Origin of the sequence: Bacillus sp. MM2020_4, assembly GCF_011250555.1 — a bacterium.
GTDB lineage: Bacteria > Bacillota > Bacilli > Bacillales > Cytobacillaceae > Neobacillus.
The window spans coordinates 1-53,727 of record NZ_JAANMZ010000031.1; the positions used below are offsets into that span (position 1 = coordinate 1).

The following is a 53,727-nucleotide window of genomic DNA, read 5'->3' on the forward strand; positions in this document are numbered from 1 at the left end:
AGAATTAAATAATGAAGATCAATATAGGTTGGTGATTCCTGGTGAATATATTGAAAAATTGAAAGAAGGATCAAGTTTCTTACAGGAGACTGAAAATGGGAATTATTATCCTACTATAGTCAATGCCATCACGAATAAATATGAAAAACACGTAGAGATACAAAAGGTTGGTAAAAATTTAATAAGTTCACTTGATAAAATGGCAGTACAACAAATGCTTACAGAAATTATGGTTCAATTGGACTTGATCAACGAAAAGATTACTAGGGTTTTAAAGGGTCAACAGAATGATAGAATAGCCCTTGCTAATAGTGCTAACCAACAATTAATTGAAGCGATTAATATAGAAGATAAAACATTAAAGCGAATGCTATTAGTAAATGTAATTAAAACTGCCAATGATGCAAGGGAGCAGTTAATACAGCATTTTAAAGATGATATTGATTTCCTAAAACAGTTACCTGATTCCAATGAAGATTTTAAGATAATTTTAGAACAGATACGAAATAAAAAGTTTAAAAGTGAAGTTGAACAGAGAATTTTTGAGTTATATAGGTGTTACGAATCAATTAACTTTACTTCAGGTGTCCTAATGTATGCATATTATGAATTAGAGCAAAAACAAAATATCCCAGTAAGTCTTTCCCCATATGAAACTTTACTAACAAATATTATAAAAGAAAAAGGACTTTTACAAAAAATTCACAGCTATAATAATATTGAGCACCATTCAACTATCTGGATCGAACATCCCAATGAGATGCTGAACAAACTGAAGAGTACAAATGCTTTAATAAATTCTAATAAATACGAACCAATAAAAATTGAATTCACAAAAGAAGATATCATGTTTTTAGAGGAGGTATAGTGCATGAGGGGGAATCAATGTAAAAAATGTAAGAAACCCTTGGTAGAACATGAGAAGAAACTTTGTGGGAATTGCCGTTTAAAAAGAAATCAAAAAATTATTAATGGGATAAAAGGGGGAGCAGGAGTGGCTGCTTCAGTTTTGTTAATGGTAATTAAAAGAAAAAGTAAATAACTAGGGTGTAAGGGTAAAATGAAATTAGTCAAAATTAAACCTCATAATAAAAGTAGATTAAGGAAAAAAATTAAGAAAAAGCTATTATATTTTATTCATGATATTACTCAAATATACGATGAGGAAGGAAGGCAACTTCAAAAAGTTGTAGTAGTTCTGTTTAGAATATTTGAGAAAAAAGAAAATAGTTCAGTTGAAGATAGTACGCCAGAGATTGTAGATTTTACTCTTGATTATACTCAAATAACTGGCAATTATGAGGGTCAATTTGTTTATGTTATTCAAAAAGCAAATGGAGATATTAGACTCACTTCTGCAGGAAATGACTATAGGGCACGCCAACATACACTTATAAATAATAGGTTAAGGGCAAGTCTATATAATGGTGAAACTGACAGTGAACAATTTAATTACACGTCGCAAGAGTTTTCGAAACTATATTCTTATCATGTTAATGTGGGGCATGGTAACTGTAGCTTTATAGTTTTCAAACGTAATCAAGATGTTAATATCTGGTGTATTGATTGCTCGGATTGGGATTATCGAAATAAGATATCTTATTTCGATAATATTGAGTCATGCTTGGAGCAGATTAAGATTGATTTTGAAATAAACGAGATTAAAATCAATAAATTTTTCTTAACCCATTCTCATTTCGACCATTTCAGTGGACTTGAAAGATTGATAAAGTTATATGCAACAATAAATGCTGAAGTTTGGTTCAATCCTTATTATTCCTTCAGTTCCACTAGATATAATAAACTATTAAATACTATTAATGATGGAGTTAAAAATAATACTCTAAAGGTTGTAATATCACATCCTTCAAACATGACTTCAAACATAGGTATTCTAAACAATAATCATTATATTGTTAGAACTAAAACAACTTCTTTAGCAAGTGGTACTTATACAATACAAGGAAAAGTTAATGACTCTTCGATAGTGTATAAATTTAGTTTTGGTGAAAAGTCTATTGTCTTCCCAGGGGATATTGAAAAAAATGGATGGAATCAATTAAATGATTGTTTACCTTACTTATCTAATACTACATATTCCTGTATCTCGCATCATGGAAGTATGAATGGGCACATTCGAACTATATGCCCTGCATCTAATTTAATAAATGATGTGAATTTATGTAATTTAAAAGCGAAGATATTAATTATATTAGGACGAGATGGTGCATATCCGGGGATTATCAATACAAAGGTGATTAATGATTTAGGTTCGTCTCGAATCTATAGAACCGATGAAGATCAAAGTAAGAGGAAAAACCCTAACTTCTTTAGAATAAACTGGTTAAATGATACAGTGCAATATTTTTGGTGACAATTTAGAAATGTAGAAATGAATTATTTTACAGAAGAGGAAACAGAGATAGAAAACTGGATTGAGAACTTATTTAAGTTACATATTATAAAGTCTAGGTTATTATTTTATACTTTAATTATTCCTTGACTCGAAGTTCTCCATAGTAGTAATATTTCTAACATTTGTCTAGCGCAATCAAGTATAACCTGTAACATCTCGTTAAAGATGTTACAAATAGAAAATCCCAACACCTTTCTTTACCGCACTTTTGGAACACAAAATGAAAGATACTACAGTCTAGCATTATTTTGGGGCGGCATGATGTAATGACAGCTCAATCCCTTGATATATGAGGGGGTAGGTCGAAGAAATATAGTTTAGCTCTAGACGATGTTGCCGAACTAGTGATATCAAAAATTGATTTATAAGAAACTAAAACATGCTAACATTTTGCTAACGCAATCCAGTGAACACCGATAAAGTCCCATTAAAGATGTTACAGACATAAATTAACAAAACATTAATTTACTGCACTTTTCGCACTCAGAATGTAAGATATTACACACTCCCACCTTAGGGGCGGCATGATGTAAGACATTTCTTTAAACCCCTTGATAAAAGGGTTTAGAGGTAAGTGAATTACGTTTGACGACCAACTGACGACATTTGATCAAATTACGGAAGCTTTTCATTAGTTCACCGAACTTTTGAAAAGCTTCTTTTTCATTGTCTCTGATACAAACTGATTAACATTTTTAGTTGTTTTGTTGTCAACATGACCTAATCTATCAATGATTTTTTGTAAGCATCGTTCAAATCCATTCAATGAACTAACAAACCTCGCCCATTTTCCACAAGTTTCCCTTTTAATCAAACGTTTAATTAAAATGGCTACAACCCTTGATAAATAAGCGCCAGGCCCACCAGATACATAAATTAATTGTTGAAAAATGAAATGAAAATAGGATATAAATAGCATCTGAACCAATCTTGCCACTAAACGACAGCCATTCGACTAAATTCAGTATAGGCTATACTAATTAAACGTTTGATTGAAACAGCTGCATGTGTTGATCTATAAGACTCTCCCCTGCCAAGGTAAAAGGAAAATTGTCGAGTGCAATAAAGAATTTCGGAAAAAAATGTCCCAACTCTCCACAAAATCAGATGGGTTTCTCTTGAACTTACATCAGCCATTTATATTGAAGGGGAAAGGGGATATCGACACTCCGATACCATTCGCGTAACCAAGGATGGCTATGAAATGCTTACAACATTTCCTACTGATCTAGAAAATATGACTCTCACCAAATCGAACATATTGGCAAAGTTAAAAGGGAAGTTTATACAGAAGTATTTGAGGCTTTGATGTTAATGTTCGATGTGTTGGTTATTGTATTATAGATAATAGAACGACAGCCTCAATAAATATATATAACATAAAAGTTAAGGAGGACTACATGACCTGGAACAAATTGAAGCAAAATCTGGAGAGTTTTCTCTGTCCTGCATTATATGGAAGGGTTGAATACCGTGCAACAAGCTACCGTTATTTACCTGATAAAGCAGGAAATTGTTATATTTTAGTAGATAAAAAGAATGTACTCAATATGAGTGACAGAACTACCTTTATCAGATGGTACCAGACGGAGCTGGAAATTAAGAATGATTCTGATATCCAAATTCCTATCAACAATGAGGAAATTGAAGCCGTAAGAAAGGAAACCAAGGGGATCGTTCCTGAGGATCGTCTACAAGTAATGGCTAGGGGTAGAAAATTATCCAAAGTTGCAAAAGAGTTTTTTGCAGCACAGTCATCATTAAGTAAATCAAATTTTATTGATGTAGCTAATAAGTTTTTATCCACTTCTATAGAGGAAAGCCTTGAGAGCAATGATATCCTATTGAATATTCTAGCTTTGGTGGACCGACGGGTAGGAAAAAAACGAATTTTAAACATGACCGAGAAGATGAAGTTAAAGCATCCAATTGTGCAGTATTTTTATGAACTACGTCTTAGTACGTTATGATATTGAACTACCCGCCACTTAACATCCCTTAAGGGTTTTTTGAAGTGGGGGATTCTTTAAATAACAAGACATATATCATAGGACCTTAAGATATATGACCATCTCCCGTTCAACTAGGAGGCGGTTTTTCCACTTTTCAACTTCGACAAACCTTTTTGCTCCAAGTTTGTTAAAGTACCTTGAGCAAAGAATTCGTTCGTAGAACGAAACTTGTCTAGATCAAAAAGATCTGATTGATAGAACGCGCAAACACGAACATCTTTCAGGATTTTAGAAATATACGCCCACTGCGCCCAATGATGCATACCAATTATCTTCTCCGGTAAAAGTGCATGCAACACTGGTGGGAGTATCTCTTTAAAACCTAATGCCCTCCGGGCTATAACAAAACTAGCGGCTTCATGAATGGATATTCCACAGCGCTTCATGAATTTCATTTTTCCGATTTGACTTGTGTATGCAGGGTTTACTTCAAAAACTTCCACCCCCATTTTTTCAGCTCTTGATTCAATGGCAGAAATCATTTTGTTATAGGCAAACATAGACATCATCATGTTTCCCTTCTTATTGCCATAAGCACTTGAAACTTTTGATTTAGTCGTATCTAATTTTTCAAGTGCAATCGGTTTGTTTACGCGACAAGCGGCGTTTACCACTTCTATCGCTTCAGCTTCAATAACTTTCGTAATTTGATTGGATGATTTTCCTAGAATCTCAAATTTTAGCGACCATGAAGAAAGAAGTTGACCCTTATTGTTCACATTGGAAATGGCAAAATGGTCAACGTTACAATCTATACCAATAATTCCGTCCGCTTTAGAATAATTTATAAATTCATTTTTTTCTTCATTAATAATGCATTTAAATATGTAATATTCGCCTTGATCTTCGATCGACCAAGCGATTGGTTTTCCGCATTGCTTTTTATTTTTGCAATTCTTTTGTATAGAAATTGCTGCTTCCACTTTTTCTTGTCCATAGGGGAAAGAAATTTCTTTGACTTCAACTAAAACACCTGAAGGAGTTTTATAGATTAAGGAGTGGTTTTCAAAATCGTAGTTAAAAACAAAGTTTCCAGAAGCAGCATCCTTCCGTCCGGATATAACCATTGTCTTGTATCGAGAATCGTTCCATTTTTTTGTCCATTTTTCGTGATTACTCTTATAGATATCCATGGTGTATTGTGATTTAAATAAATTCTTGGTACCAAAAACAACGCTTGAAATTACTGATTTCAAACGTTTTAATTGTTCCTCAAACTTATGTAACTTGAAAGTCAAAAAACCGATTTTAGTTTTTGTCCGATTAACCTGAATATCCAAATAAGCATGCTCAAATTGATAAGCATGATAATAGATATCTGTTTTCTTTTTAAATTGCACCACAAAATAATTCCCTAATTTTTGTTCTCTAGATTTTTGAGGGAAGGATGGTTTTCCGTTAACAAAACTTGATTTCATTTTTTTCAACTTACTAAGTTTTGTTTTTTCACTTTTTAGCTTTTTTTTAACGGACTTAATCTGTTCTTCTTTATTTGAAATGTAGAGCATGTTTAACTCTGTCAAAGACTTTTGTTTTGCATTTGCTTCTTGAAGGGCGCTATTTGCAAAATAATCATCAAGTTGAAATTTTTCCCTTATTGTGAGGTGAAGGGATTTAGTACGTTTGCTTTTTCCTGACCTCTTCTCTTTTACTAAAGTGTTTAATGAAAAATGTTTAGCTTTATTGAACAAAAAAAGGGCATGATTGGTAGCGTTAACAAACATTTTATCCAATGTGTTTTTATATACACGATTTGTAAAGTATGCTTTTGTGCTCATTTGTCATGCTCCTTTGAAAATCATTTATATATTCTATTATATCAGAATGTATGTTCGATTACCAGCAAAACCTCTCCTTCGGAGAGGCGATTCATCCCCTCCCTACTCATTGGGCTTCGCCCTTCACACTCCTTGAGGAAGGGGTCTTCTCGCCCCAAACGATAAACAGTTTTTACCGTCATAGGTGTCCTCTTTTATTTCCAAGTTAGTTTTTCTCTTTTGTAATAATAGTATAAACAGTAATTGTAAATGTCATTGGTAGCAGTTTTAGAGTAGCTTTGAGTTAGCTAAGATTTTACGTGACAAGGAGTTAGGCCGTGAACTTAAGCATGCGTATAGGTTAGCGATATCGATGATTTATCAGATGTATCAGATGTATCAGGTGGCGATACGCTGCTCATAACTATCGATATTGCTATAGGTTATATAAAGAATCCCCTAAGAAAGGGCTGGTTGGCTCTTTAGTTACTTCGTATCGCTTGGCGATATAACTTGCAAATAAATCTAAAAGCCTTCATATTTAATAGAAAAGGAGGTACGATATGCGACGTGATATACAACCGAATGAACGAGCTTTCTCTTCCAAGGAAGCGGCAGAAGAAGTTGGGATTGCAACTCCCACTGTTCGAAAGTATGGCCAAATCTTAGAGCGGAATGGATATGAGTTTTTAAAAGATGGCGATCGACGTATCTTTGTTCAATCTGACATCGTAGCGCTTATAGCGCTACGCGATACGGACAAGCCACTAGACGATACAGCTAAAGACCTTGTGCTTCAACAGAAAGAGAGAATAGAAGAATCAAATGAAACAGGCGTAGCGGTACCCGATATATATGAAAACTTACCTCAAGACCCCAATCAATTAAAAGAAGTGTTAAAGTTTTTAGTCAATGAACTCGCAGCGACACGTGAAATGAATGTCCAACTGACAGACGATATGTCGCAGCTTAAAACATCGGTATCCCGACTTCAGCAAGATCACCATGTTATAAGTTCTAGTATTGCAAATTCAGCCCAAAAAACTAATACTAAAATTGAAAAATTAACTGAACAACAAAATACCCATTACGAAACATTGTTGCAACAAGAAAAACAAAAAAGTGAACTCTTACAAAGAGAAATACAAAATTTGCGGGACGAGCAAAAAAAGGAATGGGGTTCACAAAATGATTTTAATAAACGTTTAGAGGATGCGATACAAAGACCTAAAGAAAAATGGGGTGGACTTTTCTCCCTATTCCGAAAATAAGGTGCCTGTTTAAGTTGATTGGCACTATTTTGTCTTTCGTATCGCTGGGCGATATAACTTGTACATAAAACCGATACCGTTACCTGATACGGATGAAAATTTACTCCAAGACCCCATTTAATTGGAGGGAATGATATGAGCTTTTAAAGATGGGGGATTGGCGTATCATTGTTCAATCCGACATCTGACATATTAATTTCTCAATTGCCCTCTTTACGATGTTCAAAGTGGTGACTTTCCATTAAGTGTTAATAGTTATCTAAACCCAAGGAAATAAGATTCACCATTTTTCAAATTTCAACAAAATTCCCGGGAAATATCTACAAATTCTGAGTAAGTGTCCGACAAAATATCTTTAGTAGAATTCCATTTCAGATTCGGTGCCTGACACCCGGCACGGTAATGCTTTAATACAGTGGGAGTCAGGCATTTGAAGATAAGAGAATCCGAGAAGAAAGACCCATCGAATCAGCATTCTGCTGGCATCAAGTGTAATATATTTAACCCTAATTATTGGACTTCGTTAGCAAAATGTTAGCATGTTGTTAGGAGTCATATTCACTTGTTTCTTTGCCTTTTTTTGTGTTCTATTTAAAATAGGTGTATATTTATTTATAATTTTCGTATTAGGTTGGAGAGGGAATTTTGGCATGATTAATAACGCAGATGTTATAGAGAGATTGGGTTCACTGGTTGGGAGGGAACTGACAAATGTTACTCTTCACGAAGTGATTTTTTGTGAAGATAAACATAAGAAAATTCTAGTTCGATTTAACCTTGGTAAACATACCTATATTCATTATAAGATTAATAAACAAAACTCAGATTCATATGCTGACATTTTGATTTCAGGTAATCCGAATACTTTTCGAATTGGTGTAGAAGAGAAGGATGGAAATATCATTGTGATTTCCGCCCCGAGGGTCTCTTATCAATATTTATAGCTAGCAAAAGCCGTTTTCCATATCGGAGAGCGGCTTTTTTCACTAAGGTAATAAGAGTTTTGTCGGCTTGGATATAGAAGGCTTAAAAAACCTCATTTACTTATGGTAATTGATGTAATTAGGGGGTAAAAACCTTATTATATCAACTTTTTAGGATGGTTTGATATATTTTTGTGTGCAGGTTTGTGTGCATCCTTCAAAATACTGCAAACCTTGACGAAGATTAGAGAAGGCCTTTGATTAGTTCACTGAACTTATGGGAGGTCTTTTTTTTCATGCTTTGGGTAACGTGAGTATAGGTTACTGTTGTTGCTTTTGGACAGTGTGGCCTAGCTGTTCCATCCTACTTTTGGTTTGGCTCCTGCTTCAAACATTAATGATGCAGGGGTATGCCGGAAAGAATAAGGCGTAATATTTTTTGTAATCCCTGCTTTTTAGCAGACGGTGAAGCCTGGTTTCAAAAACCTTTCTAAATTGCGATGCCCTTCTTCCCGAGCGAAAATGAACCCATTTGATTTCTGCTGTTATGTATAGGGATCGCTACCTAATATTATTATTTTTTTATGAATATCCAATCCTCACGCAATTTTCTTCCATAATATAATTATATGCCAATAGATTGTGTGAAGGTGGTGATTACTTGGTAGAAAAAAAAGGATCAAACTCATCTTCTTATAACCATTCCCACTGTTTTGAACCATTCATTAGTCCCAACCCTATAACTTCATTTAATTCTGTTCAACGTTTTCCTAAAATTGATAAATCGGCATTTGTAAGTCAGTTTTCTAGTGTCATAGGTGATGTTACCATTAGAAACAATGTTTATGTAGCTCCTAATGTAAGTATACGTGCAGATGAAGGAACCCCTTTTTATATAGGCTCTAATACAAATATCCAAGACGGAGTAATTTTACATGGTTTATTAAATAAAAGAATTTCAGTTGGAGGAAAAAGGTATTCTATATTCATTGGAAATAAGGTGACCATCGCTCATGGTGCCCTTGTCCATGGCCCTTGTTATATCGGAGACAAAGTATTTGTTGGTTTTAATGCCATTGTTTATAATGCAATTGTCGGGAAAGGCTCATTTATTTCTTATAATGCAGTAGTAACAAATGGTGTTCGAATTCCACCCAATAGATTTGTGCCACCTGGAGCTAATATTGATTCACAAGGGAAGGCGGACTCACTTTCACCAGTCCCAGAAGATAGCGAGGAATTTGCACGTGAAGTTCAACGTGTCAATCAGGAATTCCCCGCATCTTATCATTTGTTATTTGGGAAAAATCGTTGTTCCTGTGGAATTGCCTATGACTAACATTAAAATGTGAAATAATTGAGCATTTTATTACTAAAAACAAATTTAATAGAGAAGGTCTTTCATTGGTTTATGAACTGGTGGGGGCCTTTTCTTCTTTGGTGATGGTGTATGAGCATAAACATCATAGTTATATTCATGCTGTATGTCCTAAACTCTCCTGTATCTCTCCTACACCTGCTTCAATCGAAAGGGACAAGTGTTACAAATGATTATTACAAAAGAATAAATCATAAAAACAGCTGTACACATAGTTTGTAATTAGGTAATTACCTAATTTTATTAATTTTGGTAAAGAATGATTAATTCTGTATAAATCTAATTTAAAATAAAAGTCGTAGAATTTAATAGTATTGAGGAAAGTTCCTATACAAAGGAAAAAAGAGTTCAGATAAGAGTAATAAAGTAATACAGGTAAAGCGACCGATAAGTAATAAGTTGATGGTTCTGATCCAAGTCTATTATGATAAGTTTCAATTCGATCAACATAAGCTGGATGCTTGGCATAGGGTTCTGCAAAAAAATTCATACGATCAAGTACATGAGAATCATAATATTTTTGTATCATAGATTTTGTTTCACAATCGTACCACCTGTATAGAAATGGAAGATTTGTATTTCGACAATAAATTTTCCTGCAAAACAGGTAAAGGCGCTTTATAAAGGGTTTACAGCACTTTTAATCAAACGTTTAATTAGTTAAATTAGTTTTAATCAAACAATTGATTAGAAAGGCTATAAAAGCTGTCAAACCTATATTTCATCCACCAAAGTATCAAAAATATTGTCGAGAAGAGGATCTGGCAAAAATGTTGGAAAGCTTTTTTAGAAGATTTCAGTTATTTTTGAAGCATTTGATAAAGCGTATACAATAGAAGATTATCGTGATTCTATTACCTAGTTGAACTTGAAGTGGAAGATTTGAGTGAACTTCCGGAACGCTTCTTTTTTCATTTCCTGCGTTATAATAGAGAAATAGAGTTGCTTAGCTAAAAAGGGAGAATAGGAAGAAGGGGTGAGTCAAATGGGGGTAACGGTAAAAGATATCTTACAATTGCCATCCTTAAGGGGAGCAGAGGTATTAACGGGCAAGAATAATTTAAATCGAACTGTCTCATCTTTATCTGTATTAGAGGTTTCTAATTTTGATTTTTTCTCTAAGGCCAATCAAGCTGTCCAGGAAGAGTGGTATGCTGAAGAGCTTGTTATCAGCTCTTTTTATTCCATTAAAGATAGTGTGGAAAAACAATGTGAAACCATTCAGCACTTACATGATCTGGGGGAATTAGGCTTAATTTTATATTATGTGGGAATTATCATGCCGGAAATACCAGAAGAGGTTCTGCAATTAGCAGACTCTCAAGATTTTATCATCATTTGTATGCCCAAACATGATTATTCTCTTCGCTATAATGAGGTAATCTATGAAGTGATGGAAACGATTGTAAGCAATCAGACAGTTAATGATCATTTTGTGAAGGAAGCTTTGGAAAAGGTATCCTTGTTGCCAGAACATATGCGGAGCGTGGAAATTACCCTTAAATTGTTATCGGATCGCCTAAAAGCGAATATCCTGCTGACTAATGTACATTTTGACATTGTGAATCAAATCATGTGGCCTCGTAATTCATCTTTAGATGTATTGAAAGTGATCAGGGAGTGTTCACAAGATATGGTGAATGGAAGGCCGGTAAAACAAGAGGTAGATAGTAATACCTTATCATGCTTTGTGGAATACAAAAGTATTCAGCAAAAAAATGGAGAGCTTCTTAATCTATTTGTTATTAAAGAAAATACTAAATTACCAGCTAAGGTGATTGATAAAATTAGTGAAGTGGTACAAGTAGCCATTAATCTATGGGGAGACAAGCATGATGAGGTTAGTGAATATGCATTGGTAAAAGCGATTATTAATGATGAAAGTGATAAAATGCGAAGGCTGGCGAATCTCCTCACTATTGATGTATCTGCTATTCAAATGATGTGGTTAGTGTATATTAACGATTTGTCCGATGAAAAGAGTATTAGAGATGAGCTGGAGGAGGAGCTTTCAAAGTATTATAAAACGGCAGTTATTCAAACGATTGATCATTGTATTATCGTCCTTCTAGGGAATTACTTATATAAAGATCCGGAGCTTGAGATTGCGGCTGAGTTTATCGAAACAACGAATTATTACGCTCAAATATCAGAAATGGTGTATGCACCGAAAATGAGAAATACGCAAGATGTACGTCGAATGTATCAGTTGGTAAACAAAGTAGGGAAGAAAGTTCATACCATTTACCCGATGCGTAAATTGTATACAACAGCGGAAGTCAGATCCATGGATAGAGCCATCGATTTCAGTAAACAAGGGGAGGAAAAAATAGAGGAATGGTTGTCAATCATTTCTCCCATTTTAAATGATGAAGAATCTTTGAGGACATTAATGACCTTTCTGTTAGATGCAAAGGGAAATTTTGATGAGTGTGGAAAACTTCTTTTTATCCACAAAAATACTGTGAAGTATCGAATTAGAAAAATCAGCGAATTGATTGGATGCGATGTAACGGCCTATTCCGAATTTTATGATGTCTATATAGCCTGTATGATTTACCGATTGGTTAATAACTAGAAAAATCTGAATCCTTGTCAAAATAGACAAAAATTCAGATTTTTTTTTTTCCTTTTGAAAAAGACTTACCACTATTCTTTCTTTTATAATTAAAAAAATTAATCAGGAACAAGGGAGGAAGCAATATGAGAAGTGATGGAGAATATCAGTCGTGGTATAGTTTGGGAATTATCTGGGCAGGTGCAATGATTTGTATACCAAGTTTGTTAGTAGGGAATGCACTTATTTCAGGTATGAGCTTACCGAAAGCATTGCTCGTTACTTTTGTTGGATATTCCATTGTAGTAATCCTTATGATTTTGCAGGGGATTCAAAGCAGTGATTTAGGAAAACCGACTGTTCAAGTCGCTGGACATGTGTTTGGAAAAAAGGGATCTCGAACGATATTATCGATTATTTTAGCCATTGCTTGCTTAGGTTGGTTTGGTATCCAAGCCAATGTTTGCGGAGCCGCGTTAGCTAGTTTGTTAGCTGCGTATGAGATTAGTGTTCCTGTCCCATTTGCTTCATTCATTTGTGGTTTGGTAATGGTGGTTTCCGCCATTTACGGAATCAAAGTGTTGCGCGTCTTAAGTTATATTGCCGTTCCTTTATTGGTTGTCATTTGTGTATATGGTTTAATTCAAACGTTGACTGGAGGGAATTTACAGGCTATTCAGAACTACGAACCTAAAGGCAATATGAGTTTTATGGACGGACTTGCGGTTACGATTGGTTCGTTTGCATTGGGTGCCGTAATAGCTGGTGATTATTCTCAATTTTCTAAAAAGCGTTCAGATGTTTTGAAAGCTGCAACCTTTGGAATCATCCCCACTGGAGTGCTAATGATTGGTGTAGGGGCAGTTTTAACGATTGCTTATCAAACAAGTGATATCACGGGCATCTTTCTAAAAATTGCCACTCCCTTTATTGGTGGTGTTGCTTTGATTTTAGCAACGTGGAAAACAAATCTAGTGAATGCCATTTCTGGTGGAATTGCGTTGATTAATGTTTTTAAAGTTTCTAAGGAAAAGGAAAAATTGGCCGTCGGTATTGCTGGAACAATTGGGACATTGTTGGCAGTGGTTGGGATATTAAATTACTTTACACCGATTATGTCTATTTTATCAGCCATGATTCCGCCAGTAGCGGGTGTAATGATCGCATCTTATTGGGTGATGAATAAAGGCGATAAATATAGCTGGAGGGAAATGGAAGGCGTCAATTGGTTAGGTGTTTTTTCATGGCTGGTAGGGGCTGTCATTGCAAGTATTCCTGTTGTGTTATCCTTTTTCCCAAGCTTACCCCATGTCTCTAATCAGCCCTTGATCGGAATTATCATTTCATTTGTTATATATTTTGCCGGGCACCGAATTGCCGCCCAAAAGACTGTCATATTGGAGGAAAATAGATGAGATATTTAGATAAAGAATCCATTGAAAATATTGCGATTGGAGCTGCCTTTTTAGGAACAGGCGGTGGGGGAGATCCTTATATTGGGAAATTGATGGCTCTTTCCGCCATTGAAAAAAATGGACCGGTCAGATTATATTCCGTAGATGAAATGGAAGATGAGGACTTCTTCATTCCGGCTGCTATGATGGGGGCGCCCTCTGTTTTAGTCGAGAAATTCCCAAAAGGTGATGAGTTTGTTAAGGTTTTCCAAAAATTAGCACGGTATTTAGGGAAAGAAAAAATCGCAGGAACCTATCCAATGGAGGCAGGCGGGGTGAATTCAATGATCCCCATTGTGGTGGCGGCACAACTGAATTTACCGTTGATTGACTGTGATGGTATGGGACGTGCCTTCCCAGAATTGCAAATGGTGACATTTAACCTGGATGGCATTTCGGCGACACCGATGGCTATAACGGATGAAAAAGGCAATATCGGGATCTTTGAAACGATTGATAATAAATGGACAGAGCGCTTAGCTCGGACAGCGACTGTGGAGATGGGGGCAAGTTCCTTAGTTAGTTTGTATCCAACGACTGGAGCTCAACTCAAGAAGAGCGGGGTCCATCATATCATTACCCTTTCTGAAAAGATTGGCGAAATTATTTCTTCAAAAGGCAAGGAAGTGAAAGAAAAACTTCAAGAATTGTTAGAACTAGTATCTGGTTATGAATTATTTGAAGGTAAAATTGTCGATGTTATTCGCGAAACGAAGGGTGGATTTAACCTTGGGAAAATGATTCTTGAAGGAATCAATGTGAATAAAGACGAAAAGATGAAGGTCCATTTTCAAAATGAAAATCTACTTGCTGAAAAGAATGATCAGGTCGTCGCGATGACCCCGGATTTACTTTGTCTAGTGGATTATGAAACATTATTACCCGTTACAACTGAAAGTTTAAAATATGGAAAACGTGTACGCGTGATTGGATTGCCGGCACATCCTAAATGGAGGACTGCAAAAGGAATCGAAATAGCAGGTCCTAAATATTTTGGATATGATTACGATTATGTTCCAATTGAGGAATTGGTTAAAAAGGCGGTTGTTGAACATGTATAGAATTGGAATTGATGTTGGTGGAACAAATACAGATGCAATTATTTTAGATGAAAATCGTAACCTCATTCATAGTGTGAAATCTCCAACAAGTTTAGATATTAAAACTGGGATTGAAAGGGCGCTACGGGAATTAATAGATGAAAGTGGGATTGATCGGACGAAAATCACGCATGCGATGTTAGGGACAACCCAATGTACAAATGCGATTGTCGAACGGAAAAAATTAGCCCGCGTTGGTGTTATTCGCTTAGGATACCCTGCTACTGCCTCTGTCCTCCCTTACACTGCCTGGCCGGAAGATATAGTTGAAAAACTATCAGGGAACTATGCGCTTGTTCACGGCGGTTATGAATATGATGGTCAAGTATTGGGAGAACTTGATGAAGATGAAATTAAAACACTTTTAGAAGAATGGCAAGATAAAGTAGAGTCAATTGCTGTTGTTGGCGTTTTTTCCTCTATCAAAAATGATCAAGAACTCAGGGTTCGAGATCTTATCCAAAAAGTATATGGTGCAGAATTTCCTGTTTCATGCTCTTCATTGATTGGTTCTATCGGTTTAATCGAACGCGAAAATGCGACGATTTTAAATGCGGCATTATGTAAAGTAATTGAAACGACCACAGAAGGGTTTGTTCATGCTTTGGAAGAGGAAGGCATTTCGGGTGTGGAAGTATATTTATGTCAGAATGACGGAACGTTGATGTCGATCGAATATGCTAAACATTTCCCTATACTCACGATAGCATGCGGACCAACGAATAGTATACGAGGTGCTTCTTATTTAGCAGAGATCAAAGACACGATGGTTCTTGATGTAGGAGGCACGACTTCTGATATTGGGGTCTTACAAGACGGATTTCCAAGAGAGTCTTCTGTAGCTGTCGAAGTAGGGGATATCCGGACAAATTTTAGAATGCCAGATATTATTTCTGTTGGACTGGGTGGGGGAAGTATTGTTCGAGTGGATAACGGTAAGATTACGGTGGGGCCTGATAGTGTAGGATACAAGATTGTTCAAGAAGCACTTGTCTTTGGCGGGAATACACTTACTGCAACAGACATCGCTGTTCGTCTTGGGTTAGCTGATGTTGGTGATAAGAGATTAGTAGCACATATTGATGAAGAGTTTGCTAAGGAAGTACAATTGCAAGTTTCCATTCTACTTGAACAAGCAATTGATAAAATGAAAACTTCTTCAGAAGATGTTCAACTCGTTATCGTTGGTGGAGGCAGTATTATTGTTCCAGATACGATTCGCGGGGTATCCCATATTCTTAAGGCTGAGCACGGGGGTGTAGCAAATGCGATTGGTGCATCGATTGCTCAAATAAGTGGGCAGTATGAACAGATCTATATCTATTCTAAAGAACCACGTGAGGAATCAATGAAAGATGCCCAAGAAAAGGCAGTGCGCCAAGCGGTTCTAGCTGGAGCCGTTTCTAGTACGATTGAATTAGTTGAAGTGGAAGAAACTCCACTAGCTTATCATCCAGAAAATGCAACAAGATTAAGAGTAAAGGTTGTTGGAAAAATGGAATAAAAGCATACTTACGAATGGGATGCTGCCATTTTGCTAACACAACCTAACCTCATCCCGTATTAATTAATATGATTTTCTGAGAGGTCTTTTATTAAGTTGCCGAACTTATAGGAGGCCTCTTTCTTTATATATTTGAGGAGTATTTTCTTCAAATGTGTCTAAGACTCTTTTTGCATTAGCCCAAAAGGGATAATGGGGAGGAACCAATCGCTAAATTCTTGCCAAAAAGATCGCAGGAGAACTTTATATTTGTTATTACATACGAAGTGCTTGCTTCCTTCTTTAGTGACTGGCTTAGTAGGAAAATTGCTAAAGAAGCTTATACTTGTGAAATTGTCTCCTTCTTATTACATTGCAGCTGCGGAGCAGAATAGATCTTTTTTCAGTCATCTCAATTTCCAGCGCATTTCGAAATGATTATTCTCCTAATACAATTCATTACATGGAAAACCACTTACTGAATTTTTCCTATTAAACTTTTAATTCTTAATAATAAAATGATTTAACTAATATTGTAAAAAAAGATATTTACTTCCTATAGTATCTAAATTACAATTGTGTTGAAAAAAGGAAAAGTTTGTACAGAATTTGTTTGCACTTCGCTACTCAACTGTCATGACTAAGGAGGAGTTGAACACCAACTTTTCACTTACATGGCAGGCTTTAGTTATGTATCCCGTTTTCTTGATTGGTTTCGTTCCAATCGAGTACTCATTAACTCAAAAAGGCGATAAAAAAGCTAATGACAATTGAAACAGTTGTCATTCTTTTTAATTACGCCCTAATCATTATCAGCATTGTTGTTATTCATGAAGCAATTCATTGGGCTTCCGCCCTATTGTTCCGTAGAGACCCCACTCTCAAATTTTAACGTTTGATTACACCAGTCATCACCTACAATAATAATCAATCGGATATACAAAACTTGATTATTTCAGCTTCAGCTCCCGTAATTCTTTTCACTGTAGGTCTTTTGATTGAAGGTGATAGTGGGACGCTCGTTTTGATTAAACTAATGTGCGTGGCTAATTTTTTTAATTTACTACCGATAACGACAGATGGCCAAATGAAATTGTTATCGCTACTCAACATGCTAAAGAAAAGGCAAACATGAAATCAATTGTCAGTTTACACTCTCGTGTTTTCTTGATAAATCAGTGTAAGGCTTTCCACCCTGACCAATTGTAATACATATTTTTTAGCTGCAATTAAAATATCAAAGGAGATGTATAACATGGAACTAGTAATGCCAGGTCTTTATGTAGAAATTCGAGAAGAAATGATGTATTTGGATGGTGGAATGTCAACAAAGGATAAGGCTGCAATTATTGCAATAGCTATTGCTGGAGGAGTAGCTTTAACAATTGCAATTGCTTATGGTCAGTTTGCTCCCAGTGCTAGGATTATGGGGTACACCATGAAGCAATTTGTAAGAAAACTTGGTGCTGCGAGAGTTGCAACAGTTGTAGCCGGGTCTTTAGGAGTTTCGTATACAGCAACACTAGCAGTTGTAAAATTTTTGGTGTAGTTGTAAAGAACTCTATGAAAAATAAAATTAGATTTGTAATGAATATCATTATAGTAATAACATATATCATTGTTTCCAGTTTTGTCTTAGTTCTTTACGCTATTAAAGATGCTTTGTCAGAGGTTTATATGGCTTTTCTCCCGCTGGGTATTTCTTCTATAGCTTGTATTGTATTAAATACAATTAGTAAAAAGGAAGATACTAATGAAAAATAGTATTCAGAAAATAATCTTGATATTTGATCTTTAGCAGAGAAAAGATTTCGATCTCTCTGTAGATTAAAGGAACTGTAAAAGTGAAGAGAAGTACCTAAAAATTGGTACTTCTCTTTTTGAATATTATTTAGTAAAAAATATGGTTCTGATGCAAAAAAACAAACAGATTTAGATATACTGATATTATTAATCTAAAAACGGTGTTTACCGGTATGAAAAGGCAAATAGTTCAAATGGAAACATTAACAACCTACGGGCGGCATGATATAATTTGAACGCAAAAGACCACACTTGTCAAAATGATGACTGGGTGGTCTTTCTAAAATAACTCCCTATCAAAACGGCTGAATCCCATTTATAAAATTTGCTTATCAAGACTTTTTGGATGACAGACGTTTCAAGAACACGACTAGGACAAACATAAAAAATTATGAAATGCTATTAGGTAAGTTTGTGAATTACAAGGTAACTTAAGAAGTGGCTGAATCCCATTTTTCATCTTCTAATGAACAAGACAAACCTGGTGAATTAGTTCTTTCCCTTTTTGGTAAAAGTGCTCCATGTCCGCCTGTGGGACGAGTGATCCACCGGTTGCCCAAACAATATGTGTTCCTTTTTCCTCATTTGTTAAATATCCCGAATTTGCCACTAGTTCTGGCCCCATAAGGCCGGATGTTGAAGATGGCTCAATGAAAATTCCTTCATTGTCTGCCAATAAAGCTAGTAATCTGTATAATTCATCATCTTCTACAGTATAAATACCGCTGATGAGATGCTCACTAATAGAAGTTGCAAAACTAGAGGGGCGGCCTACTGCCAAGCCGTCAGCTTCCGTTCGATTATCGATACCAAAGTCCTGCACACAAACCTTTTCTTTTTCCCCAGTTAACAGACCAATTAATACAGAGGGGGAATGAGTTGGTTCTACAAAGAAACAATGGACATGATCACCAAAAATTTGCTTTAACCCAAAAGTGATTCCTCCTGGAGAACCGCCCACTCCGCACGGAAGATAAACAAGAAGCGGGTGATCCTTGTCGACTTTAATATTCTTTTCCTTCAGTTGCTTTTGTAAACGGAAGGCTGCAACACTGTACCCTAAGAATAAATGCTTTGATTTTTCATCGTCGACAAAATAGGCTTGAGGATCTGTCAATGTCTCTTGTCTTCCAGCACGTATTGCTTCCCCGAAATCTCCAGAAAACTCGTACACAGTTGCCCCTTTTTCACGAAGCAAATCCTTTTTCCATTGCTTAGCATCGGCCGACATGTAAACGGATACATTGAAGCCAAGTTTTGCGCTTATAATCCCGATGCTTAAACCGAGATTTCCAGTGGAACCTACCCCAATTTTATATTGGCTGAAGAAATTCTTTACTTTTTTTTCAGAAAAAACTTCATAATTATCGTTTTTACTTACAAGTCCACACTTTATTGCTAATTGTTCGGCATGATGAAGAACCTCGTAAACTCCACCTCTTGATTTAATAGAACCAGCAATCGGTAATTCATTATCACATTTTAGATAAAGATCACCATTAAAAGTTCCGGGTAATGCAGTTTTCATTCTGTTTATTTTTTTCAATGGTGATTCAATAATTCCATTCAATTCTTTCGTCTCAGGGAATTCCTTTATAAAAAATGGAATAAAGCGCTCCCATAACTGTTCAGCCTCTATCATATCATCAATCGTTACAGGAAATTCCGGCAAATCTTTCATGGGCTTTAAATTAGTATTTAACCATAAAACAGGTTGGAGTTTTGTTATTTTCTTTAATAATGGAAATTCTCTTTTCCAATATTTAAGTTCATGTGATGAAAGTACCATCTAAAGACTCCCTTTATTGAAATTGATTATCATCCTGAATTGAATACTATCATAATAAATCACTAAAAACCTTGACCAAAATCAATGCTTTACCAGATAGTAATATCAGAAAAGGCACATGGCTGTACCCTTAATATTCCAAATTTTGTAGTCAGTCCCCCGTTGCTTTAAAGCGGTGGTCTGACCCCTTTTTTTCCAGATGATGGGTACTTTATAAAAGAGTTTACTGCCCTTTTAATCAAACGATTCATTAGTATTACCATGTGTTGATATTTGTAGGAATAAGTACTTTGTTAGTTTCCATTGTCAGTTTTGAAAGAAAATCGTAGAGCTCAAACTTTCATACGGCAAATAATTCATATGAAAATAACCCAAAGTTCGTTTGATAACGGGTTTACAAGACGCCATTTGGCTTTCACTAGAAGATGCAATTCAACAAAATAAAAATTTAATGATATAATCGGCGTATCGACGAATGGGGGTAATGCATGGTGGAAAAGGAGCAAGTTGTCTTCCTATCAAATGGGATGGAACAAACCAATTTTACTTTGTTTGACATAAAGAAATTAGATGTAACGATTAAAAATTTCCTTCCAGGCTTTCAAAAGGGAAAAGAGGCCATATCAGGTTTTGAAGTAACAAAACGGGATAATACTATAAGCTATATTTTTACCTTTATTCATTCAGGGGAGAATTATTATCTAGTCATCTATACAAAAAGTAAAAAGGCTGTAGTGGAATTGAAAAATGTAGAGGTGATTGATGGAAACTCATATATTGTTTGGAAGTATAGTCCAGCAAAGCGTGATGGGAAGAACCAAGAGAGAAAAGATTATTTTAAAAAGCATTTTGGTTCTGCCATTCGTCAAATATTCATTCCAAACTCACCTTCTGAAATAGAAGCATTTATTGGCGAACTGTTTGCTCTTAGTCAAAGTCGTTTAAAAGCTGATCATATCGGTGAGGAGAATGACACCATATAAGAAGGGAAAGAGGCTTCTCATCCGTTGCAATAACTTGTGGAGAGCCTCTTTTTCATGTCTTTCGTTACATGAAGGCAACCAGCGCCGCTTTAACGCAAACCCCGAGCATACAAGCTTCCGACGATCCCGAGATGACGCTCACCACCTTATGCACCTTCTGAATTTAGTGGTGAAAGCCATTGTCGTGTTTCGTATCATGTGGTATGGCCCCGTCCAAGGCATCCAGAAAGGCAACGGTCTGTTTGAGATTCATCAAGAACAAATGACCAAGATCCATGGAGAACCCGTTGCGAACCACAATCCGCATAATCGTTACATCTTCCATATCTGGGGGCAAAGGATAAGCAGGAACTTGCCAGCCGAACGTACGCAATTGCCGAGATAAATCATAAAGATTCCATTTTGATGTGTACCCGTCCTTCAATCGCCAAGCGAACACCGGAATATCCGAACCATCGGTTATGAGTTCAAATGGCTCCATTCCCTTAATCTCCCTGCTAAGAAACTGCGCTACTGCCTGAGAAGCCTTTTGCACCTGATAGTACCCGTCCTTACCTAAACGAAGAAAATTATAATATTGCAAGAGGACTTGTGCACCGGGCCGAGAGAAATTCAGGGCAAAGGTTGGCATATTTCCTCCTAAATAGGAAACACGGAAGATGAGATCCTCAGGGAGATCTTCCGCTTCCCGCCATATTACCCATCCCAGACCAGGGTAGACTAATCCATATTTATGCCCGGATACATTGATAGACTTTACCCTAGGTAATTGAAAATCCCAGACCAAGTCTGATTGAAGGAAAGGTGCTATAAAGCCTCCCGAAGCAGCATCCACATGCATCGGAATATCGAGACCTGTCCTCTCCTGTAAATCGTCCAATGCTTTGGCGATGGCGGCGACCGGTTCGTAACTACCGGTATAGGTCAAACCGAGAATCGGGACCACACCAATTGTATTTTCGTCCACGACAGCGAGAACCCCTTCAGGATCCAAGTAAGGTCGATCAGGGCTAATATTTACATACCGAGGTTCCACATCCCAATAGTTTTGCAAATTTTTCCCAAACGACTTGAACAGCGGAACTAAACACAATATTTGGCTGGTCAATCGGCTTCTCTTGCCGTTTGCGTGCTTGCTGCCAGCGACGCTTTAACGCAAGCCCCCCGAGCATACAAGCTTCCGATGATCCCGTCGTTGAAACGCCCATCGTGGTTTGCGGCTGGGGCGAATGCCAAAGATCGGCTAAAATGCGGACACACCGTTCCTCTATCGCCGCTGTTTGCGGATACTCATCCTTGTCAATCATGTTTTTGTCGAATGTTTCAGTATATAAGCGGTCTGCAGCAGGCTCCATCCATGTGCTAACGAATGTCGCGAGATTCAGAGTGGCATTTCCATCTAGAATGATTTCATCATGAATTATTTGATACGCTGTTTCGGGTAACATGCCTTGATCACGCATCTGAAAGCGGGGAACTGCCTGTTCTCCTTCACGAGCAAACAGAGGATTTACAGATAATTCGTGGGGCAACATCATTTGTGTGTGGTGCGGGTGCCATTGTGGCATATAGGATCAACTCCTCCAATTTACATTCCTTACTCATTTTTTGGATAGGGGCCATAAAATATACATAGCGTATAGGGTTGCAAATGATTACTATTTCTTAGCTTTTGGGAAGCGCTTTTTTGCATTTCTTTGTTAATATGTAAGTAGCCTGTACAGTGCTTTCTTTTACAACTGCTGTTAGAGGTGTACAATTAATTTAGTCATTTAAACGTTAGTTGCAGAAGGGGGCAACTATAAATAATAGATTCGATCAACTTATGAAGAAAGGTAGTAGATAAATAAATGGTGTCGAAACGACAAAGAGACATCGTGTTGTCTTTAATGAAGGAGAAAGAACCTGTTACAGCCGAATGGATAGCAAAAGAACTTGGTGTGAGTGACAGAACCATTCGCACCGAGATTAAAGACCTTCAATCCCAATCGTCTTCGTTAGGAAGCAGGATTGAATCGGTTAGAGGAAAAGGGTATCTATTAGAAATAAAGGATTATAACGTGTTTGAAAAGGAATTTAGCCCTAATACGAATGATACGATAGAAGAAGTCCAATCTGATTTTTCTGAACAGTCAAATCGGGTTTTGTATATGTTAAAAAGATTTTTATTAGAAAGAGAACCTATAAAATTAGAAAGTTTAGAGGAAGAGCTATTTATTTCCAAGCCAAAACTTCAAAATGACTTAAAACTCGTCCGAGAAATATTAGAGAGTTATCATTTGAAGTTAGTCTCCAGACCGCATCATGGCACGCAGGTCGAAGGCGATGAATATATGAAACGGCTATGTTTTTCAAATTATATTTTAAGAAGAAATAGTCACTTAAACATTGATAGCCATTCTTTTCATCTCTTGGATCAAAACCAGTTTGAAAAGATAAAGGAAACGATCATAAAAAAAGTGAATGAATACAAAATTGAGATATCTGACATTGCTCTTGAAAATTTAGCAACCCATATCACAATCGGATGCAAGAGAATTGAAGAAGGATTTGTCATTGAAATCCTTGAAAACGATTTAGCCGAAAAATACCCCTTTGAGAAAATAGTGGCGAATGAAATTGTCAAAGAAGTAGAGGAGTTCACCAGTTTGAAGTTCCCAAAATCTGAGATTGATTATATTATTGTTCATTTGTTGGGGACAAAATTAATTCATAAGAATACCTTGCAAGAATTTAGTAAATTTGACGAGGTAGACACCATCATTCATTGTATGCTTGAAAGATTGAAAACCGAATTAAATTGGGATTTTCACGAAGACTCGGAATTCATTCAAGCGCTGGCGTTGCACATTCGGCCAGCAATGAACCGGTTGCGCTATAACATGAATATTCGGAATCCATTATTAGACGAAATTAAGCGGAAATATCCAAGCGCTTTTGAGGGGGCTGCTATCGCGAGTAGATGCATCGACGAATATTTGGAGGTAGAGGTAGGAGAACACGAAATTGCTTATATTGCCTTACATATCGGGGTGGCATTAGAAAGAATGAAGACAAGGCAGAAAAAGGTAAAACGAGTGATTATCGTGTGTGCTTCTGGTGTTGGGAGCGCCAAACTTTTGTTTTATCGTTTACAAAATGTATTTAAAGATGAAATCGATATTGTGGCTACAACCAATTATTATCAATTAAAAGAATACGATCTTTCCGCAATTGATTTTATTATTAGTACGATTCCAATAAAAGAAGAAATAGGTGTTCCAGTACAAGTGGTCAATACCTTTTTAGGAGAAGGAGATATTGCAAATATCCGTAAGGGATTGTCGTCTGCCATCGTGTGTGAGGAACAGAGTTATTTAGATGAATCCAGAGTATTTATTCATAAAGAATTTGAGGATAAAGAAGGCGTTATCCGTTTTTTGTGTGAAGAATTATTCACACAAAAACTTGTCTCCAAAGAGTATGTAAATTCTGTGTTGGAAAGAGAGGCGGTCGCTCCAACCAGCTTTGGGAATCTTGTGGCCATCCCGCATCCACTTACACCAGAAACAGAGGAAACATTTTGGACGGTGTGCACATTAAAGAAGCCAATCGAATGGGCCGATAAACATAGGGTTCAATTTATCTGCTTGTTAAACATTAGAAAGGTACCTGAGGATGACCTGGAAAGGATGTATAAAAGGCTCATTGCGCTAGTTGAAAACAGTACAACGGTCCAAAGAATTCTTAAGAGTGAATCAGCGGAAGAAATTATAAAGATATTAAATGAATCTTAACTGTACGAGGGTATTCAAAAAGGGATACCCTTTTTCGTTATGGGCATATTATCGGGGGATATGTAATGGACCTACCTAAAACTTCATGTATTCACTATATTTCCGTTACGTAACGGAAAAATCCTTTCTGTAAAATAAACCGTTTTCACCATAAACTATAAACAGAAAGTGATGAAAGTACTCTTAAAACAGCTTAGATTCATTGGCTAATTGTTTTTAATAAATAACATTTACAGATAATAGGAGGAATAAATCGATGAATATTTTATTATGTTGTGCAGCAGGGATGAGTACAAGCTTGTTGGTAACCAAGATGGAAAAGGCAGCCCAAGAACAAGGCGTAGAAGGGAAAATTTGGGCAGTTGCAGCTAATTCAGTCAATCAACATATTGACAATGCGGATGTCCTACTTTTAGGACCTCAAGTTAGATACCTGCTTTCAAATATGAAAAAGCTAGGGGAAGAAAAGGGTATTCCAGTGGATGCAATCAATCCAATCCACTATGGTACGTGTAATGGTCCAGAAGTTCTAAAAACAGCTATAAATCTAGTAAATAACAAATAATAAATAATAAAGGGAGAAAAAGAGAATGAGTAAATTCAACAGCTTTCTAGAAGAGAAAGTCATGCCTGTTGCAGGAAAAATTGGTGCGCAAAGACACTTATTGGCTCTCCGTGATGGTCTCATTGCGACGATGCCCTTCATTGTCATTGGTTCGTTCTTCCTGATACTAGCCAATTTGCCAATCCCGGGTTACGCTGATTGGATGACTTCTATTTTCGGTCCAACATGGGCTGCTAAATTAAGTTATCCAGTAGATGCAACGTTCAATATCATGTCAATTATTGCCGCATTCGCGGTTGCTTACCGATTAGCAGAAGGCTATAAGCTTGACGCGATGAGTGCCGGTGCTATTTCCGTTGCGGCGTTCCTATTGACAACACCATTTAGTTTCCTATTCACTCCTGCTGGAGCGGATGGCGTTTTGGTAACTGGTGCGATTTCAAAAGCTTTCTTAAGCAGTAAAGGTTTGTTTGTTGCCTTACTTTTTGCCATCATTTCAACAGAAATTTATCGTTGGGTGGTTAAAAAAGATATTGTTATTAAAATGCCGGCGGGTGTACCGCCTAGTGTTGGTAAATCATTCGCCGCTTTAATTCCAGGATTCTTTGTTCTTGTCGTGGTTTGGGTCATCCGTTTACTTGTTGAATTGACTCCTTATGAAAGTATCAACGGCTTAGTTACAACCCTTTTAGGTGATCCGCTAAAAATGGTAGGTCTTACTTTAGGTGGATCCATTGTAGCTGAATTATTCGTAACGATATTATGGGCTACTGGATTACATGGTACGAACATTGTTAAAAGTGTCATGGAACCAATTTGGTTTGGTGCGATGGGGGATAATATGACAGCTTATCAAGCTGGACAACCTCTTCCACACATCGTTACCCAACAATTCTGGGATAACTTCGTCCATATTGGCGGAACGGGTGTAACATTTGGTTTGGTTCTATCAATGATATTGTTTGCTAAATCTCAACAAATGAAAAGTCTTGGACGTTTGGCGTTTGCTCCAAGTATTTTTAACATTAACGAGCCATTAATCTTTGGTATGCCCATTGTGTTAAACCCAATCATGATCATTCCATTCGTCCTTACTTCAATTGTTACCGTTATTGTAACATTCCTTGGAATGGATATGGGATTGGTTGCAAAACCTTCTGGTGTAGCAGTACCTTGGACAATGCCGCCAATTATCTCAGGCTATCTTGCATCTGGTGGACATATTTCGGGTGCTGTTATGAATTTGGTTAACATTGCCATTTCGTTCGTCATTTATCTTCCATTCTTCAAAATTTATGATAAAGCGAAGAAGAGAGAAGAAGATGCGATGAACGCAGGTAAAACAGAAATCGCGTAAGAAAGTGCTGGGCATTAGTTTGACTAGTGCCTAACCTGTTACTTTAAATATTGACACATAATTGGCAGGAGAGGGGACGGCCCCTTTCCTAGTAAATCACATGAAAGGCCGTTGTTAACCATGAATAAAGAAGAACTTTACAACCATGCATTTCAATTAATCCTTCATGCAGGAAATGCAAAAAGCTTTGCAATGGAAGCAATGTATGCTGCTAAGGGTGGTAATTTTGATGAAGCAGATGCCAAATTAGCCGAAGCAGATTCTGCCTTTAATGAAGCACATCATGTTCAAACTGACTTAATCCAAAAGGAAGCAGGCGGAACAGAATTCAATCTGCCTCTTATTATGATTCATGCACAAGACCATTTAATGACATCGCTGACTCTTAAAGATTTAGCCAGTGAAATTATCGATTTGCATAAACTTATCAAAAAGGCTTAAAACATACGGAATTTTAATGGCCCAACATACTTTGGGCTTTTTTTATTCAATTTGGCATACTAACTCTTTCAATGATAGTAAGGGGCGTAATTTGCTTTTGACGCCATAGTCTTTCTAAAAGAAAGGAAATGAACTTTAATGAAAAAAACATTCCCGGAAAATTTTTTATGGGGTGGAGCTACAGCTGCAAACCAATATGAAGGTGGATACAATCAAGGCAGCAGAGGGCTTGCAACAAGCGACTTCATAACAAATGGTTCTGCAGACAGGCCAAGAAAAATTACGATCCAGTTAAAAGATGGCACAAAAACAATGGTAAATCGACGACCGACCGGAGACCCCGAAATTGATACGATACCCGAAGGTGCATCGGGCTATATTGATGAAAATGTTTATTATCCAAGCCATAAAGCGGTTGATTTTTACCACCATTACAAAGAAGATATTGCTCTTTTTGGAGAAATGGGCTTTAAGAGTTTCAGGCTATCTCTTAGTTGGTCCCGTATTTTCCCTAATGGTGGAATTGAAGGAGAACAACCCAATGAGGAAGGGTTAAAATTTTACGAAGATGTTTTTAAAGAGTGTAAAAAGTATAACATCGAACCATTAGTCACTCTATATCATTTTGAAACTCCTGCTTATTTGGCTGAACAGTTTAATGGTTGGGGCGGCCGCGAGACGATCGATTGCTTTTTAAGAATGTGCCATGAAGTCTTTACAAGATATAAAAATTTAGTGAAGTATTGGATCACCATTAACGAAATTAATGTATTAAATGGTTATGCCTTTATGGGAACCAGGGAGGCTACCGCGCAGGTACGTTATCAAGCAAAGCATCATATGTTTGTTGCGAGTGCCCTAGCCAATAAACTATGTCACGACATCATTCCAGATGCAAAGATTGGCTGTATGGTTGCATTAAGCTGTATTTATCCGAAAGATTGCAAGCCTGAAAATATATTTGGTGCTTTAGATTATCGAAGAGGAGCATTGATTTATTCTGATGTCATGATGAGGGGATATTACCCATCCTACGCTGATCGCTTCTTTGAAGAGATGGGGGTAACGATAAATAAAGAACCTGGGGATGATGAAATCATCAAGGCGCACCCATCCGACTTTTTATCTTTTAGTTATTACCGTAGCAGTGTGTACCATACTGAAATTGTTCAAAATACGGATACCGGCGGACAAATGGGGGATGTAAATCCTTTCGTAGAAAAAACAGAGTGGGGTTGGGCGATTGATCCAATTGGGCTGAGATACACTTTGTCTGAACTTTATGACCGCTATCAAAAGCCTCTCTTTATTGTTGAAAACGGAATGGGGACCATTGATAAACGGGATGAAAATGGATATGTGGAAGATGATTATCGGATCCAATACTTCCGAGATCATATTGCAGAAATGAAAAAAGCCGTTACTTTAGATGGTGTTGACTTAATGGGCTATACACCATGGGGCTGCATTGATTTAGTTTCAGCAGGAACGGGCGAGATGAAAAAACGCTATGGTTTTATTTATGTAGATATGGACGACGAAGGAAATGGAACATTAAAGAGAACAAAGAAAAAATCATTTGATTGGTACAAGAAAGTGATTGCAACTAACGGAGAAGATCTTAGTTTTTAGATAAAATAGATACTAAGATTGCCAAAACCTATAATAGGTACTCATCTTCTCAGTTCTATTCTTTGTGATGGTGTCCGATATTTTTTCGGTCATGATTATTTGAAGATACTGCTCGAATTTGTCCCAGGTTATTCATTGCTTAAAGTGATAAAAAGAGTATAATAATGATTTATTATAAGAATGAAATGGAGTAACGATTATGGTCCAATCAATCAGTACAAAAGTCGATTTAGTTATGGATGCAACTTCACATATGGGAATTGCGGAGTATGGTAAAATTATGATTGGAGACAAGGGATTTGAATTCTTCAATAGTCGTGACGCTCGTAAGTTTATCCAAATTCCTTGGGAAGAAGTAGATCACGTGATCGCTTCAGTCATGCTCAAAGGAAAATGGATCCCGCGTTATGCGATCAAAACGAAGCGGAATGGGACGTATACATTTTCTTCAAAAGACCCGAAAAAGGTTTTGCGCGTCATTCGCCAATACGTTGATCCGAGCCATATGGTCCAATCATTAAGTTTCTTTGATGTTATTAAACGCAGTTTGAAGAGTAAATCTAAAAAGTAATAGTTCCAGTCAAGGCAGATAGAAACTTGTCTTTTTGTTTGTAAAACTTCAAATTGCTAACGGATAAACGGGTACAAATAAATAATACATTTTACCCACTTGAAAGAGGAATATCGGTATGCTATAATACCTAAGAAAGCTCATTAAAGTGATGCAGAAGCTGTTTTTTGATCACACTAATTACAGCGTTTGCAAAAACAAATTTATATAGCCATTATTTTTTAACGTGTTACTGATTCGATCAGGCATGAGTGAAAAGTATTGATTGATTTGAAGAATAAGGGGTACTCTATACCTATATCTTCATCTAATCGACTTTTTGCTCATGCCTTTTTTATGTTTATGTTGAAACTGTAATCGCTTAGATGAGCTGAAAAATACTAATAATAGGAGGTAAAAAGATGGTAGGAATTATCATTGCTAGTCACGGTGAATTTGCTACTGGTATCTTGCAATCCGGAGAGATGATCTTTGGAAAACAAGAAAATGTAAAAGCAGTTACATTGATGCCGAGTGAAGGACCTGATGATGTAAAAGCAAAAATAAAAGATGCAATCGCCTCTTTCGACAACCAAGACGAAGTATTATTCTTAGTAGATCTTTGGGGTGGAACTCCTTTCAACCAAGCCAATAGCTTGATTGAAGGACACGAAGATAAATGGGCAATCGTTGCTGGTATGAACTTACCAATGTTGATTGAAGCTTTTGCATCACGCTTCTCCATGAATACTGCGCATGAAATTGCCGCGCATATTTTGGGCACAGCAAGAGAAGGGGTTAAAGTAAAACCTGAAGAATTAGAACCGGCGCAAGTCTCTGCACCAGCTGCTGCTAAACCATCGAATGCAGGCGCTCCTGGTAAATTTGAATACGTGTTAGCTCGTATTGACTCACGACTTCTTCACGGACAAGTAGCGACTGCGTGGACAAAAACGACACAGCCTACACGCATCATCGTGGTATCTGATGCAGTAGCTAAGGATGATCTTCGTAAGAAATTGATCCAACAGGCTGCACCTCCAGGTGTAAAGGCACACGTTGTTCCTGTCAAAAAAATGATCGAACTTGCAAAAGATGATCAACACTTCGGCGGCCAGCGCGCGTTACTTCTTTTCGAAAACCCGCAGGATGCGCTTAGAGCGGTTGAAGGTGGCGTTCCATTGAAAACAATTAACGTTGGATCTATGGCACACTCAATTGGTAAAGTTCAACCAAATAAGGTATTGGCCTTTAACCAAGATGATATTAATACTTTCAATAAGTTAAAAGCTGCTGGTTTGAACTTCGATGTACGTAAAGTGCCGAACGATTCAAAAGGCAACATGGACGAAATTATCAAGAAGGCTCAAGAAGAGTTAAAGAAACTAAAATAAATCCAGAGAAAACGGAGGATTAATAACATGGATTTGAATGTGATTCAAATAATATTAGTCTTTATCGTAGCATTCTTAGCTGGTATGGAAGGGATTTTGGATGAATTCCAATTCCACCAACCGCTTGTAGCGTGTACGTTAATTGGCTTAGTTACAGGAAACTTAGTACCATGTCTTATCTTAGGTGGTACTCTTCAACTGATCGCTTTAGGTTGGGCAAACATCGGAGCTGCCGTAGCACCGGATGCTGCGTTAGCATCAGTTGCATCTGCTATTATTTTAGTTTTAGGTGGACAAGGTAAAGCTGGTGTGGCTTCTGCCATTGCGATTGCTGTTCCGCTTGCAGTTGCTGGCCTTTTATTAACCATTATCGTTCGTACACTAGCAACAGCAGTCGTCCACTTTATGGATGCTGCCGCTCAAGAAGGAAACTTCAGAAAAGTTGAATTTTGGCAAGTCGCTGCCATCTGCATGCAAGGGTTACGTATTGCCATTCCAGCTGCATTAATCGTAGCTGTTGGTGCAGGTCCGGTTAGAGACTTACTCACAGCTATGCCAACTTGGTTGACAGACGGTTTAGCAATTGGTGGGGGAATGGTCGTAGCTGTTGGTTATGCAATGGTTATTAACATGATGGCTACAAAAGAAGTATGGCCATTCTTCGTCATTGGTTTTGTATTAGCATGTATTTCACAAATTACACTTATCGGTCTTGGGGCAATCGGTGTGGCACTCGCACTTATCTACTTAGCGCTTTCTAAACAAGGCGGTTCAGGTAATGGCGGAAACGGAAACACTGGTGATCCACTAGGCGATATTATTGACAGTTACTAAGAAGGAGGGCGGATAAAAATGGCAAATGAATTAAGATTATCAAAAAAAGATCGTATTTCTGTTTGGTGGCGTTCCACTTTCCTTCAAGGTTCTTGGAACTATGAACGTATGCAAAACGGTGGTTGGGCATACACGATGATTCCCGCAATCAAAAAATTATATAAATCAAAAGAAGATCGTGCTGCAGCACTAAAACGTCATTTAGAATTCTTTAATACGCACCCATATGTAGCTTCACCTATTATTGGTGTAACGTTAGCACTTGAAGAAGAACGTGCAAATGGTGCGCCAGTTGATGACACAGCCATTCAAGGTGTTAAAGTCGGTATGATGGGGCCTTTAGCGGGTATCGGGGATCCAGTTTTCTGGTTCACGGTTAGACCGATCCTTGGTGCGTTAGGCGCTTCTCTAGCTTTGACCGGTAACATCCTTGGGCCGATTATTTTCTTCGTTTTATGGAATCTTATTCGTATGGGATTCACGTGGTATACGCAAGAATTTGGTTACAAAGCTGGTTCTAAAATTTCGGACGACTTATCTGGCGGATTACTTCAAGATATTACAAAAGGTGCATCCATCCTAGGTATGTTCATCCTTGGTTCATTAGTTAACCGGTGGGTATCTGTCAGATTTGCACCTGTTGTATCCGAAGTTAAACTCTCCAAAGGTGCGTATATTGACTGGAACAACTTACCTGCAGGAGCAAAAGGGATTAAAGCTGCATTAGAACAACAAGCTGCTGGTCTTTCATTAGAACCTGTTAAAGTAACTACATTACAAGGCAACTTGGACAGCTTAATTCCTGGTTTTGCTGGACTCTTAATCACATTCCTTTGCATGTGGCTGCTTAAGAAAAAGGTTTCTCCAATCCTTATGATTCTTGGATTGTTCGTGGTTGGTATCGTCTTCCACTTAATCCACTTAATGTAATAAATAAAATAGAGGAGCATCACCTAGTATGTTTAAGGTGGTGCTCTTTATATTAAAAACAATTATGTTTAAGGGGGCCGCTATGCTTACGATTGGTTATATTGGAAACGGGAAAAGCACAAACAGGTATCATCTGCCGTTCGTCCTGCAAAGAGAGAATATAAAGGTAAAAACAATTTATCAAAGAAATCCTAAGCGTGAAAGTTGGGATCGGATTTCAGGAGTAAATTATACTTCTGATTTAGAAGAACTAGTAAATGATAAGGACATTCAACTCATTGTGGTCTGCACAAGAACGGATAGTCATCTTGAATACGCGAAATTAGTAGTAAACAATAATAAACACTGTCTGGTTGAAAAGCCTTTTATGGAAACCTCAGAGCAGGCAAAAGAGATATTCGCACTCGCAAAAGAGAAAGGATTAATTGTACAGACGTATCAAAACAGACGTTTTGACAGTGACTTTTTGACCGTTCAAAAGGTCATTGAAGAAGGGAAATTAGGGGACTTGCTCGAAGTGGAAATGCATTATGACTATTATCGTCCCGAAGTACCTGAATCTGCACATTCCTTTAATCCCGCCGAGTCATTTTTATATGGGCATGGCTGTCATACACTGGATCAGGTTATCAGCTATTTTGGCAAGCCAGATTCATTACATTATGATGTAAGGCAATTATTAGGACAAGGAAGAATGAATGATTACTTTGATTTAGATCTTTATTATGGCGAGTTAAAGATTTCTGTAAAATCAAGCTATTTTAGACTCAAGGAAAGACCTAGCTTCATCGTTCATGGCAAAAAGGGATCCTTTGTAAAAGAAACGAAAGATCGTCAGGAAGAACATTTAAAGTTATTTTACATGCCTGATAACAAAGATTTTGGTATCGATACAATCAAACATTATGGTGTACTGACCTATATTGATGAAGAAGGTACAATTCATGAGGAAACAGTGAAATCCGTAAATGGTGATTATGGAAGAGTGTACGATGATTTATATGAAGCCATCATCAATGGGAAAGATAAAACCATTACAGACGAACAGACACTGCTGCAAATGGAAATATTAGAAACTGGAGTTAAAAACTTAAAGTAAACCACTGCTGCAACGGATTTTAGGTAAGAAGAACATTTTGTTAGCATGGAGTTATAGTAAAAGAGGCTTCTCATAAGTTGAGCAAACTTTGGGGAAGCCCTTTTTTTCATTCTTGCGAAACTGGATTCCTGCATTTTGAAGCCACTCTTAAAGCAGGGTGCCGCCCTTTTGGCTCATTCTTCCTTTGCGCATGGATAATATATGAAATTCTTGTAAACAATTAGGTAGTTGTAAATCGATGGAGTAATTCTATCCTCCTTTAGTATAATGGGGAATGGGAGTTGAGTTCTGTGAATAAAAAAGACATTGCGAATATCCGCAAGCAATTTAAATTAGATAATCATCTGATGAACATCCGAGAAATCTTCAATGTGTATGTTCAGAAGGAATCAGGAGAAATTTATCACCATATCAGTCAGCCGTTTGAAATGTTAGAGCAAGAAGCTCAAGAATTGTTTTTAGCAAACTTTAAAAAGGTTTTGACGGGGCATCTTGATGCCAAACTGTTTGAGCTGAAATTTATCCGTAATGTGGAAGACAGCAGCCAAATGTTCCTCTATGAAGGGCTGCAGGCAGATACATCGGACGATTGGAAGGAATATATGCTGGAAATCGTCACGAAAATGTTTGCCCATACCGTTTATGAATTTGATACAGTAGTGACGTTTATCCGGGGAGAATATCGAAAGCAGACACGGAAACGGAATGGGGAATCTGAAGAAGGCGGGGATGACGAGGTCTATTCCAATGGATTTATCCTTTGCAGTCTAAATAAAATTGATCAGCCGAAAAAGGCCCTGACGTTTGATTATATTGAGAAGGAATTCAAATCGCATAACTTTTTTGATCCGATTATTAATTTAGACTCTCCGTTGTCCGGCTTTCTTTTTCCAGTGTTTAATGACAATGCTGCAGATGTGAACCATATTCTCTATTGTGCAGGGAAAGCTAATCAACCGGACTTTGGATTTATTGAAGTAGTTCTTAATTGTGAAGAAATCATTACGGCACAAGAAGATAAGGACTGTTTTGATTTTATCTTAAAAGAAGTGATTGGAGACGAGGTCGATTCCCAAGTCATTTCGAATGTCTATGAGGAAATTGATAAGTTGGTTCTGGAGAGTCAAGAAAATGAAGAAAGTGAAATCCCAACATTGGATACCCGGGATATCGAACGGATCTTAACGGTAAGCGGGGTTGAAAATGTAGAAACGGCCAAAGTAGAACATGCCTTCAAGAAGGTTGTGGAAGACGAAAAACATGAATTCAAAGCAAGCAGTTTAGTTCCTAAAACCATCAAGATTAATACGAAGGTAGCCGATGTATCCATCAATCCGAAAGACTTGAAATATGTAAAATACATTACATATGAAGGAAAACGGTGTCTATTGTTGGAGGTCGATGAAGATGTAGTCGTGGAAGGTTTCCGATTGGAATCGGGGACACTCTAATAACAAACAGCGACAATTCTTGTGATTGCCGCTGTTTTTATTTAATAAGCTTACTATAAATTTTTATATTCCTTCTGGAGTTTTTTAGGAGAAAGATGGTATTCCTTTTTGAAAAGTCTATAAAAACTCGAATAATCAGGAAAACCGCATTTCAACGCGATTTCCTCTATGGAAATCTGATTTTGTTTAATCATCGTTACCGCGAAAGATAGTCGCTTTAATGATACATAACGGTAAAAAGGCAAGTTCATATTTTTTTTAAAGTAATGAGAAAAATAGTATTTATTTAAATGAAAATAGTGAGAGATTGTTTCCAGACTTAAATCTGTCGATGTCAAATGGGATTCTATGTATTCTAGTATCGATAAGAATCTTTGGTCTTGTTCATCCGGATCACCTAGGATAGGCATACTACTGGCAGGATCGAAGATGACTTGAAGTGCTTGAAATAATAGGAAATGGTAGGTAAAGGAAAAGTGATCTTCGCCACTTTCTTTTCTATTCGTTATTTCTTGAAGTAAAGAAATGATCTCTTGAAAATTTTTTGAATGCAGATGTAACACGTGAGAACCCTGTGCCTTTTGGTACGTAATATGTTCCCTCATAGAAGATGAACTAGATAGAAAGTCTGCCATTAAATGCTCACTAACACTAATAATGAAACGTTCATAGGTATCGAAATTCTTAACATTCGCCTTATGAACAGCATATGGGGGGGTCACAACAATATCCCCTCTTTTTAAGGAATAGGTTTTTCCCTCGCAAAAGAATTCACACTCCCCCTCTAAAAATACAAGAAGCTCCAAAACATCGTGCCTGTGCAACTGGAATAAGGACTCGATAAGGGAAAATCTCTCAGCAGATCCGTTGTATTTCTCGGGTTGATTTTTTTTATTAAAATAATGAATTTCAAAACCTTTATTTATTACCGGAATAAGATCAGATTGTTTCACTCGATGCCATCCTCTCATATAGCAACATTTACAATGTTCTTCGCAATAATCGTCATTTATTTTTAATATTTTGCTGTTATTATAACACTAACGTATTAAGTGCAAAATGTAATTAGAAGCTGAATCGTAAGGACATAATGAGGGTGACCAAGTTTGGGGAGGCATTCAAGTGGAATCTAACCATAAACAACCGAAGTTAGAAGTAAGAGTTAAAAACATCATTGAAGTGGATGGATTGAAATTTAAAGATTTGAATAATAGTGGGAAATTAGAACCTTATAAGGACTGGCGTTTGAGCCCAGCGGAACGTGCAGAGAATCTTGTCTCATTGATGAATATCGAAGAAAAAGTTGGCATGATGCTGATTAATTCCCGTGGAATGGGGCTTTCCCAAAAAGATAAGAGCAAGACAAGCCATGGTGGTGTGATAGATGAAGCGGTTGTTGAAAAGGGCGAAACTATTTTCGCGTTGGCAAAAGTATATGGCACAACACATACCATCGAACGTATGAATTTACGTCACTACATTCTACGAGACAACTGGAGCCCAGCTGAAATGGCAGAGTGGGTTAACACGATGAATGAAATATGTGAAGGCACACGTCTTGGTATTCCTTGTCTAATCGCATCCAATTCAAGAAATGAAAATACAGAATTCATCTTTGGTATGAATGATGCAGCCGGTATTTTTTCTACTTGGCCAGGAACATTAGGGCTTGCTGCAGCAGCTAGAGGAGATATCAAAAATGGCGGGGATGCCTCACTTATTAGCCGATTTGCTGAGATAGCGCGTGCAGAGTGGGATGCTGTTGGAATCAGAAAGGGTTATATGTATATGGCTGATACCGTCACAGATCCCAGGTGGCAGCGGATTTACGGAACGTTTGGTGAAGACCCGGAATTTATTTCGGATGTGATCGGCCGCCTCATTGATGGATTTCAAGGTGCGAATCTAGGTAAAAATAGTATTGCGATGACAACGAAGCATTTCCCCGGCGGTGGTGCAAGGGAAAATGGCTTTGACCCACATTATGAAGAGGGTAAGTGGAATCTATACCCAACACCGGGCAGCTTAGAGAAGTATCATTTACCGCCATTTCAAGCTGCGGTGGAACATGGATCTTCATCCTTTATGCCTTATTATTCAATCCCTAGTAGTAAAAAAAGCACGGTTCAAGAATTCGAAGGAGAAGATATACCATTCGAAGAGGTGGGCTTTACCTTTAATCATTACTTTTTACAGCATATCCTTAGAGAAAAACTAGGGTTTAAGGGTTATATAAATAGCGACAGCGGTGTCACAAGTAAAATGAGCTGGGGCGTTGAAACGTTGAGCGAGGCTGAACGCTTTGCAAAGGCGGTCAATGCGGGGACAGATCTTGTTTCTGATACAAATGATATTGAAAACCTGAAAAAAGCCGTTGAAAATGGCTGGATTAGTGAAAAGCGTATAAATGAAGCAAATGTACGCCTTCTTACAGAAATGTTTGCCTTAGGATTATTTGATGATCGTACCTATGTTTCAACAGAAAATGCTCTTTCAGTGGTAAGTAATCCAACAAACTGGGAAGCTGCTTATGAAGCCCACAAAAAGTCGGTCACAGTGCTTAAAAATAGTAAGCAAACATTACCTTTAACAGCCGAAAAGCTTAAGAAGGTTTATGTGGAGGTTTTCCACAAGGAACCGGAAAGAGCAGCTTCCTACACGGAAAAGGCTAGGAAGGAATGCCAGGAATTTGGCCAATTTACCTTGACCGATAATTATGAAGAAGCCGACACAGCTATTTTGTTTTTAAGTCCCAAATCCGGTGCTTATTTCAATGCGACACCAGGCCTTCTAGAACTTGAAATATGCGAGAATAAAACAGTGGCTGCTTTGGATGGTTCTCGGTATCAAGAAACGACCTTGACCGGTATGGATCATCTTAAAGAGGTTGCCGACAGTATCCATGTTCGTGGAGGAAAAGTGATGATAAGTGTGAATGTCATCCTGCCATGGATCCTTGGAAATGTTGAACCATTGGCCGATGTTTTAATCGCTGGATACGACACATACTATAAGGCGCAGTTTGAAGTGATGGCGGGCAACTTCCGCCCGGTAGGTGTCTTACCGTTGACATTGCCTGCAAGTGATGCGGTTATTGCAGTGGATGAAAAGGGCGATTGTGTATCAAGAAATGACGTACCGGGTTACGACAAGGACAAGTATATGCCTGAAGGACTCGCATATGCCTATAAAGATTGTGATGGCAATATCTATAAACTTGGTCATGGACTAACCTATTAACCCACTTTCAAGACGTATTGGATTATAATAAAACAACAATAGGGAAACTCGCCAACTAGATTTGGTGAGTTTCTTTTATTCCGGGCCTTACCATTGAAGAGGGTATATCCCGAATCCCGATGGAAAAGTCCTATAGAAGAGCTCTATTGGACAAAACATCCCGAATCCCGATGGAAAAGTCCTATAGAAGAGCTCTATTGGACAAAACATCCCGAATCCCGATGGAAAAGTCCTATAGAAGAGCTCTATTGGACAAAATATCCCGAATCCCAATAAAAAACGTCCAATAGAAGCCTGCATCCTACACGAGCATACCTATTAATTCCCGTTCAAAGATGTAAATTCCACTGAATTTGAATATTGTGTGCCTTTTTAACAGGACTTTTCCAAAAAAAAGTAGAATTAGTAGATAGCATGCCATAAAAAGGTATAGAACAGCTTGAGGAGGAAGCCCCTTGTCATATGAACAAATGAATCCCACGATAGAAAAAATAATTGCCAATATTGAAAAGGTTATGATAGGAAAAAGAAACGTTGCCGAGCTAAGTCTTGTTGCCCTGCTAGCGGGAGGTCACGTGCTACTAGAAGACGTACCTGGTGTCGGGAAGACGATGATGGTTCGCGCCCTTGCAAAATCAGTTAATGCCAACTTTCGAAGAATTCAATTCACCCCAGACCTGTTACCTTCCGATGTTACCGGTGTTTCCATATATAATCCGAAAGAGATGGAATTTCAATTTCGCCCGGGCCCGCTGATGGGGAATATCATCCTCGCTGATGAAATTAACCGAACATCGCCGAAAACGCAATCGGCGCTTCTGGAGGGGATGGAAGAGGCCAGTGTTACCATCGACGGAGTGACACATCAATTGAATAAGCCGTTTTTCGTAATGGCGACACAAAACCCGATTGAATACGAGGGGACCTATCCGCTTCCGGAGGCCCAGCTTGACCGCTTTTTATTAAAAATGAAGATGGGTTATCCAGATTTACAAGAAGAAATGGAAGTGCTGAATCGAGCCCAGAAAGTTCCGCCAATTGAGGATTTGTACCCTGTTATCGATCTTGGAGGGCTGCTCACCCTGCAGAAGAATATTAAAGAAGTGTTCGTTGATGATACGATTAAGCGCTATATTGTTGATATCGTAAATCGCACAAGAGGACATGGAAGTGTCTATTTGGGTGCAAGCCCAAGGGGTTCCATCGCCCTGATGAAAGCAGCTCAGGCCTATGCTTATATGTATGGTCGTGAATACATTCTGCCGGATGATATTCAATATTTGGCCCCGTTTGTCTTGTCCCATCGGATTATCTTAAAATCAGAGGCAAAATTCGAAGGGATTTCTGCGGAAGATGTGGTTAACCGAGTCATCGCCAGGGTTCCCGTACCCGTCAGAAGGTTCGTGAAATAAAATGAAAAAACGATGGATTCCATTCAAAAAGGCATGGAGGTTTATCCTATTACTCTTTTTAATTCTCCTAACCTTCTCGTATGCTATGTTCCAAGGGGGATTTGTCAGCTGGTTTTTATTTTATAGCTTTTTGCCGTTTGCCATTTATTGTGTGGCCCTATCCTTCTATTCCTTAAATGAGCTTGAAGTCACAAGGGAATTGCCGAAATCAGATTACAATGCCGGTGAAGCGTTGAAGGTGACTGTAACCATAAAGCGCTCTAAGGGATTTCCATTATTTTATTTGCTCATCGAAGATCAATTGGCTGATGTGTTGAGATATGCCCCTCAGCAAAAGAAAGTAAAGGCCCTTATCCTTCCTGGCCTGAAAAAGGAATTTTCCTATGAATATATCATTGATGAGCTGCCGCGCGGAGAACACCTTTTTACCTCCTTTACTTTAAAAACGGGTGATCCGCTTGGATTATTTGAAAAGGAGAAGTGCGTTGAGACTTCCGGGAAAGTGATTGTCTATCCCGCTTATTCGGAGCTTTTATACCGGCCGTTTGAAAATCAATTTGATCATGGGCTAACCGCTTCAAGGGAACGTGTGCAGCGCGATACCACCATGGTAATTGGCGTCAGGGATTATCAGCCGGGGGATCGTTTTTCCTGGATAAACTGGAAAGCGTCTGCGAAACGGAATGAAATTATGACGAAGGAATTTGAACAGCGGCAATCCCATGATGTATTGGTTGTCATGGACTGTGTACCGGATAAACGTTTTGAACCGGTCGTTTCCTTTACTGCATCGCTAGTAAGAGCCATCCTGAAAAAGGGAGCGCAAACAGGACTGTTAACCATTAGTAATGAACGTACCTCCTTTCCTATTCGTGGCGGAGAACAGCAATTAAGGCAGCTTTTTTACCATCTTGCCAAAATCGAAGCAAAAAGCCTGCGACCCTTTGAAAAGGTATTAGAGGCAGAGGGGCAATTCATGCTGCAGACAGTCTCATTTATGCTCGTAACTGCGCAAGTAACGAAGCCGTTAATTGAAAAAGCAAGCTTTCTTGGAAAAAGAAAAGGGGGCATTACCCTTTTTCTCCTAAAAGGTCATAAGGAATCGCCATCAGAAAATGAACGTTCCCTGATTTCAATCGCAAATGCACGTGGGGTGCGCGTTGTCATGGTTCATGAGGGTGAATATCAGACAGCCTTCTCGGAGGTGTTTCGATCATGAAAAGGAATTTTCCCTCGTTTCTGTTATACACCCTTAGCTTTTTCCTTATGTGGGAATGGCTGAGGCCGGTTGAACAATTAACAAAAACGGATAATATGGAGACGTTTATCTTCTTCCTGCTGATTGCTTTTGCATTATCTTTTTTTGGCCTAAAAAAAATTTGGCAGGCACTGATCAAGCTTTTATTTATTTTATTTTCCATTCATCATTTCTATTTTGTTGAAAGTTTCTTTCATTTGAGTTGGTTGAAATCGTTTATCGCAGATATGGCAAACAACTTGGGGTTATTATCGGGCAGACAGTGGAACGACTTATCCGATGAATTTCGGACGCTGTTGCTTTTTATCCTGTTATGGTTAATGGTGTACCTAATCGATTATTGGCTCTTAAATCGCCAGCGGATTTTTCTCTTCCTTTTTATGACTTTAGTTTATATCACTGTATTGGACACGTTTACGCCCTATAATGCAAAAGCGGCAATTGTTCGAACAGTAGTAGCGGGATTTGCAGTGATGGGGATGTTGACCTTTTACCGGTTTATCCAAAAGGAAAAGGTAACTGTTGAACCCCAGTTTATTCGAAAATGGGTGGCGCCGCTTATGGTGATGATTGCCGTTAGTGTGGTAGTGGGAATGACAGCACCGAAAGCTGCACCGATATGGCCGGATCCAGTTCCTTATTTTTCCGCCAATAACCCTAAAGTTGAGCAGGAGGGCAATGGTGTCGGTCCGCAGCGAATCGGCTACGGGACGAATGATGGCGCACTGGGTGGCCCGTTTATTGCCGATGGCAATCCGGTTTTTAAGTATGAGGCGGATGGAAAAAACTATTGGAAAATGGAAACAAAGGATGCGTATACGGGAAAGGGCTGGAATGCGTCTGGTTCAACCTCTAACTTCTTTGGGCAGGAGGATCTGGTGCCTGTTTATTCTATTCCTGATACAGTGGAAACCATAAAAGAAACCGCGCTTGTTTCGATTAATCAAAAGTATCGCTACCACTTCATCATGTACCCTGCGGGCATACAGAAAATCTTATCGATAGAGCCTTCTGACTCTAACAGGACTCCATTTGTCATTGATACGTTCAATGAGAGGATTGGCTTTTACAATAAAAATCACGAGACTGTCGTGCCCCAGGGATTTTCTGTGGACTTTAAGATACCGAAATATAAGGCAAATGATTTAAAACAAACAACGAGCATGGATCCATCAAACACTTTTTATCAGAGGTATACGCTTTTGCCCGAAGGATTACCGCCAAGAATTAAAGATTTAGCAGTAGAAATTACTGCAGGAAAATTGAACTGGTTTGACAAGGCGAAAGCGGTTGAAAGCTATTTTAGCAATGCGGGATTCACCTATGACCAAAAAAATGTTGCGGTGCCTGGCACGAATGATGATTATGTGGATCAATTTTTGTTCGAGACCAAGCGGGGGTATTGTGATAACTTTTCCACCTCGATGGCGGTTATGCTAAGGACACTTGGAATCCCCACTCGCTGGGTAAAAGGGTACACGGGCGGAGATTTTTTAGAGTATAGCGCTGATGACTCGACAAAACAGTATTACGAAGTGACCAACAATAATGCCCATTCATGGGTGGAGGTTTTTTTCCCAAATCAAGGCTGGGTTCCATTTGAACCAACAAAAGGTTTTTCCAATGGGCTAATCATCAATTATGATGCAACAGATGGTCCTTCAACCACGAACCAGCAGACGACACCGCCGATGGTGAAAAAGCCTCAGAAGGAAGAACGAGATGAATCGGAGAATGTAAAAAAGGCAGATAAGTCTTTTGATTTGGAAAGTATCTGGTTGAAAGCAACATCACTCATGAAGAAAAATTGGAAAAGTGTCACCCTTATTTTTGTTTTTCTCACTGTGATGGCGGCAATTCTATATCGCATCCGCGGCAAGTGGATTCCATATGGGATAGTCCTGCTCTACAAATTCAAGAAAAAAGACGAAAGTATGGGTGCAGCGTATTTGGTTTTACTAAATCAGCTTGACCGCTATGGAATAAAGCGAAAGGAAAACCAAACACTCAGGAACTATGCCCGGTATATCGATACGTTCTTTTCAACGCGGGAGATGTCCCGGCTCACAGCCCTTTATGAGCAATATATGTATCAGCAGAATCTTCCAAAGGGCACATGGAAAGGATCACGAAAATTGTGGGAAAATTTAATTAAAAAGACAATCACTTGACCGAAAAAACAACCTATTGATACAATATGAACAATTCAACGTTTAGTTTAAAGCGCCACGGGCGCTTTATGCTTTTCTAAATAGTACGTTTCCTTCATATATCCTCGAAAATAAGGTTCGAGAGTCTCTACCGGGTCACCAATGTAATGGCCTGACTATGAAGGCAGAGTTTTTCTGTCGGTGATTTTGCGAGATAACTAGAATTCTGCCTTCCTGATATTTTGTTGGAGGGGAGAATTCTAGTTTTTTTATGTTCATTTTTGTAAAAGCTAGGTAATAACTTTAAAAAATTGGGGTGGCAGCTTTGACGGAAAAGCAAGATATGATTGTTGTTTTAGATTTTGGAAGTCAATATAATCAGTTGATTACACGACGGATTCGTGAATTCGGTGTGTATAGTGAACTTCATCCGCATACGATTACGGCAGAAGAAATTCGCAAAATGAATCCAAAGGGCATTATTTTTTCTGGCGGCCCTAACAGCGTGTATGATGAAAATTCCTTCCGCTGTGATGAAGCCATTTTTGACATGGGCCTGCCGATTCTTGGGATTTGCTACGGAATGCAACTGATGACCGTGCATTTCAATGGAAAGGTTGAAAAAGCGCAGCACCGTGAATATGGCAAAGCGATGATATCAGTTGAGAAGGACTCAGCCCTTTTCAAAGGGCTGCCTGCGGAACAGACAGTATGGATGAGTCATGGTGACTTGGTTGTCGAGCCACCTGAAGGGTTTTCCGTTGATGGTACAAGCCCGTCCTGTCCGATTTCATCTATGAGCGATGCGGAACGCAAGCTTTACGCTGTTCAATTTCATCCAGAAGTGCGCCATTCCGTTTATGGCAATGAACTGCTCAAGAATTTCGTCTTTACTGTCTGCGGTGCTAGCGGCAATTGGTCAATGGAGAATTTCATTGAAATGGAAATGGCGAAGATTCGCGAGACTGTTGGTGACAAAAAAGTTCTTTGTGCATTAAGCGGCGGAGTTGACTCCTCTGTTGTAGCAGTTCTCATCCATAAAGCAATTGGCGATCAGTTAACTTGTATTTTTGTTGACCACGGCCTGCTTCGAAAAAATGAAGCGGACAGCGTCATGAAAACTTTCTCTGAAGGTTTCCATATGAACGTGATCAAAGTGGATGCGAAAGATCGGTTCTTATCCAAGCTTGAGGGTGTATCCGATCCAGAGAAAAAGCGGAAAATCATCGGTAATGAATTTATTTATGTATTCGATGATGAAGCTACAAAGCTTGAAGGGATCGAGTTTTTGGCCCAGGGAACACTTTACACAGATATTATCGAAAGCGGTACAGCAACAGCACAAACGATTAAATCGCATCACAATGTCGGCGGTCTGCCGGAAGATATGCAGTTTACATTAATTGAACCATTGAGCACCTTGTTTAAGGATGAGGTTCGTGCACTTGGAACGGAGCTTGGTATTCCGGATGATATCGTCTGGAGACAGCCATTTCCGGGTCCTGGTCTAGGGATTCGTGTACTTGGAGCGATTTCTGATGAAAAACTTGAAATCGTCCGCGATTCGGATTGGATCCTTCGCGAGGAAATTAAAAAGGCCGGGCTTGACCGTGAAATTTGGCAATATTTCACCGTGCTTCCGGACATTCGTAGTGTCGGCGTTATGGGCGATGCCAGAACGTATGATTACACCATTGGTATTCGTGCGGTTACTTCCATCGATGGTATGACCTCCGATTGGGCACGGATTCCGTGGGATGTACTTGAACTTATCTCGACACGGATTGTAAACGAAGTAGCACATGTCAATCGAGTGGTGTATGACATTACTTCAAAGCCACCTGCTACGATTGAGTGGGAATAACAAAAGCGGAAGCCCTGGCCAGCGGCGTATGGCTGAGCTGGATGATTCACGAAGTTTATAGAAGGAATTAACTAGAATGACAACCCTAAAATACGAACAATGTTAATTTTTCCAATAACATTGTTCGTATTTTTTGTTTACAAGTTCTAATTGCTCTGTTAAAATAAAAAACGTATTAAAGAACTTATATATTTGCATCGTATAATGTTGGGGATATGGCCCAAAAGTTTCTACCGAGCTACCGTAAATAGCTTGACTACGAGGCAGTGTTTTGAATAAAGAGGCATTTTTCCCTCTATTTATTGCACATGCCCAAAGTCAGACGCTCCGGTAGAAATATCGTGAGCGTCTTTTTTGCATACTAAAGAAAAGATTTATAGGGGGAAGAAGAATGCAGAAATATTTTGAGTTTGAGAAACATGGGACAAATTATCGTAGAGAATTGATTGGTGGGTTTACTACTTTCTTAGCGATGGCATATATTCTAGTGGTTAACCCGCTAACCTTATCGCTGGCGGCAATAAAGGATTTTCCGGATGCTTTACGAATGGATCATGGTGCTGTATTCGTTGCCACAGCTTTAGCATCTGCCATCGGCTCGATTATCATGGGACTGCTGGGAAAATATCCTCTGGCATTAGCACCGGGGATGGGATTAAACGCCTTTTTTGCTTTTACAGTTGTGTTAGGCAGTGGAATTCCGTGGCAACATGCACTAGGTGCTGTATTGATTTCAGGTGTGTTTTTCTTCTTGCTTACGTTAACAGGACTTCGTGAAAAAATTATTAATGCCATTCCGATTGATCTAAAGCATGCTGTTGGAGCCGGGATTGGCTTATTCATTACTTTTGTAGGTTTACAAAGTGCTGGAATCATTGTTAATAATGATGCTACCCTTGTCGGTTTAGGTGACTTAACGGCAGGCGGTCCGCTACTCGCTATTTTCGGGTTAGTCGTAACAGTTATTATGATGACACGCGGCATTAAAGGTGCCGTATTTTATGGGATGATTTTGACAGCGATTGTCGGAGTGATTTTTGGCGAAATAAAAATGCCGCATCAAGTGGTCGGGGATGTTCCTAGTTTAGCACCAACCTTTGGGGCTGCCTTTTCTTCATTTGGTGATAGTTCTTTTTATACAACCACAATGCTTGGAATTGTTTTAACGTTTTTGTTTGTTGATTTCTTTGATAATGCCGGGACGCTTGTTGCGGTTGCCAGCCAAGCGGGCTTAATGAAAGATAATAAGCTTCCTAATGCAGGAAGGGCGCTCATTTCCGATTCCATCGCTACTAGCGTTGGGGCTGTACTCGGAACATCGACTACTACATCTTATGTGGAGTCAACCGCGGGGGTTGCAGCCGGTGCAAGAACGGGATTTGCTTCATTAGTAACTGGTGCATTATTTATCTTATCGATCTTCTTCTTTCCGTTATTATCAGTTATTACCTCACCTGTAACAACACCAGCATTGGTCATTGTCGGGGTCTTGATGGTTTCTTCTTTGGGGAAAATTGACTGGAAACGGTTTGAGATTGCTGTTCCAGCATTCTTAACCATGGTGGCAATGCCGCTTACGTATAGTATTGCGACTGGGATTGCCATGGGTTTTATCTTCTACCCAATTACAATGTTAGTGAAAGGGAAAAGCAAGGAAATCCACCCTATCATGTATTTATTCTTTGTGATTTTTGTCCTATATTTTATCTTCTTGAAATAGTGTGTAAAAAGGGAACTGCGAATGGGTCGCAGTTCCTATTTTTATTTTTCCGAGAGACACGAATTTACAAAATTCGCCATCTCTCTTCTGTATGATGTGTAGTGTAAGAAGATGTTGAAAAAGGAGTGGTTGCTTATGAACATGCTAACCGTTCAGGATTTACGAAAAAGCTTTGGGGATTTTGAGGCCGTGAAGGGTGTTTCGTTCGAGGTAGAAAAAGGGGAGTCTTATGGGCTGCTTGGGCCAAATGGAGCGGGGAAATCAACTTCAATTCATATGGTTACTGGCTTGTTTCCGCCCACTTCAGGTGAAATTCGGATGAAAGGCATTGACGTCGTCAAGAACCCGAAGCAAGCACAAAAATGGATTGGCGTTGTCCCGCAGGAGATCGCTCTCTATCAATCGATGTCAGCAAGGGAAAATTTAAAGTTTTGGGGAAGAATGTATGATTTATCCGGTATTGAACTGGAGAAAAGTGTAGACCAAGTGCTAGAGATTATCGGTTTAACCGAGCGGGCGAAGGACAAGGTGGAGACCTTTTCCGGCGGGATGAAGCGGCGTGTTAATATCGGGGCTGCCATTTTACATAAACCAGAGTTGTTAATCATGGATGAACCGACAGTTGGCATTGATCCGCAGTCGAGAAATCATATTTTAGAAACGGTTAGGCATTTAAACAATGAAGGGATGACGATTATTTATACGAGTCACTACATGGAGGAAGTGGAGTATCTATGTGAAAGGATTGGGATTGTTGACCATGGTCAATTAATTGCTTCTGGTACATTAAGTGAATTAAGGGAAACGATCGGTGACCAATCGAAGGTGATCTTAACCATCAATAAGGATGAATCTAAGATGGCTGGACTTGCTCAGTCTTTAACAAACCTTTTTCCAGAAAATGATATTCAAATTCAGGATCAACAAATAAAGGTCTTTCATAAGGAACCGCAGTTGATTTTGACTGATTTCATCCAGTCAGTGACAAAAACCGGCGTAAAGATTACGTCTGTGGATATCGTCGAACCGAACCTCGAGAGTGTGTTTTTACATTTAACTGGTAGAAACTTAAGGGATTAGGAGGCGGGAATCATGAAGTTTTGGTGGCTGGCAAGGAAGGACTTGCTGCTTGTCGCGCGGGATAAAAAGGCCTTTTTAACCCTCATTTTGATGCCGCTATTGTTAATTGCCATTTTAGGTTCCGCATTCGGCAGTATGATGAAGGAAGATGAAGCGTTTACGATTAAAAAGTTTACCCTTGGGGTTGTGAATTTGGACCAAGGACAATTAAGTAAAGCCCTCACCGACGAAGTCCTTACGAAAAACTTATCCAAACAAATTCGAGTGAAATACTATCAAGAAAATGAAATGGTAAAAAAGCTACAAAACCACAACCTAACCGTCGGCATCATCATCGAAAAAGACTTCACAGCTTCGCTAATGACCGGCAAGGGCACAAAAGTAAAATTATTAGCGGTGCCTGACACCGTTATTAATCCAACCATCGTTCAAACTGTGATTGAGCAGTTTTCTCGCACGATTCCAATTGAGGCAACAGCGGCGCAAATGGCCCAGCCTGTTCAGGCAGGGGGGCAAAGCGCATTGGTTCAGGATGGGTACGGAAAGAAACCATTGGTAACAGAAACGACTGTTGATGCGAAAACAAAGCCGGTAAGTTCGTTTCAATATTATGCTGCCGCCATGGGCGTGATGTTTTTGTTAATGACAGTGGTTCAAGGTGTTTCCACCATGATCCTCGAGAAAGAGCAAGATGTGTATCAACGATTACTGCTAACAAATCTAACCTATCCAAATTATCTTCTTGGGAAATTACTCGGATTAATTATTATTTGCTTAACCCAAGCATTTATCATCATTGCCGGAACACGAATCATTTTTGGGGTTGATTGGGGACCTTCGATTTCAGGCATTGCTAGTATGACGTTGGCTTTTGTTATCAATGCCAGCGGACTCGGTGTGTTAGCGGGCTCTTTTATAAAAACGGAAAAGTCATTTAATGTTGCCGGAATGTTTGGAACGCAAATTATGGCTGCGTTAGGTGGGAGTATGGTTCCACTCTACGTATTTCCGGATTGGGTTGTATTCGTTACCAAGTTTTTACCGAACGGGCTTGCCTTGCAAACCTATTTAGATTTGATGTCCGGCGCAACATTGACTAAGATTCTCCCTGCAATCGGCGGATCCATTGGCTTAGGCTTACTCTTTTTTACGATTGGCTTAATTCGCCTTTCATTTGAAAGGAGAGGTAAATATGCGTAAAATCTGGACGATTTTAATGCTTCATCTGAAGGAGTTTTTTAAATCACCTGGAGTTTTGGTGCTTATGTTCGTCATGCCGGCATTATTTAGTTGGATCTTTGGCGGTATGACCATCAATTCGGGACAGAATAAACCGGTGGTGAATGTGGTAGCAGGTAATGCTGAAGTCAGCCAAAAGATTTTGACCCTTTTAAAAGCGGATCATCATTATGAATGGAAAAAAACAACGAAACAACAGGCTAAAAAGAATGTATCCGCTCAAGACGCCATTGCTGCAGTGGTAATTTCAACGGATGTCGAGCAAAGAATAATAGAAAAGAAACCGTTATTTGATATTATTGTTCAGCGAAAGACGGAGAATTATCTTGCATTATCATCCCATTTGGAGGGAACGGCAGGGCTTGTCGTAAGATCTTATCAGACTACTTCGAATTTGGAGAAGGATGCCTTTCCAAAGGTTCTTGCTGCAGTCGCGAACAATAAAGGTGTGCAGGTCGAAAAGCAGATCATCCAAAAAGATGCGAAAACCAATGTTGATATCAACCTTATGTTTGTAGGGTTTTCCATCATGTTTATGATGTTTGGTCTATCAGGAGCAGCTTCGACCATACTTGATGAAAGAACGGGTGGTACTTGGGGGAGACTGATTGTTTCTCCTGCCAGCAAAGTGCAAATCATCCTTGGTTACCTTTTAGCTTACTTTTTCATGGGGTGGATACAGTTAGCGGTACTGATGGTGACAATGAACCTGATGTTTGATACAACATGGGGAAATTTATTTTATATGGTTCCATATGCATCTCTTGTCATTCTGTGTATAGTCGGCTTTGGTCTGATGATGGCGGGGCTGGTCAAAACAAAACAACAGGCCTCCGCGGTGAGTGCTGTTTTAATCGTGAGCACTTGTATGCTTGGCGGTGTCTATTGGCCCATTGATGTAGTACCAGATTTCATGCAGAAAATTGCCTTGGGTGTACCACAAACATGGGCAATGGCAGGTTTTAAAGAAATTATCAGCGGTAGCCTGCATGCCGGAACGATCATAAAGGATACAGCAGCACTGCTTGGATTTAGTGCATTGTTCTTTTTAATTGGGTTAAGAGGGATGAAGTTTGAATGATTTGCCAGCCAGTTTTCGTAAAGTTGTCGATCTTTGTCGTTGACTTCTTTTAGCGCCTCTTATAACATGAAATTACATGTTTGTTATTAGGAGAGGAATAGGAGGTTAGGGTTTGGCAAACTTACTTATAGAAAAAGTATTAAATAACAATGTATTAATCGCTAAACACCCTTCCTATGAAGAAGTTGTTTTAATAGGGAAAGGCATTGGGTTTAATCGAAAACAAGGCGACTATATTGATACGGATGCGGTTGAAAAGCTGTTTGTCTTAAAAAGTGAAAAAGTACAAGAAAACTACATCAAGCTGCTGCCCTTTATTGATAACGATTATTTAGAGGTCATTATTTCCTCGATTGACTTAATTAAGCAACGAACACATTCTGTTTTAAATGAACATATTCATGTGGCATTAACGGATCATTTAATGTTTGCCTTGACAAGAGCTTCACAAGGTATGGAAATGCGAAACCCATTCCTTGTTGAGACGAAGGCGCTTTACCGCCATGAGTATGAAGTCGCGGCAGAAGTGGTTGAGGACATTAAAGCGAAGACGGGAATAAGCCTGCCTGTTGGCGAAATTGGATTTATTGCTCTTCACGTCCATAGTGCAATTACAAATAAAAATCTATCAGTTGTGAATCAACATTCGCAGCTTGTCAGCAAGCTGGTAGAAATGGTAGAGGATCAGTTTAAATTCGAAATTGATAAAGAAAGCATCGATTATATGAGGCTAGTTCGCCATCTTCACTTTGCTATTAACCGTGTAATGAAGGGTGAGAGAGTAGAAGAACCAAAAAAAATTGCTTCTCTATTTAAAGAGGAATACCCTGTGTGCTATAATCTTGCGTGGAAGCTCATTAAAGTGATGCAGCAAACCTTAAAATTGAGTGTTTTTGATGCAGAAGCCGTTTATTTAACGATGCATTTACAAAGACTTCAAAATAAATATAAATAGCTATTATTTTTTACGTGTTACTGATACGATCAGGCATGGGTGAAAAGTATTAATTGAAATGAAGTGTTAGGGGGAATCTATGCCTATACCTTCATTCAGTCAAACTTTTACTCTTGCCTTTTTTATTGTTTTTTTTACCAAAAAGTTAATGCCTTATGAGGTTTGGGAATTTAGTAGGGAGGTAGTATGGATATGTTTAAAAACGCCTTTGGCGTCTTACAAAAAGTCGGGAAGGCGCTTATGCTTCCGGTTGCCCTATTGCCGGCAGCTGGTCTATTGCTTGGTATCGGCAATGCATTTCAACAGCCGACAACGCTTAATTATTTGCCGTTTCTTGATGCACATTGGATTCAATTGGTTGCCAGTGTAATGGAGGACGCAGGCTCCATCATTTTTGGCAACTTAGCGCTAATCTTTGCAGCGGGTGTTGCTTTGGGTTTAGCGGGAGACGGTGCTGCTGCCCTAGCGGCTATTGTCGGTTATTTAGTGTTAAACCAGGTTATGTGCACGTGGGCTGGTGTTACGGCGGAAATGGTAGGAACAGATCCATCTTATGCAAATGTACTAGGTATTCCAACCCTGCAAACAGGAGTATTTGGAGGGATTATTGTCGGATTACTTGCGGCTTTTGCCTACAATCGATACTACAATATTGAAATGCCTTCGTTCCTTGGATTTTTTGCTGGCAAACGGTTTGTACCGATTGTAACAGCTGTGTTCTCGTTAATTACTGGTCTATTGCTCTTGCTTATATGGCCGCCAATTCAGCACGGGATGAATGCTGCTTCAAACTGGATGCTTGGAAGCGGAACATACCTAGCTGTATTTGCTTTTGGATTTATTAAGAGATTACTTATTCCATTTGGATTGCATCATATTTGGTATGCCCCATTCTGGTATGAGTTCGGTTCCTATAAAACAGCTGGAGGCAATATTGTTCATGGTGACATGACGATTTTCTTTGCGCAATTAAAAGATAATGTAAAACTTACGGCTGGTTACTTTATGCAAGGTGAATTTCCTGTTATGATGTTTGGTTTGCCAGCTGCAGCGCTGGCCATGTATCATACAGCGAAACCTGAAAAGAAAAAGATGGTGGCGGGATTATTGGGTTCTGCTGCATTAACATCGTTCCTAACAGGTATTACGGAACCACTGGAATTTTCATTTTTGTTTGTATCGCCATTGTTATTCTTTATCCACGCAGTCCTCGATGGGTTAGCGTTTATAGTGATGGCAATGTTTAAGGTTCATTTGGGTTACACATTCTCCGGTGGTGCCATTGACTTTTTCCTATTTGGTATCCTTCCAGGAAAAGAGCGTTGGTGGATTGCTGTACTATTAGGTATTGTTTTTGCGGTTGTTTATTACTTTGTATTCCGCTTTATTATTACCAAGTTTAACGTAAAAACACCAGGTAGAGAAGATGATGAAAGTGTATCAGCGACGGAGGTTCCGAAAGGACAAAAAGGTGACCTTCCCTATCAAATTCTTGAAGCAATGGGCGGACAACAAAATATTGCCCATCTTGATGCGTGTATTACTCGTCTCCGTGTTTCTGTATATGATAGTAAGATTGTAGACAAGGGTCAATTGAAAAAATTAGGGGCTGCAGGTGTGCTTGAAGTAGGAAACAATATTCAAGCAATCTTAGGACCACGTTCGGAAACCATCAAAGGTCAAATAGAAGATATAATAGTAGGAAAACGTCAACGCACAACACCTGGTAACGCCCTGGAAAAAGGTCTGGGACAACACTTAGGGGAGATTCCATCTGAAGCGCTTCGGTCCGAACGCAACGGTGACGAAAATTTTGTTGCACCTCTTAAAGGAGAAATCAAGCCTATTACAGAAGTACCGGATCAAGTGTTTGCAGGAAAGTTGATGGGAGATGGTTTTGCCATTATACCGGCAGAGGGAATGGTGGTTTCACCTGTAGATGGAAAAATCGTCAACCTTTTCCCTACGAAACATGCGATTGGTATCCTTTCAGATAGTGGTCGTGAAATATTAATCCATGTTGGGATTGATACCGTTAATCTAAAAGGGCAAGGATTTGAACCGTTAGTTTCCGAAAATGACTGCATTGTAAAAGGACAACCATTATTAAAAGTGAATCTGGATTATATAAAAGCAAATGCAACCTCTACAATTTCACCCATTGTGTTCACGAACTTAGCAGAAGGTGAAAAGGTGGTCATTGAAAAGCAGGGTCTAGTTGATCTAAAGCAAGAAGGTATTGTTAAAATTTCAAAATAAGAAAAGCCGGCCACTGAGGTCGGCTTTTTTTATTCCTCAAAAAAAATGAAAAGTTTATTATTATGGTTGACGTTCTGTATTCATGGTGTTATTATATTAAAGCAGTCGTTACTGACGAGTTAACAACATGAAGATGTTAAAAACATTTCAAAAAGTTGTTGACAAGAAATTAACGAAATGATATAGTAATAAAGTTGCTTCTAAACGAAGTAACGAATTGTTCTTTGAAAACTAAACAAACAAAAACGTCAACAAACAATATTTTTTAGTTTCAATATATATGAAACTAAGCCAACGTAACAAATGAGCTAATCAACTTTCTTGGAGAGTTTGATCCTGGCTCAGGACGAACGCTGGCGGCGTGCCTAATACATGCAAGTCGAGCGAATCTTTGGGAGCTTGCTCCCATTGGTTAGCGGCGGACGGGTGAGTAACACGTGGGCAACCTGCCTGTAAGACTGGGATAACACCGGGAAACCGGTGCTAATACCGGATAATCCATTTCCTCTCATGA

37 protein-coding genes, 1 rRNA gene, 1 pseudogene and 2 riboswitches are annotated in these 53,727 nt (G+C 38.6%); of the genes and pseudogenes, 35 read left to right on the forward strand and 4 right to left on the reverse strand.

Features of this window, described 5'->3' with window-relative positions; all coding sequences use genetic code 11:
* The 3 genes from G6554_RS17450 to G6554_RS17460 all read left to right on the forward strand — a co-directional run.
* Positions 1-868, forward strand: an 868-nt coding sequence (locus tag G6554_RS17450; RefSeq protein ID WP_166244167.1) for a hypothetical protein, incomplete at its 5' end; no start/stop codon positions are given.
* 192 nt (positions 869-1,060) lie between these two features.
* Positions 1,061-2,374, forward strand: coding sequence for an MBL fold metallo-hydrolase (locus tag G6554_RS17455; RefSeq protein ID WP_166244169.1), 1,314 nt, complete (start codon positions 1,061-1,063; stop codon positions 2,372-2,374).
* A gap of 1,442 nt (positions 2,375-3,816) precedes the next feature.
* On the forward strand, positions 3,817-4,386 hold the full coding sequence (locus G6554_RS17460) for an SF0329 family protein (protein ID WP_166244171.1): 570 nt from the start codon (positions 3,817-3,819) through the stop codon (positions 4,384-4,386).
* A gap of 113 nt (positions 4,387-4,499) precedes the next feature.
* Here the strand turns inward: G6554_RS17460 and G6554_RS17465 are convergent, their stop codons facing one another.
* On the reverse strand, positions 4,500-6,206 hold the full coding sequence (locus tag G6554_RS17465; protein ID WP_166244173.1) for an IS200/IS605 family accessory protein TnpB-related protein: 1,707 nt from the start codon (positions 6,204-6,206) through the stop codon (positions 4,500-4,502).
* A 542-nt stretch (positions 6,207-6,748) separates the two neighbouring features.
* Between G6554_RS17465 and G6554_RS17470 the strand changes: the two genes are divergently transcribed.
* From G6554_RS17470 to G6554_RS17505, 8 genes are all read left to right on the forward strand, one after another.
* Positions 6,749-7,456 carry an SH3 domain-containing protein gene (locus tag G6554_RS17470; protein ID WP_166244175.1) on the forward strand — a complete coding sequence of 236 codons (708 nt, stop codon included), beginning with the start codon at positions 6,749-6,751 and terminating at the stop codon, positions 7,454-7,456.
* 650 nt (positions 7,457-8,106) lie between these two features.
* Complete coding sequence (locus tag G6554_RS17475; protein WP_166244177.1) at positions 8,107-8,400, forward strand: hypothetical protein; 294 nt, start codon at positions 8,107-8,109, stop codon at positions 8,398-8,400.
* A 640-nt stretch (positions 8,401-9,040) separates the two neighbouring features.
* Positions 9,041-9,718 carry an LbetaH domain-containing protein gene (locus G6554_RS17480; RefSeq protein ID WP_166244179.1) on the forward strand — a complete coding sequence of 226 codons (678 nt, stop codon included), beginning with the start codon at positions 9,041-9,043 and terminating at the stop codon, positions 9,716-9,718.
* Positions 9,719-10,742: 1,024 nt separating this feature from the next.
* Positions 10,743-12,335, forward strand: a complete 1,593-nt coding sequence (locus tag G6554_RS17485) for a PucR family transcriptional regulator (RefSeq protein WP_166244181.1) — start codon at positions 10,743-10,745, stop codon at positions 12,333-12,335.
* A gap of 125 nt (positions 12,336-12,460) precedes the next feature.
* Positions 12,461-13,729, forward strand: coding sequence for a cytosine permease (locus G6554_RS17490; RefSeq protein WP_166244183.1), 1,269 nt, complete (start codon positions 12,461-12,463; stop codon positions 13,727-13,729).
* Positions 13,726-14,829 (forward strand): DUF917 domain-containing protein, encoded by a 1,104-nt coding sequence (locus G6554_RS17495; protein WP_166244185.1) that lies wholly within the window; start codon positions 13,726-13,728, stop codon positions 14,827-14,829. Before G6554_RS17490 ends, G6554_RS17495 begins: the two co-directional genes overlap by 4 nt.
* Complete coding sequence (locus G6554_RS17500; protein WP_166244187.1) at positions 14,822-16,372, forward strand: hydantoinase/oxoprolinase N-terminal domain-containing protein; 1,551 nt, start codon at positions 14,822-14,824, stop codon at positions 16,370-16,372. Before G6554_RS17495 ends, G6554_RS17500 begins: the two co-directional genes overlap by 8 nt.
* A 1,234-nt stretch (positions 16,373-17,606) precedes the next feature.
* On the forward strand, positions 17,607-17,900 hold the full coding sequence (locus G6554_RS17505; protein ID WP_166244189.1) for a hypothetical protein: 294 nt from the start codon (positions 17,607-17,609) through the stop codon (positions 17,898-17,900).
* Between the two features lie 717 nt (positions 17,901-18,617).
* On the opposite strand, the gene G6554_RS17510 is transcribed toward G6554_RS17505, so the two are convergent.
* Complete coding sequence (locus G6554_RS17510) at positions 18,618-19,943, reverse strand: D-serine ammonia-lyase (protein WP_166244191.1); 1,326 nt, start codon at positions 19,941-19,943, stop codon at positions 18,618-18,620.
* A 488-nt stretch (positions 19,944-20,431) separates the two neighbouring features.
* Here G6554_RS17510 and G6554_RS17515 point away from each other — a divergent pair, with 488 nt between their 5' ends.
* Complete coding sequence (locus G6554_RS17515) at positions 20,432-20,926, forward strand: hypothetical protein (protein ID WP_166244193.1); 495 nt, start codon at positions 20,432-20,434, stop codon at positions 20,924-20,926.
* A 163-nt stretch (positions 20,927-21,089) separates the two neighbouring features.
* On the opposite strand, the pseudogene gad reads toward G6554_RS17515, so the two are convergent.
* A pseudogene (gad, locus tag G6554_RS17520) lies at positions 21,090-22,494 on the reverse strand (glutamate decarboxylase).
* 282 nt (positions 22,495-22,776) lie between these two features.
* On the opposite strand from gad, the gene G6554_RS17525 reads away from it, so the two are divergent.
* The 11 genes from G6554_RS17525 to G6554_RS17575 all read left to right on the forward strand — a co-directional run bounded on the left by G6554_RS17525 (position 22,777) and on the right by G6554_RS17575 (position 34,955).
* A complete protein-coding gene (locus tag G6554_RS17525) occupies positions 22,777-24,702 on the forward strand; it encodes a BglG family transcription antiterminator (protein ID WP_166244195.1) in 1,926 nt (641 codons plus the stop codon).
* A 256-nt stretch (positions 24,703-24,958) separates the two neighbouring features.
* Positions 24,959-25,267: a PTS sugar transporter subunit IIB gene (locus G6554_RS17530; RefSeq protein ID WP_166244197.1), complete on the forward strand. Its 309-nt coding sequence runs from the start codon at positions 24,959-24,961 to the stop codon at positions 25,265-25,267.
* Between the two features lie 25 nt (positions 25,268-25,292).
* On the forward strand, positions 25,293-26,624 hold the full coding sequence (gene celB / locus G6554_RS17535; protein ID WP_166244199.1) for a PTS cellobiose transporter subunit IIC: 1,332 nt from the start codon (positions 25,293-25,295) through the stop codon (positions 26,622-26,624).
* A 120-nt stretch (positions 26,625-26,744) separates the two neighbouring features.
* Complete coding sequence (locus G6554_RS17540; protein ID WP_166244201.1) at positions 26,745-27,065, forward strand: PTS lactose/cellobiose transporter subunit IIA; 321 nt, start codon at positions 26,745-26,747, stop codon at positions 27,063-27,065.
* Between the two features lie 138 nt (positions 27,066-27,203).
* Positions 27,204-28,697 carry a family 1 glycosylhydrolase gene (locus G6554_RS17545; protein ID WP_166244203.1) on the forward strand — a complete coding sequence of 498 codons (1,494 nt, stop codon included), beginning with the start codon at positions 27,204-27,206 and terminating at the stop codon, positions 28,695-28,697.
* A 199-nt stretch (positions 28,698-28,896) separates the two neighbouring features.
* A complete protein-coding gene (locus G6554_RS17550) occupies positions 28,897-29,268 on the forward strand; it encodes a DUF956 family protein (protein ID WP_166244205.1) in 372 nt (123 codons plus the stop codon).
* 401 nt (positions 29,269-29,669) lie between these two features.
* Positions 29,670-30,641, forward strand: coding sequence for a mannose/fructose/sorbose PTS transporter subunit IIA (locus tag G6554_RS17555; protein WP_166244207.1), 972 nt, complete (start codon positions 29,670-29,672; stop codon positions 30,639-30,641).
* Positions 30,642-30,668: 27 nt separating this feature from the next.
* Positions 30,669-31,475 (forward strand): PTS mannose/fructose/sorbose transporter subunit IIC, encoded by an 807-nt coding sequence (locus tag G6554_RS17560; protein ID WP_166244209.1) that lies wholly within the window; start codon positions 30,669-30,671, stop codon positions 31,473-31,475.
* An 18-nt stretch (positions 31,476-31,493) separates the two neighbouring features.
* Positions 31,494-32,405, forward strand: coding sequence for a PTS system mannose/fructose/sorbose family transporter subunit IID (locus G6554_RS17565; protein ID WP_166244211.1), 912 nt, complete (start codon positions 31,494-31,496; stop codon positions 32,403-32,405).
* Positions 32,406-32,487: 82 nt separating this feature from the next.
* Complete coding sequence (locus G6554_RS17570; RefSeq protein ID WP_166244234.1) at positions 32,488-33,504, forward strand: oxidoreductase; 1,017 nt, start codon at positions 32,488-32,490, stop codon at positions 33,502-33,504.
* 290 nt (positions 33,505-33,794) lie between these two features.
* Positions 33,795-34,955, forward strand: a complete 1,161-nt coding sequence (locus G6554_RS17575) for a DUF4317 family protein (protein ID WP_166244213.1) — start codon at positions 33,795-33,797, stop codon at positions 34,953-34,955.
* 53 nt (positions 34,956-35,008) lie between these two features.
* Here G6554_RS17575 and G6554_RS17580 read toward each other — a convergent pair whose 3' ends face one another.
* Complete coding sequence (locus tag G6554_RS17580; protein ID WP_166244215.1) at positions 35,009-35,908, reverse strand: helix-turn-helix domain-containing protein; 900 nt, start codon at positions 35,906-35,908, stop codon at positions 35,009-35,011.
* 169 nt (positions 35,909-36,077) lie between these two features.
* Between G6554_RS17580 and G6554_RS17585 the strand changes: the two genes are divergently transcribed.
* From G6554_RS17585 to G6554_RS17640, 12 genes are all read left to right on the forward strand, one after another.
* On the forward strand, positions 36,078-38,195 hold the full coding sequence (locus G6554_RS17585) for a glycoside hydrolase family 3 protein (RefSeq protein ID WP_166244217.1): 2,118 nt from the start codon (positions 36,078-36,080) through the stop codon (positions 38,193-38,195).
* 470 nt (positions 38,196-38,665) lie between these two features.
* The gene (locus G6554_RS17590) at positions 38,666-39,607 is read left to right on the forward strand and encodes an AAA family ATPase (protein ID WP_166244236.1); all 942 of its coding nucleotides are present in this window, start codon (positions 38,666-38,668) and stop codon (positions 39,605-39,607) included.
* Position 39,608: 1 nt separating this feature from the next.
* The gene (locus tag G6554_RS17595; protein WP_166244219.1) at positions 39,609-40,826 is read left to right on the forward strand and encodes a DUF58 domain-containing protein; all 1,218 of its coding nucleotides are present in this window, start codon (positions 39,609-39,611) and stop codon (positions 40,824-40,826) included.
* Entirely contained in the window at positions 40,823-43,036 is a 2,214-nt protein-coding gene (locus G6554_RS17600) for a DUF4129 domain-containing transglutaminase family protein (protein ID WP_166244221.1), read from the forward strand. Before G6554_RS17595 ends, G6554_RS17600 begins: the two co-directional genes overlap by 4 nt.
* 74 nt (positions 43,037-43,110) lie before the next feature.
* A riboswitch (purine riboswitch) is annotated at positions 43,111-43,214 on the forward strand.
* A 144-nt stretch (positions 43,215-43,358) separates the two neighbouring features.
* Positions 43,359-44,879 (forward strand): glutamine-hydrolyzing GMP synthase, encoded by a 1,521-nt coding sequence (gene guaA, locus G6554_RS17605; protein WP_278187286.1) that lies wholly within the window; start codon positions 43,359-43,361, stop codon positions 44,877-44,879.
* 177 nt (positions 44,880-45,056) lie between these two features.
* A riboswitch (purine riboswitch) is annotated at positions 45,057-45,158 on the forward strand.
* A 112-nt stretch (positions 45,159-45,270) separates the two neighbouring features.
* Entirely contained in the window at positions 45,271-46,599 is a 1,329-nt protein-coding gene (locus G6554_RS17610) for an NCS2 family permease (protein WP_166244225.1), read from the forward strand.
* 141 nt (positions 46,600-46,740) lie between these two features.
* Positions 46,741-47,679, forward strand: coding sequence for an ABC transporter ATP-binding protein (locus G6554_RS17615; RefSeq protein ID WP_166244238.1), 939 nt, complete (start codon positions 46,741-46,743; stop codon positions 47,677-47,679).
* Between the two features lie 12 nt (positions 47,680-47,691).
* Positions 47,692-48,879 (forward strand): ABC transporter permease, encoded by a 1,188-nt coding sequence (locus G6554_RS17620; protein WP_166244227.1) that lies wholly within the window; start codon positions 47,692-47,694, stop codon positions 48,877-48,879.
* Positions 48,872-49,999: an ABC transporter permease gene (locus G6554_RS17625; protein WP_166244229.1), complete on the forward strand. Its 1,128-nt coding sequence runs from the start codon at positions 48,872-48,874 to the stop codon at positions 49,997-49,999. Before G6554_RS17620 ends, G6554_RS17625 begins: the two co-directional genes overlap by 8 nt.
* A gap of 112 nt (positions 50,000-50,111) precedes the next feature.
* Positions 50,112-50,954 carry a glucose PTS transporter transcription antiterminator GlcT gene (gene glcT / locus G6554_RS17630; protein ID WP_166244231.1) on the forward strand — a complete coding sequence of 281 codons (843 nt, stop codon included), beginning with the start codon at positions 50,112-50,114 and terminating at the stop codon, positions 50,952-50,954.
* Between the two features lie 192 nt (positions 50,955-51,146).
* Entirely contained in the window at positions 51,147-53,213 is a 2,067-nt protein-coding gene (gene ptsG, locus G6554_RS17635) for a glucose-specific PTS transporter subunit IIBC (RefSeq protein WP_166244240.1), read from the forward strand.
* Positions 53,214-53,531: 318 nt separating this feature from the next.
* A 16S ribosomal RNA gene (locus tag G6554_RS17640) occupies positions 53,532-53,727 on the forward strand; the annotation flags it as partial.

Bases quoted from the DNA above. Each gene is read 5' to 3' on its own strand.
- G6554_RS17455 (WP_166244169.1), top strand. From the start codon at position 1,061: ATGAAATTAGTCAAAATTAAACCTCATAATAAAAGTAGATTAAGGAAA.
- G6554_RS17460 (WP_166244171.1), top strand. From the start codon at position 3,817: ATGACCTGGAACAAATTGAAGCAAAATCTGGAGAGTTTTCTCTGTCCT.
- G6554_RS17465 (WP_166244173.1), bottom strand. From the start codon at position 6,206: ATGAGCACAAAAGCATACTTTACAAATCGTGTATATAAAAACACATTG.
- G6554_RS17470 (WP_166244175.1), top strand. From the start codon at position 6,749: ATGCGACGTGATATACAACCGAATGAACGAGCTTTCTCTTCCAAGGAA.
- G6554_RS17475 (WP_166244177.1), top strand. From the start codon at position 8,107: ATGATTAATAACGCAGATGTTATAGAGAGATTGGGTTCACTGGTTGGG.
- G6554_RS17485 (WP_166244181.1), top strand. From the start codon at position 10,743: ATGGGGGTAACGGTAAAAGATATCTTACAATTGCCATCCTTAAGGGGA.
- G6554_RS17490 (WP_166244183.1), top strand. From the start codon at position 12,461: ATGAGAAGTGATGGAGAATATCAGTCGTGGTATAGTTTGGGAATTATC.
- G6554_RS17495 (WP_166244185.1), top strand. From the start codon at position 13,726: ATGAGATATTTAGATAAAGAATCCATTGAAAATATTGCGATTGGAGCT.
- G6554_RS17500 (WP_166244187.1), top strand. From the start codon at position 14,822: ATGTATAGAATTGGAATTGATGTTGGTGGAACAAATACAGATGCAATT.
- G6554_RS17505 (WP_166244189.1), top strand. From the start codon at position 17,607: ATGGAACTAGTAATGCCAGGTCTTTATGTAGAAATTCGAGAAGAAATG.
- G6554_RS17510 (WP_166244191.1), bottom strand. From the start codon at position 19,943: ATGGTACTTTCATCACATGAACTTAAATATTGGAAAAGAGAATTTCCA.
- G6554_RS17515 (WP_166244193.1), top strand. From the start codon at position 20,432: ATGGTGGAAAAGGAGCAAGTTGTCTTCCTATCAAATGGGATGGAACAA.
- G6554_RS17525 (WP_166244195.1), top strand. From the start codon at position 22,777: ATGGTGTCGAAACGACAAAGAGACATCGTGTTGTCTTTAATGAAGGAG.
- G6554_RS17530 (WP_166244197.1), top strand. From the start codon at position 24,959: ATGAATATTTTATTATGTTGTGCAGCAGGGATGAGTACAAGCTTGTTG.
- celB (WP_166244199.1), top strand. From the start codon at position 25,293: ATGAGTAAATTCAACAGCTTTCTAGAAGAGAAAGTCATGCCTGTTGCA.
- G6554_RS17540 (WP_166244201.1), top strand. From the start codon at position 26,745: ATGAATAAAGAAGAACTTTACAACCATGCATTTCAATTAATCCTTCAT.
- G6554_RS17545 (WP_166244203.1), top strand. From the start codon at position 27,204: ATGAAAAAAACATTCCCGGAAAATTTTTTATGGGGTGGAGCTACAGCT.
- G6554_RS17550 (WP_166244205.1), top strand. From the start codon at position 28,897: ATGGTCCAATCAATCAGTACAAAAGTCGATTTAGTTATGGATGCAACT.
- G6554_RS17555 (WP_166244207.1), top strand. From the start codon at position 29,670: ATGGTAGGAATTATCATTGCTAGTCACGGTGAATTTGCTACTGGTATC.
- G6554_RS17560 (WP_166244209.1), top strand. From the start codon at position 30,669: ATGGATTTGAATGTGATTCAAATAATATTAGTCTTTATCGTAGCATTC.
- G6554_RS17565 (WP_166244211.1), top strand. From the start codon at position 31,494: ATGGCAAATGAATTAAGATTATCAAAAAAAGATCGTATTTCTGTTTGG.
- G6554_RS17570 (WP_166244234.1), top strand. From the start codon at position 32,488: ATGCTTACGATTGGTTATATTGGAAACGGGAAAAGCACAAACAGGTAT.
- G6554_RS17590 (WP_166244236.1), top strand. From the start codon at position 38,666: ATGAATCCCACGATAGAAAAAATAATTGCCAATATTGAAAAGGTTATG.
- G6554_RS17595 (WP_166244219.1), top strand. From the start codon at position 39,609: ATGAAAAAACGATGGATTCCATTCAAAAAGGCATGGAGGTTTATCCTA.
- G6554_RS17600 (WP_166244221.1), top strand. From the start codon at position 40,823: ATGAAAAGGAATTTTCCCTCGTTTCTGTTATACACCCTTAGCTTTTTC.
- guaA (WP_278187286.1), top strand. From the start codon at position 43,359: ATGATTGTTGTTTTAGATTTTGGAAGTCAATATAATCAGTTGATTACA.
- G6554_RS17610 (WP_166244225.1), top strand. From the start codon at position 45,271: ATGCAGAAATATTTTGAGTTTGAGAAACATGGGACAAATTATCGTAGA.
- G6554_RS17615 (WP_166244238.1), top strand. From the start codon at position 46,741: ATGCTAACCGTTCAGGATTTACGAAAAAGCTTTGGGGATTTTGAGGCC.
- G6554_RS17620 (WP_166244227.1), top strand. From the start codon at position 47,692: ATGAAGTTTTGGTGGCTGGCAAGGAAGGACTTGCTGCTTGTCGCGCGG.
- G6554_RS17625 (WP_166244229.1), top strand. From the start codon at position 48,872: ATGCGTAAAATCTGGACGATTTTAATGCTTCATCTGAAGGAGTTTTTT.
- ptsG (WP_166244240.1), top strand. From the start codon at position 51,147: ATGTTTAAAAACGCCTTTGGCGTCTTACAAAAAGTCGGGAAGGCGCTT.